Origin of the sequence: Acinetobacter sp. WU_MDCI_Abxc222 (assembly GCF_025514755.1) — a bacterium.
GTDB classification, from domain to species: domain Bacteria; phylum Pseudomonadota; class Gammaproteobacteria; order Pseudomonadales; family Moraxellaceae; genus Acinetobacter; species Acinetobacter geminorum.
In genome coordinates this window covers 171861-229531 of the sequence record NZ_JAHPVG010000005.1, presented here as the reverse complement: position 1 = coordinate 229531, position 57671 = coordinate 171861, and the positions used below count along the sequence as shown (strand labels likewise).

Annotated in this window: 52 protein-coding genes and 1 other RNA gene (2 of these 53 cut by a window edge); 33 read left to right on the top strand and 20 right to left on the bottom strand. The window is 38.6% G+C overall.

The window, feature by feature from the left end:
• The 5 genes from ggt to KTJ10_RS10305 form a co-directional block, all read left to right on the top strand.
• Positions 1 to 404 carry the end of a gamma-glutamyltransferase gene (gene ggt / locus KTJ10_RS10325; RefSeq protein WP_262441960.1) on the top strand. The gene continues 1579 nt to the left of window position 1, outside the view, so the window shows 404 of its 1983 coding nt (coding positions 1580–1983); its start codon lies beyond the left edge, outside the window; its stop codon occupies positions 402 to 404.
• A 161-nt stretch (positions 405 to 565) separates the two neighbouring features.
• Positions 566 to 925, top strand: a transfer-messenger RNA (tmRNA) gene (gene ssrA, locus KTJ10_RS10320).
• A 270-nt stretch (positions 926 to 1195) separates the two neighbouring features.
• Positions 1196 to 3478, top strand: a complete 2283-nt coding sequence (locus KTJ10_RS10315; RefSeq protein WP_262441959.1) for a KAP family NTPase — start codon at positions 1196 to 1198, stop codon at positions 3476 to 3478.
• Positions 3479 to 3604: 126 nt separating this feature from the next.
• The gene (locus KTJ10_RS10310) at positions 3605 to 6370 is read left to right on the top strand and encodes an SIR2 family protein (protein WP_262441958.1); all 2766 of its coding nucleotides are present in this window, start codon (positions 3605 to 3607) and stop codon (positions 6368 to 6370) included.
• Between the two features lie 250 nt (positions 6371 to 6620).
• Positions 6621 to 7571 (top strand): hypothetical protein, encoded by a 951-nt coding sequence (locus KTJ10_RS10305; protein WP_262441957.1) that lies wholly within the window; start codon positions 6621 to 6623, stop codon positions 7569 to 7571.
• Positions 7572 to 7686: 115 nt separating this feature from the next.
• Here the strand turns inward: KTJ10_RS10305 and KTJ10_RS10300 are convergent, their stop codons facing one another.
• The 8 genes from KTJ10_RS10300 to KTJ10_RS10265 all read right to left on the bottom strand — a co-directional run bounded on the left by KTJ10_RS10300 (position 7687) and on the right by KTJ10_RS10265 (position 15052).
• On the bottom strand, positions 7687 to 8214 hold the full coding sequence (locus KTJ10_RS10300) for a hypothetical protein (protein ID WP_262441956.1): 528 nt from the start codon (positions 8212 to 8214) through the stop codon (positions 7687 to 7689).
• A gap of 128 nt (positions 8215 to 8342) precedes the next feature.
• Positions 8343 to 8831 (bottom strand): hypothetical protein, encoded by a 489-nt coding sequence (locus KTJ10_RS10295; RefSeq protein WP_031997774.1) that lies wholly within the window; start codon positions 8829 to 8831, stop codon positions 8343 to 8345.
• A gap of 14 nt (positions 8832 to 8845) precedes the next feature.
• On the bottom strand, positions 8846 to 9454 hold the full coding sequence (locus KTJ10_RS10290) for a hypothetical protein (protein ID WP_262441955.1): 609 nt from the start codon (positions 9452 to 9454) through the stop codon (positions 8846 to 8848).
• A 9-nt stretch (positions 9455 to 9463) separates the two neighbouring features.
• Entirely contained in the window at positions 9464 to 10009 is a 546-nt protein-coding gene (locus KTJ10_RS10285) for a PAAR domain-containing protein (protein ID WP_025465460.1), read from the bottom strand.
• 195 nt (positions 10010 to 10204) lie between these two features.
• The gene (locus KTJ10_RS10280; protein ID WP_114189618.1) at positions 10205 to 10489 is read right to left on the bottom strand and encodes a hypothetical protein; all 285 of its coding nucleotides are present in this window, start codon (positions 10487 to 10489) and stop codon (positions 10205 to 10207) included.
• 635 nt (positions 10490 to 11124) lie between these two features.
• Complete coding sequence (locus KTJ10_RS10275) at positions 11125 to 12471, bottom strand: OprD family porin (RefSeq protein WP_262441954.1); 1347 nt, start codon at positions 12469 to 12471, stop codon at positions 11125 to 11127.
• A 78-nt stretch (positions 12472 to 12549) separates the two neighbouring features.
• Positions 12550 to 13935: an MFS transporter gene (locus KTJ10_RS10270; protein ID WP_032004203.1), complete on the bottom strand. Its 1386-nt coding sequence runs from the start codon at positions 13933 to 13935 to the stop codon at positions 12550 to 12552.
• A 172-nt stretch (positions 13936 to 14107) separates the two neighbouring features.
• The gene (locus tag KTJ10_RS10265) at positions 14108 to 15052 is read right to left on the bottom strand and encodes a dihydrodipicolinate synthase family protein (RefSeq protein WP_262441953.1); all 945 of its coding nucleotides are present in this window, start codon (positions 15050 to 15052) and stop codon (positions 14108 to 14110) included.
• Between the two features lie 187 nt (positions 15053 to 15239).
• Between KTJ10_RS10265 and KTJ10_RS10260 the strand changes: the two genes are divergently transcribed.
• The 9 genes from KTJ10_RS10260 to KTJ10_RS10220 all read left to right on the top strand — a co-directional run bounded on the left by KTJ10_RS10260 (position 15240) and on the right by KTJ10_RS10220 (position 25703).
• Positions 15240 to 16130, top strand: coding sequence for a LysR family transcriptional regulator (locus tag KTJ10_RS10260; RefSeq protein WP_262441952.1), 891 nt, complete (start codon positions 15240 to 15242; stop codon positions 16128 to 16130).
• Positions 16131 to 16266: 136 nt separating this feature from the next.
• Positions 16267 to 16788 (top strand): sigma-70 family RNA polymerase sigma factor, encoded by a 522-nt coding sequence (locus KTJ10_RS10255; protein ID WP_005303210.1) that lies wholly within the window; start codon positions 16267 to 16269, stop codon positions 16786 to 16788.
• The gene (locus tag KTJ10_RS10250; RefSeq protein ID WP_262441951.1) at positions 16789 to 17805 is read left to right on the top strand and encodes a FecR family protein; all 1017 of its coding nucleotides are present in this window, start codon (positions 16789 to 16791) and stop codon (positions 17803 to 17805) included. It begins immediately after the preceding gene.
• 138 nt (positions 17806 to 17943) lie between these two features.
• Positions 17944 to 21117 carry a TonB-dependent receptor domain-containing protein gene (locus KTJ10_RS10245; RefSeq protein WP_316249914.1) on the top strand — a complete coding sequence of 1058 codons (3174 nt, stop codon included), beginning with the start codon at positions 17944 to 17946 and terminating at the stop codon, positions 21115 to 21117.
• 193 nt (positions 21118 to 21310) lie between these two features.
• Positions 21311 to 22102 (top strand): Slam-dependent surface lipoprotein, encoded by a 792-nt coding sequence (locus KTJ10_RS10240; RefSeq protein ID WP_262441950.1) that lies wholly within the window; start codon positions 21311 to 21313, stop codon positions 22100 to 22102.
• Between the two features lie 103 nt (positions 22103 to 22205).
• The gene (locus tag KTJ10_RS10235) at positions 22206 to 23672 is read left to right on the top strand and encodes a porin family protein (protein ID WP_262441978.1); all 1467 of its coding nucleotides are present in this window, start codon (positions 22206 to 22208) and stop codon (positions 23670 to 23672) included.
• A 10-nt stretch (positions 23673 to 23682) separates the two neighbouring features.
• Positions 23683 to 24603, top strand: a complete 921-nt coding sequence (locus KTJ10_RS10230; RefSeq protein WP_262441949.1) for an energy transducer TonB — start codon at positions 23683 to 23685, stop codon at positions 24601 to 24603.
• A gap of 32 nt (positions 24604 to 24635) precedes the next feature.
• Entirely contained in the window at positions 24636 to 25235 is a 600-nt protein-coding gene (locus tag KTJ10_RS10225) for a biliverdin-producing heme oxygenase (RefSeq protein ID WP_262441948.1), read from the top strand.
• A gap of 27 nt (positions 25236 to 25262) precedes the next feature.
• On the top strand, positions 25263 to 25703 hold the full coding sequence (locus tag KTJ10_RS10220) for a YbaN family protein (protein WP_208753190.1): 441 nt from the start codon (positions 25263 to 25265) through the stop codon (positions 25701 to 25703).
• A gap of 2 nt (positions 25704 to 25705) precedes the next feature.
• On the opposite strand, the gene KTJ10_RS10215 is transcribed toward KTJ10_RS10220, so the two are convergent.
• Positions 25706 to 25981: a hypothetical protein gene (locus KTJ10_RS10215; RefSeq protein ID WP_000061143.1), complete on the bottom strand. Its 276-nt coding sequence runs from the start codon at positions 25979 to 25981 to the stop codon at positions 25706 to 25708.
• A gap of 321 nt (positions 25982 to 26302) precedes the next feature.
• Between KTJ10_RS10215 and KTJ10_RS10210 the strand changes: the two genes are divergently transcribed.
• Together KTJ10_RS10210 and KTJ10_RS10205 are read left to right on the top strand one after the other, a co-directional pair.
• A complete protein-coding gene (locus KTJ10_RS10210) occupies positions 26303 to 27010 on the top strand; it encodes a YoaK family protein (protein WP_262441947.1) in 708 nt (235 codons plus the stop codon).
• A 150-nt stretch (positions 27011 to 27160) separates the two neighbouring features.
• Positions 27161 to 29074 (top strand): esterase/lipase family protein, encoded by a 1914-nt coding sequence (locus tag KTJ10_RS10205; protein ID WP_262441946.1) that lies wholly within the window; start codon positions 27161 to 27163, stop codon positions 29072 to 29074.
• Between the two features lie 55 nt (positions 29075 to 29129).
• Here the strand turns inward: KTJ10_RS10205 and KTJ10_RS10200 are convergent, their stop codons facing one another.
• The 7 genes from KTJ10_RS10200 to betI all read right to left on the bottom strand — a co-directional run bounded on the left by KTJ10_RS10200 (position 29130) and on the right by betI (position 38121).
• Positions 29130 to 30464, bottom strand: coding sequence for a basic amino acid/polyamine antiporter (locus KTJ10_RS10200; protein ID WP_262441945.1), 1335 nt, complete (start codon positions 30462 to 30464; stop codon positions 29130 to 29132).
• A gap of 5 nt (positions 30465 to 30469) precedes the next feature.
• The gene (locus KTJ10_RS10195; protein WP_262441944.1) at positions 30470 to 31348 is read right to left on the bottom strand and encodes a homocysteine S-methyltransferase family protein; all 879 of its coding nucleotides are present in this window, start codon (positions 31346 to 31348) and stop codon (positions 30470 to 30472) included.
• A gap of 217 nt (positions 31349 to 31565) precedes the next feature.
• Positions 31566 to 32036 carry a hypothetical protein gene (locus KTJ10_RS10190; protein WP_262441943.1) on the bottom strand — a complete coding sequence of 157 codons (471 nt, stop codon included), beginning with the start codon at positions 32034 to 32036 and terminating at the stop codon, positions 31566 to 31568.
• A gap of 91 nt (positions 32037 to 32127) precedes the next feature.
• Entirely contained in the window at positions 32128 to 33768 is a 1641-nt protein-coding gene (mqo, locus tag KTJ10_RS10185; RefSeq protein ID WP_068930621.1) for a malate dehydrogenase (quinone), read from the bottom strand.
• A gap of 510 nt (positions 33769 to 34278) precedes the next feature.
• Positions 34279 to 35937, bottom strand: a complete 1659-nt coding sequence (gene betA / locus KTJ10_RS10180; protein WP_262441942.1) for a choline dehydrogenase — start codon at positions 35935 to 35937, stop codon at positions 34279 to 34281.
• Between the two features lie 95 nt (positions 35938 to 36032).
• Complete coding sequence (betB, locus tag KTJ10_RS10175) at positions 36033 to 37505, bottom strand: betaine-aldehyde dehydrogenase (RefSeq protein WP_262441941.1); 1473 nt, start codon at positions 37503 to 37505, stop codon at positions 36033 to 36035.
• A complete protein-coding gene (gene betI, locus KTJ10_RS10170; RefSeq protein ID WP_262441940.1) occupies positions 37498 to 38121 on the bottom strand; it encodes a transcriptional regulator BetI in 624 nt (207 codons plus the stop codon). Before betI ends, betB begins: the two co-directional genes overlap by 8 nt.
• 264 nt (positions 38122 to 38385) lie before the next feature.
• On the opposite strand from betI, the gene KTJ10_RS10165 reads away from it, so the two are divergent.
• From KTJ10_RS10165 to KTJ10_RS10150, 4 genes are all read left to right on the top strand, one after another.
• On the top strand, positions 38386 to 40008 hold the full coding sequence (locus tag KTJ10_RS10165; RefSeq protein ID WP_014206021.1) for a BCCT family transporter: 1623 nt from the start codon (positions 38386 to 38388) through the stop codon (positions 40006 to 40008).
• A gap of 121 nt (positions 40009 to 40129) precedes the next feature.
• Positions 40130 to 42196 (top strand): choline transporter, encoded by a 2067-nt coding sequence (locus KTJ10_RS10160; protein WP_202724558.1) that lies wholly within the window; start codon positions 40130 to 40132, stop codon positions 42194 to 42196.
• 11 nt (positions 42197 to 42207) lie between these two features.
• The gene (locus KTJ10_RS10155) at positions 42208 to 42822 is read left to right on the top strand and encodes a MarC family protein (RefSeq protein WP_002117499.1); all 615 of its coding nucleotides are present in this window, start codon (positions 42208 to 42210) and stop codon (positions 42820 to 42822) included.
• Between the two features lie 250 nt (positions 42823 to 43072).
• Positions 43073 to 43588 (top strand): acyl-CoA thioesterase, encoded by a 516-nt coding sequence (locus KTJ10_RS10150; RefSeq protein ID WP_005070756.1) that lies wholly within the window; start codon positions 43073 to 43075, stop codon positions 43586 to 43588.
• A 131-nt stretch (positions 43589 to 43719) separates the two neighbouring features.
• Here the strand turns inward: KTJ10_RS10150 and KTJ10_RS10145 are convergent, their stop codons facing one another.
• The gene (locus KTJ10_RS10145; RefSeq protein WP_032005829.1) at positions 43720 to 43920 is read right to left on the bottom strand and encodes a hypothetical protein; all 201 of its coding nucleotides are present in this window, start codon (positions 43918 to 43920) and stop codon (positions 43720 to 43722) included.
• 500 nt (positions 43921 to 44420) lie between these two features.
• Here KTJ10_RS10145 and KTJ10_RS10140 point away from each other — a divergent pair, with 500 nt between their 5' ends.
• Positions 44421 to 45419, top strand: a complete 999-nt coding sequence (locus KTJ10_RS10140; RefSeq protein ID WP_262441939.1) for a CobW family GTP-binding protein — start codon at positions 44421 to 44423, stop codon at positions 45417 to 45419.
• Positions 45420 to 45464: 45 nt separating this feature from the next.
• On the opposite strand, the gene dctA is transcribed toward KTJ10_RS10140, so the two are convergent.
• Positions 45465 to 46727 carry a C4-dicarboxylate transporter DctA gene (gene dctA / locus KTJ10_RS10135; protein ID WP_063098292.1) on the bottom strand — a complete coding sequence of 421 codons (1263 nt, stop codon included), beginning with the start codon at positions 46725 to 46727 and terminating at the stop codon, positions 45465 to 45467.
• Between the two features lie 189 nt (positions 46728 to 46916).
• Between dctA and KTJ10_RS10130 the strand changes: the two genes are divergently transcribed.
• The 5 genes from KTJ10_RS10130 (at position 46917) to pgaD (ending at position 51887) form a co-directional block, all read left to right on the top strand.
• Positions 46917 to 47447 carry a YaeQ family protein gene (locus KTJ10_RS10130; RefSeq protein WP_039757051.1) on the top strand — a complete coding sequence of 177 codons (531 nt, stop codon included), beginning with the start codon at positions 46917 to 46919 and terminating at the stop codon, positions 47445 to 47447.
• 87 nt (positions 47448 to 47534) lie between these two features.
• Positions 47535 to 47873, top strand: a complete 339-nt coding sequence (locus tag KTJ10_RS10125; protein ID WP_002117532.1) for an FKBP-type peptidyl-prolyl cis-trans isomerase — start codon at positions 47535 to 47537, stop codon at positions 47871 to 47873.
• Positions 47874 to 48116: 243 nt separating this feature from the next.
• A complete protein-coding gene (gene pgaB / locus KTJ10_RS10120) occupies positions 48117 to 50111 on the top strand; it encodes a poly-beta-1,6-N-acetyl-D-glucosamine N-deacetylase PgaB (protein WP_262441938.1) in 1995 nt (664 codons plus the stop codon).
• Between the two features lie 13 nt (positions 50112 to 50124).
• On the top strand, positions 50125 to 51384 hold the full coding sequence (gene pgaC / locus KTJ10_RS10115) for a poly-beta-1,6-N-acetyl-D-glucosamine synthase (RefSeq protein WP_262441937.1): 1260 nt from the start codon (positions 50125 to 50127) through the stop codon (positions 51382 to 51384).
• An 83-nt stretch (positions 51385 to 51467) separates the two neighbouring features.
• Positions 51468 to 51887 carry a poly-beta-1,6-N-acetyl-D-glucosamine biosynthesis protein PgaD gene (gene pgaD, locus KTJ10_RS10110; RefSeq protein WP_044100554.1) on the top strand — a complete coding sequence of 140 codons (420 nt, stop codon included), beginning with the start codon at positions 51468 to 51470 and terminating at the stop codon, positions 51885 to 51887.
• 104 nt (positions 51888 to 51991) lie between these two features.
• Here the strand turns inward: pgaD and KTJ10_RS10105 are convergent, their stop codons facing one another.
• Positions 51992 to 52780, bottom strand: coding sequence for a crotonase/enoyl-CoA hydratase family protein (locus KTJ10_RS10105; protein ID WP_063098294.1), 789 nt, complete (start codon positions 52778 to 52780; stop codon positions 51992 to 51994).
• Positions 52781 to 53026: 246 nt separating this feature from the next.
• Here KTJ10_RS10105 and pnuC point away from each other — a divergent pair, with 246 nt between their 5' ends.
• Complete coding sequence (gene pnuC, locus KTJ10_RS10100) at positions 53027 to 53608, top strand: nicotinamide riboside transporter PnuC (RefSeq protein WP_017387107.1); 582 nt, start codon at positions 53027 to 53029, stop codon at positions 53606 to 53608.
• Positions 53609 to 53622: 14 nt separating this feature from the next.
• A complete protein-coding gene (locus tag KTJ10_RS10095) occupies positions 53623 to 53922 on the top strand; it encodes a hypothetical protein (RefSeq protein ID WP_057068459.1) in 300 nt (99 codons plus the stop codon).
• A 45-nt stretch (positions 53923 to 53967) separates the two neighbouring features.
• Here the strand turns inward: KTJ10_RS10095 and KTJ10_RS10090 are convergent, their stop codons facing one another.
• Complete coding sequence (locus KTJ10_RS10090; RefSeq protein ID WP_262441935.1) at positions 53968 to 54780, bottom strand: IclR family transcriptional regulator; 813 nt, start codon at positions 54778 to 54780, stop codon at positions 53968 to 53970.
• A gap of 273 nt (positions 54781 to 55053) precedes the next feature.
• On the opposite strand from KTJ10_RS10090, the gene KTJ10_RS10085 reads away from it, so the two are divergent.
• The 5 genes in view from KTJ10_RS10085 to KTJ10_RS10065 are tightly spaced (at most 27 nt apart) and all read left to right on the top strand, a layout consistent with a single transcriptional unit that may run on beyond the window.
• Positions 55054 to 55359 (top strand): non-heme iron oxygenase ferredoxin subunit, encoded by a 306-nt coding sequence (locus KTJ10_RS10085; RefSeq protein WP_000118513.1) that lies wholly within the window; start codon positions 55054 to 55056, stop codon positions 55357 to 55359.
• Positions 55360 to 55386: 27 nt separating this feature from the next.
• A complete protein-coding gene (locus KTJ10_RS10080) occupies positions 55387 to 55686 on the top strand; it encodes a recombinase-like helix-turn-helix domain-containing protein (RefSeq protein ID WP_005070730.1) in 300 nt (99 codons plus the stop codon).
• Between the two features lie 16 nt (positions 55687 to 55702).
• On the top strand, positions 55703 to 56770 hold the full coding sequence (locus KTJ10_RS10075; RefSeq protein WP_262441934.1) for an aromatic ring-hydroxylating oxygenase subunit alpha: 1068 nt from the start codon (positions 55703 to 55705) through the stop codon (positions 56768 to 56770).
• A complete protein-coding gene (locus KTJ10_RS10070) occupies positions 56763 to 57527 on the top strand; it encodes an SDR family oxidoreductase (RefSeq protein WP_161281796.1) in 765 nt (254 codons plus the stop codon). The genes KTJ10_RS10075 and KTJ10_RS10070 overlap by 8 nt, the downstream gene beginning before the upstream one ends.
• Before the next feature lie 11 nt (positions 57528 to 57538).
• Positions 57539 to 57671, top strand: partial view of a VOC family protein gene (locus tag KTJ10_RS10065; RefSeq protein ID WP_262441933.1) — the 5' portion only. 797 nt of this gene lie beyond the right edge of the window; only the first 133 of its 930 coding nucleotides appear in the window; its start codon is at positions 57539 to 57541; the stop codon falls past the right edge of the window.

Below are 57671 nucleotides of genomic sequence, written 5' to 3'. Positions count from 1 at the left end.
AACGCCCACGTAGTACCATGGCGCCAACTTTAGTATTTAAAGGGACCACGCCAGATGAGTTTTATATGGCAACGGGTTCCCCAGGTGGCGGTACCATCATTCAATATGTAGTTAAAACGTTGGTAGGTGCGCTGGACTGGAACTTAAACGCTCAGCAGGCGACCTCGCTTGTTAACTTTGGCGCGACCAATAGCAAAAACACCAATGTGGATAGCTCGAATGTGCAGCTTTCTCTGCTTGATTTGATTGAAGGCTTAAAAGCAAAAGGGCATGGCGTTGCTAACACTGCGCAAACCAGTGGTATTTCAACGATTATGAAAGTAAATATAAATAATCAAAGTAAATACGCAGGTGGGGTAGACCCACGCCGTGAAGGTATTGTGTTAGGTAATGGAGCCTTATAGATCAAACTTTAAAAAAAGCTGTCATTTTTGGCAGCTTTTTTATGAGGGGCCTTGAAAAAAACAAAAGGCTCTCCATTATGTAAATATGTTCATCAGTAGCAGACTGTTGATAAATTGCACAGCATTTTATTTTAGTTATGCTATGATGTTCAGACATTCATGGGGATGTTATTGGCTTCGACGCCGGTGATGAAACTCATAGATGCATGCCGAGAGCGCATTTTCTCTCGTAAATAAAATTTGCATTTTAATAGTCGCAAACGACGAAACTTACGCTCTAGCTGCCTAAGGGCCGCTTGTCCGCTTCCTAGAATACTTGTGGTCTGGGAACCCGACTGAAGCGCACGCACACAAGTCCGTATAGAGTCAAGCCTCGGGGCTTTATACCAAACTTAGAGGATCGCACCTTGTACCCTGTTCGTCGGGTCACTTGGTGTTAAAACAATAGACGATATCTAAGCATGTAGTATTCTCGAGCGTAGTGCTGGCGGACGCGGGTTCAACTCCCGCCATCTCCACCAAGATTCTCTATATAAAAAAGCCACTTATGATAAGTGGCTTTTTTATTGACAGGATTTTGACAGGCTTAGTCTGTCTTATGTTTTTCTTCGATCTTATTTACTCTTTTATTGGTAAAGTTGAAACTTGTGATAGGTGCTTAGATGTATTATTGCGAAGCATTAGAACTAGATGTTAATTAAGTAATTAATAGAATTCAGAAGTTAAAAAGATCACAATGAGATATGATAAATAAAAAAATTTAATAGAACTTATTTTGAGATGCCTAGATTATGAATGATACTGATAAATTTGGCTTTTCTGCTGACCGTCCAATTCATACTGTAAAAGAAGATTTATTAGGTAGAGCCAAATTCTCAGAAAATTTAGCTGAAGCTATCAGTAATTGGAATGGTAGGGATAGTCTAGTTGTTGCATTATATGGTGACTGGGGAGCAGGAAAATCTTCAGTAAAAAATATGGCTTTATCATATATGAAAGATAAAGAATTAAAGCAAATAATAATTGAATTTTCTCCTTGGGAGTGGGCTGGACAAGAAATAATAACGAAAGCTTTTTATGATGAAGTTTCGAAATCAATTGGAAAACAAAATTCCTCCGAAAAGTATAGAAAATTAGCCAGATCATTTAAAAAATATGGTGACTACCTTGATGTAGGTGAGGTGATCTTAACTTCAACATCTTCCTCACTTCCAATTATTGTTTCTGTAATAGCTGGGATTGGTTTCTTTAATGCATTTCTGACTGATACAAAAGTAATTACTTTACTAACTACTGGAATTGTAGCTGTAACACCTTTACTAAAATGGACAATAGACAAAATAAAGAAAGTAAAAGGGTATTTAGATGAAAAAGCTAAAGATAGTGAAAAAAATTTAGATGAAATACGCAATGAATTGAAAATAGCGTTGCAGGGTATTGAAACTCCTATCCTAATAGTTATGGATGATTTGGATAGATTAAGCTCTTCTGAACTAAGAATGATTTTTCAATTAATAAAAGCAAATACAGAGTTTCCTAATGTAACTTTTTTATTATTATTTCAAAAAGATATTGTCGAAGAAAAATTAAGTGATACGAGTCAATCAGGAAAGAAATATTTAGAAAAAATTATTCAAGTTCCCTTTAATATTCCTAAGGCTGAAGTAAGTAAAGTTCATCAAGTTCTTTTTAATAGTATTGAAATAATATTAAATTCGGATGTGAGTATTAGTAATAAATTTGATAATAAAAGATGGGGGCAAATTTTTAATGAAGGCTTAAATAAATATTTTAAAAATTTAAGAGATGTCTATCGGTTTACTTCAACTTTAAAATTTCACTTTAATTTACTAAAAGGTGTGGAAGTTTTTGAAGTTAATCCTGTAGATTTAATAGTTATAGAATGTTTTAGAGTTTTTGAACCAAATCTGTATCATGAGATATTTGTCAATAAGGGAGTGTTTACAGCTTTTGGGGTTTCTACTGCTTATGATAATGGGAGGGAAAAAGAGAGACTTCAAGATACAATAAAAAGTATTATTAATAGTGTTGATAATATGGATAAAGAATTAGTTGAGAAAATATTAAAAAATATTTTTCCAAATATAAGATCAATAATAAGTAATATTTATTATGATTATAGTCATCATGATAATTGGTTTGCAGATGGTAGGATTTGTCATGAGAAAAATTTTGATCAATACTTTTTGCTATCTTTAGAAAGTGTTGAAATTACTAAATCTGATTTAGAAAGATTCCTTATTTTAACAAGAAATAAAAACCTTTTAAAAAATGAAATATTAGAGTTAGATAAGAAGGGAATTCTAAGTGAATTTCTTATACAATTTGAAGTTTTTAGTAAAAGAATATCTATAGATTCAGCTAAACCTTACATGAGTGCATTGTTAGAATCTGCTGATTTAGTAGATGAAAATTCATCAGAGTCTTTTACTCCTTTTAGTCTATCAACCTATATTTATAGATTATTTAATTTATTTTTGGAAAAAATAGATAATAAAGATGAAAGAGGAAGGTTGATTTTAGAAAATTTTAATGAAAATCATGGGCTTATTATTATTGCACAATTACTACTTTCTGAAGAAAAAAGTAAGGGAAGTGGTGATGAATTATTACTTAATGAAAATGATTTTAATAATATTAAAGAAATTTTTTTAAATAAATTAAAAGAATATGCTTATTGTAATAGTGAATCATTTATAAGTAAAAAAACTTTTTTAACACTTTTGTATAGATGGAAGAGTTGGGGTGATGAAAAAGAAGTTGTTGAGTGGGTGGCTACAAAATCTAAGGATATCGAAGGAATGATTAAGATTTTGAAAGGAATGGTTCAGACTACAACTTCATATACGTCAGGCGATGATTCATCGATAATCAAATATCATATTAAAGGTGATTATATAAATGATTTTTTAGGGATTGAAAGGGTTGAGGAAACTATTAATAATATAAATCTTTCTTCACTTAATGTAGAGGATCTAAAAGTTATTGAGTTGGCTAAAGTAGGTATAGAGCAGAAAAAAATAATGAAGATCGGTTTTAAAAATTATATTTAATTTTAGAGTAATACTTTGTTGTCTAATAGGTGAGTAATATAAAAAATTGCTTTATTTTTTGTGATTATTTATGTATAAAATATACTTAAAAGCTTTTGATATATTTTAAATTTTTATGAGATGTTAATGATGATAGAAATTGATGAGACAATCTTAGATACAATCATAGAAGCAAAAAAAAATAATAAATTAGCATTTTTTATTGGTGCAGGTTTTTCAAAAAATTCTGAAACTGAATTAAAGAGAATTCCACTTTGGGGTGATTTGATTAATGATCTAAAGAAAAGTTTAAATATTGAAAATGAAAATGATTTTCTTAAAATTGCACAATTATATTATCTTAAATATGGTGAATATCAATACTATAATAAACTAAAAAAATATTTTGAATTAAATTTAGAACCAAGTAGAGTACATAAAAAATTATTTAGTTTATTACCTAATCTAATAGTAACTACAAATTGGGACTGTTTGTTAGAGCATACTGCAATTGAAGAGGGTTTAACATATGATGTGATTGTGAGCGATGTAGATCTAGTAAAATCATCCTATTTTCATAAAATTGTAAAAATGCATGGTGATTTTCAACATCATAATATTGTTTTTAAAGAAGATGATTATTTAAAGTATTATAATGATTTTCCATTAATAGAAAATTATATAAAAAGTATATTGTCTACACATGTTGTAGTTTTTATTGGATATTCTTATTCTGATGTGGATTTAAAATTAATTACAAAATGGATTGAAACGAAGTCTAAGGTTACACCACCAAAGTACTTATTTAGTTCTAGATATAATGAAGCTGAAGCAAGTTATTTGAAAAATCATGGTATTCAATTTTTGAATCCTAAATCTAATCCAGAATATCGCGTTAGTGATATATTGATTGATTTTTTTGATATAATTAGTGAAAAAAATGAGTTCTTAAGATACAAAAAAATATTAGAAAAAGAATTTCTAGATTTCAATGAAGAATTATTATTAGTGAAGATTTTATATCAAAAGATAAAAATATTGGATGAACTGGAATCGATTTTCCCGATGCAAATAAAAGAGTTGTTTAGTAATTCTACAATTGAATTCCATGTTGGATGTTACGCTTTTTATTTAATTTCTGATGGTATATTAACTACTGATCATGATGAAATAGTTAGAAAGTATTACAAATTTATTAATAAAATTATTGAAAAAAATAAAGGTGTCGATAATGAGATAACAATAATAATAAAAAAAATATTTAATATTTTTAAAAAAGCAAATATATTATTTTTAAAGTTTACTAGTAAGAATGAGAATAGAGAGTATTTTGATATAAAAGAATATTTGGGTGAAAAAAATGAAGATAATCAAAATCTATATCTAAATTTTTCTAGTAAGGGTGAGTCAAATGACTTGATGTTTTTAGAGAACTATAAAGAACTAGAAAAATCTTCTTTATTAAAAATTGCATCGAATATAAAAGAAAGGAACTATATATCTTTGGCAATAAATTCATTTAATAATGAAATTGCACAGCTTATGTTAAAATTCGACTTTAAAGAAGATTTAAATAAAATAGATGGTAAAGATGATAGCGGTAGTAAAAGTGAAATAAAAGTATTTAAGGATTATTTTGATTTTTATGGATTAACGAATAAAAAGGAATATAATTTTATTAATAGCTTTTTAAATTTCAATATTTTGGACAATATATACTTTTCTACTAATGAGAGAATGAAAAAAAATATAGCACGATTAGAAACTATAAAAAATGGTGGACTTTCTATTGATTCTAATCAAACTGAAGAAGAGTTGCTTGTTGAGTCATATCTTAATTTTATGTACAAAAATAATATAGCAATGGAAAGTTATAGTAGTGTTAATGATTTTTTTAACAATCATATTGATTACAAGATTAATCTTATTGAAATAAATTACAAGAAAGAAGATAAAAAAGAAAATATTTTTGCTATGCGACAATTTTCAAATCAACCAGTATTGGAAATAAACTATGTAGATTTATTTATTTTATTAAATTTTTCAGAAAATAAAACTGTAGTAAAGCTATTAAGACTTTTAGTCGATATTTTAAGCAATGATGAAACTAAAAAAATTAAAGTTTTTTTTGATAAGGATATTGATTTAAAAAGTTATTTTGTAAAATGTTTTGAAAATTTATTGCTTAAGAAAAGTTCATCAAATGTTGAAAAAGTATTATCTAAATTGATATTAATTTCATCTGTATGTGATTGGAAATCTGGTGAATTTTTGTTAGAAAAATTCAAAGAAATATTTGTAAGCTATCAGAGTTTTCAAATATTTGAGACAATTAATAGTTTTGTTGCATTCAATTCAAAAATATTTAAAAGTAAAGATATTGATTTTAGTCCATATATTGATCTTATTATTAATTTGATTTTAGAAAATAAAATTAATGGTTTTGGTTATGGGGCTATACAAAGAGGTGGTTTGTCAAATGTTTTTAACTATATGTCTTGGAGAAAAGATTATAGTAATGTTGAACTTATTAACGAATTTATCTATTTTTTGAACTCACCATATAATGAGAATAAAGATTTTTACTCAATAAAAGTACTTCCTTATCTATTTTATATATCTAATGAGGATGTTAAGAAATATATTAGAGAATATGTTGGTAGTTATATTAATGGTAATATAAATGAAGATAAGTTTGAATTATTTTTGTTATCTATCGTTTATGATGATAAATTTTTAGATAGTATTTCAAAAGAAAACTATAATAGATATTTAGCAGAATTTGAAAAATATTGTAATGATTCATTTAGATTTAAAAATTATCTTCTTGAAGAAATTGTATTGAATTTTTCAAATAATGAAGGTGATCAATATAATTTCTTTAGGCAAATAAAAGATAAATATAATCTTTAATTTTTAATCTAAAATTAAGATTATATTTAAAAGAAAATATTGGCTTGACGATTTTTAAAGGAGATCTCGCAATATAAGTTAAGATAAAATTTTTAAAATCATATAAGTTTTTTTGGCATTACTGAATAGTACGCCGAGATATACTCTGAAATTTGGGGAAATTTCAAAACATGATTACTCCGCTGGGGAGCGGTTTAAGAAAAGGGTAATCATCGATTCTTAAATAATTTATAAGATTTGGTTAGATCAAATGAACAACTCAATAACGAGATATTTAAATAATTTGGGGCAGTGGCATGAAGTTGCGCTGACAATGTCTAAAGCGATAGTTGCAATAGGGGTGTTGTGCTTAGTTGTGTATCTTTTAACAATTGGCTATATCCCGTCGGAAATTAGCTTTGGCGATACACTTATTTTTTTACTGATTTTTGCCGCGTTCTCCATTGCTTACACTGTATTAGGATTCATGCTTTTTTTCTTTGGCACATCCTTAGCTCCAGTGGCATATCTTGTCTTAAGTTGGGTTGATAAGTATTTACCACCACATATTAGAATTGGGAAAAAACTTCCTTTTCCAAAAATTAATATTATTACGTTAATTGGCTCTCTTTATCTTTTATACGTTATTCACGGCATATTTTTATTGCATTGGAAAGTCAATTTATACATAGGAATTACCGTATTTTTTATCGCCTTTGCGTATTATCCTTTTTATATGAATAGACAGAAGATTAAAGAATTTAATATAAAATTTGAAAATCTAGCAGATATTGTTGATGATCCTGATGCTAGTGAAAATCTTAAAGCATTCGCAAGAAAAAAATTAAAGAGATTAGAAACACACGTTAAAGATAGCTTAGAAATAGCTTTTTTTATTAGCTTGACTCCGCTTGTACCCCTGATCCTTATTGGTGATGTTGGTAAAGCATTCCTAAATTATACTATGCAAAATACTGGGGTACGAATAGAAAAGGCTACCTTATATATTAAAGAGCCTTATGCAAATTTAATTGAATTGCCAAAAATGACTACTAAAGAACTGAGCCAGTATCAAACCTTTATTTTTAAAGATGTTAAAGTGTTATTTCAAGGCATTGGTAAAAGCACTTTAGTTTCTTACAAAGTGAAAGATATTGAAAAGCAGTTAGTTATTCCCAATGACTATATTACTGTAGAGCGAGCTCAGAAGGCCGATAAGTAAAGTTATATATCACTCGTTATTAATTAGTTATTTTGGTATCCCCCAGACCCCCGTGCCACAACAGAACTTTAATTCTCTCCAGAAAAAGCCTTCAATATTCAGGGCCTTTTCTCGCTTAGATTAATTTTTTACATTCAATATCATTTAACGGTGAATCAGTTTTCATTATGATTTTTTCAATTTTGGGTTGAAGTACCAAAGCCTCTTTTGAAAGTTCTTTAGCTTTAGCTGATATCTCACTTCCGCTTTTTTCTTTAAGATTTATATATTTTTCAATGTATTTATTACTTACACATAATGAATCTAATGCATCAATTGACATCTTACTTTTTTTACCCGAAGCCATTAAATCAAGATCATCATTAAGCTTTAAATTTAAAGAGTCGTATGTTGTATTGACTGCATACATTAAAAAAGTGGCATAACTTAGTAACTGATCATTAGTTTGAGTTACCTTGTTAGCTTCATTGTATGCTGCTTTATATAAGAATTTTGTGTAATAAAGCTGATTAAACTGGGCATAGAGTGATGCTTCGCTTGCTTGGGTTACATCAGCTTCAGTAATTCCATGTTTTTGAGGGGGGACTTGGCTACATGCTACCGTTAAAAGAGACAATAAAATAATACAAAGTTTAGATTTCACAATTAATTAACCATTTCTTATTCAGGCAAGGAATAACTAGATTTAGCTATAACTATTTTATAAAATTAGCTATATAAAGCTCCTTTTAATTGGAGCTTTATATAGTAATATTTAATTAATATTTTCAACTATTTACAAACTTGTTGAAAAGTTGCTAGAGATTTGTCTTTGCTATCTCTTAGCTTGATAATTTCATTTCTTGCTTCGTATAGTTGCTTAACACTTTTCTTGGTGTCTTCGGTGATATTGGCTTTATATCGCTCATCCATATTATTTATATAGTTTTGCATGTAGACGGTCAGCCAACAGACATCGTTGAGATCGGTATAGTCAAACTTATTTTTATCTAAGCCAGTTAACCAATTACCATACTCATCATTCAGTAGACTTTGTGCAGTTCTTACTTTTACAAAAGTATTTTTGAAAATGATCTCTTTTAGAGCTGGTTCTTGTTTTACGTCTTTATTGGCTTCCAAAATCAACTTTCTATTATCAGTAACGTAATTCTTGAAGTCCTTTTGAATAAATGTATCTACATCCTCTTTTTCAGATGCTTTACATCCATTGAAGCCAACCAAAAGAAGCGGTGCTAAAAATATTAATATCGTTTTCTTCATATTATTACTCGTGACTAGAAACTACTGAGCGGCGGTGTATATTGATATTGTCGTATAAACTGCGATACGGTAGCACTATCATAAGGACGACCAAATACTTTCTTATACATATTCTCATTAATTAGATATGGTCCATTATTCTCATGGATGGCAATAGCATTTCCCGCTAAAACAGGCTTGTTTGCGTTGGAAAGGGCAAGATCAATAACTTCACCAAAATTTTTCTTAGCAATTGCCATACGTGCTGTAAAAGAATCTTTAGTAAGTTCTCTAATAAAAGTTGAGCCTTCATTTAATGAATGCTTTTGAGCATACATCGTAAACTTAAGATACATCATTGTATGAAAAGAATATCTTTCTAAAACTGATTCACTAAACTGACGTAAATCATACTCAAGCCCAAAACGAATTGCTAAATCGTGTTCAAAAGGTATTCTGTTTTTAACACCATCCCATTGACCTTGATTCATCATAAAGGTGTAAGGCACTGTAGTGTGATAATTAAGAATTTTAACAATGCTATTGCATAATAATGGATCTAATAATTCATCTGCATGACAGACTTTAACTTCATTATCTAAAGATGGAATTAATGTTGGTGAGAAAACTCTATCTTGTGCCATTTTAAATCCTTACAGTGGAGGTAACGGTTTAGAAGCATCAATGGTCTGAAACTCTACTTCATCTGGTGAGTCAGCATTGATAACATGGGTTTTACCTTCTTTATCCGTCCAACCGGTTTCTACTTTTCCATCCTTCTTGTAAATAATTGAATAGGGAATTTCACTAAAAACTTTTTGGGTCTTTTCATCCTTTAATTGGAACTGAATACCATATTCTTTAGATTTGTCTTCTACAAAACTATCTTGAGTTTGGGCTTTACTCGCTGGCGAACTTTGAGCCGAACCACCACCATTGTCTTGAACTACTAAGTTCTGTTGTGGAAGTAACTTACAGCCACAGGAAAGAGAGTCGTTAACACGCGCAGCAGCTTTACCAAAGATTTGCATATACGGGTCGCCAGACACAATAGTTGCAACAACTTTATGAGTGGGGCAGGTAGCTTTGTCACCGACGCAAGCAACGGGAATACCGTCGACTAGGAACATACTGTTCCCAGAAATTACTTGACCACCGCCACTAGTGGGGCAGCCTATTGTTATATATGGTGTTGCCAAACTTATTCCTTCTTATCTTTATGAAGTGCCAAAAGCATACCAAATAGGGGGTAGACAATACTGTATATTTTTTATTGTTCAGTAGAGTTAACTTATTGTCCAAGGCCCCCGTGCCACAACAGAACTTTAATTTTTTGTGCTGAGTTAAAGTCATCCACCATTGCGACACAGAGATAAGGGAGCTAAGCCAAAAGTTTAGCCCATGTCTTCTTTATCGCACCGCCGCATCACGCTAAAAAAAGTAGGGGCAAAGTCCTGTGGGAGAGCAGGACTTTGCAAACTGACATGTTCTAGACGTTGCATGAGCTGAGGTGAATACACTTGTTCAAGCCGTTGGTAAATACAGTCGCAACTGGCTTGGGTGTGCCCACCCGACAGGCAAATTTTTTCAAAATCCTGCTGAGTGTGGAGGTCACAACCCGAAACGCTGTAATCGCCGACAACGAGGCCTAAAACCAAAATAGTTTTATAAAATTTCATATTATTCTCGTAATGATTGGGGATATATCAATGAGAAAAAATAAACCGCTATATTTTAAGTTTTAAAATCATTTTAAAGGAAATAGTTAACCCGCCTATAAAAGCAATAAAATAAAATGACTTAAATTTTAAAATAAAAATAATTTATAAATTTGAAAATTTAGATAATAGAAAACCCAAATTTTAAATAAATAAAAAGTTTATAAGAGAGAGGGGATTACTCTAAAAAAGGTCATGGTTAACTCCTTAAAATTTATGGAGCTCTACCACCAAAAATCACCGTCAATTGATTATGGTGGTAGAACGAAAGGGGGTTAGCAGACTGGGATCCAAGGAACCAGCACGCGCGAGCGCGTCCCCCTCCCGTCCTACCGCAAAGAAAAGGGACGCAAGGGTCTAACGACTTATAGTTGAACTATAACCCGCCATGGATCTACGGTCTGCTAAAACCGACTGGCAATGTAGGCCAGCGGGACCATAATAATCATAAGTTTTTAACAGGTCAATTCAATTTAAATAAAATATTATAAAAATTTTAAATATAAATTTATATTTTAATTAAACTCAAAAGTTAATATATTTAAAGCCGTAAATTAATAAAAATAATAAAGCTAAACTAAACGTTTAGCTTGCTCTTAAAATGTATAACGGTAATTAATAAATACACGGTGCTGGTCCCAATCTTTCCGAGACATGCCATTTATTTTTTCACCTAGGTTTGCATTTTCAAACTTTGACTCATAATGTAAAAATGAATAACGCACATCTAAGTTTTTCACCCACGGCAAGGCATAACTCACCGTAAAGTCAAAGTAACGCTCTTTACCCTCAATATCACTGCTGATGTTACTTTGGTGAGCGCCAAAGCCATAAATATACTTCGCCTCGGTTTTTAAACCTTTGACGTAGTCTTTCCAGTTATATTTCAGGCGAAGGGCAACAGCGGTTTCATCGTTATTGGTAAAGTCAGGGCCAATGGTCGCAGAGGTCGGAAACGGGTTAGTGCCGTGGTCTTGCGTCAAAACCGAGTTGCGGGCGGAGTGCACGGCAAAGTTATCTTCAATCCAAAAACCATCAAACTTTGAAACGGCAATGCCACCTTCAAGATTATTCTTGGCCACATTTACATCTACGAAATAACCATTGCCACGGTTGTTAATGTCTTGGCCTTTGACACAGTCCAGCTCGGTTTCGGCACCGCATTTAAACAGCTTGCCATCATCACGCGAGAAAAAAGCACCTGTGTTAAATGTCCACACAAGGCCATGCAAGGGCAGTTTATATTGTGCAATCGCCCCATACTTTTTTAAATAATCTTTGCTATTTAAATACTCGGCATTCACGCTCCAGTTTTTGTACTGATACTTGGCACCGAGCAAACCCACATAATCAATGCGCTCGTCATTTTCAGTCACCAGTTTTTCAAAAGAGTCTATGCTGCGCGGTTTCCAGCGGTCATAATAAGCAATGTAAGTCTGTAGCTGATCATTCAATTGAAACTGACCACTCGCACCCGAAAAAGTGTCGGGCACCGCGCGATTATTAGTGCTTTTAAGTAACAGTGAATCGTGCAACTGGCGGCCTAACTTAATTTCGCCTTTGTCGCCGAGTTTTGCTTTGATATAGAGCTGCCCTAAAGTTGCAAAGTTCTGGTCGAGCTTGCCGTTATTTTCGACTTCTAAAAGCTGAGCGCTCGGCTTGCCAGAGTCAAATAACTTGGTGACTGCATAGAGTGAGCCATCTACCCCAAGCCAGTCCCACAAGTAAGGTGACTGATAATTTAACTCAAGCCCTAAGGCACTTTGTTCATATTCACTCGATGAAGGCGAAGGGTTGGCAAGCGTGGGGTGGGCGGTGCCTTCATCATTCCAGTAACGGGTGTTGAGTTTTAATTCTAACTTGCCAAATTCTTGAGGAAGCTCTGCATACGCATTGCTCACGCTGCCTAAACCAATACAGCCCCATAGCAAATATTTATTCATTTTAAATTCCTTTTTTAAGCATGAATAAGCCCTTTGCCTAACGCTGGGGTTAGGCAAGCTTTTTATGAAATGGATGAATTAAGGAGAGAGTTTTTCGAGCACTTGGCCTTTGGTTTCAATGGCAAACAAGAAGGTCACCAGACCACCAATGAGTGCCACAACGGCAAGCACACTAAACACATATTGAATGCCGTAACCACCCACAACCAGACCCACCATAACAGGTCCAATTGCAGAGCCGGCACGTAACCAAGCGGTACTAAAACCAATGCCCATCGCACGTAGGCGAGTAGGGTAAAGTTCGGCAGCGTAGAGGTATAAAGAGAAGGAAATAGTTTGCAAAATGGCATAGCTGAGCGTTGCTAAAATCACAACTTCCATCGCCGATTTTGCACCTAAAATTGAGAGGCTCATGAGTGGAATAATCGCCAAGAAAAACGCTGCACTGTACCAAGGACGGCGGCCGACTTTATCAATCATTAACGCACAGATAATAGAGGCAATCACACCCACGCCCGAAGTAATCCAGCCATAACCTAAACTGGTTTGAAGCGACAAGCCAAAGTGTTGTTTGTAAAGAGATGGCAGCCAAGTCACCATGGCATTGTTCACCATATACACACAAAACCACATGCCCCACAGGGTAAAGGTACGTTTGCGGTAGATGCCACGGAACAGCTCGCGCCAGTCGGTTTTTGCCATGCCTTGCGGGTTAATTTCTTTAACCACAGGTTCAGGCAAAGTTTTACCGCTTTTGATGGCACCGTCTTCAAAGCTTTTGACGACTTGATCCGCTTCTTTAAAACGACCTTTGGAAGCAAGCCAACGTGGTGACTCAGGCAAGAAAAACCGTAAAGGAATAACCAGTAACGATGGAATTAGACCCACAATAAACATGACTTTCCAGCCGTAAATTGGCATGAGGAAAAATGCCGCCATGCCTGCAAACATAAGACCAAGTGGGAATAAAACTTCATAGAGCAAGAAAAATTTACCGCGCTTTTCTGCACCAATAAACTCATTAATATAGGCGCTCGCAACAGGGACTTCGCCACCTGTGCCAACGCCTTGTAAGAAACGGAAAATTAACAGTGACATTCCGCTCCACGCAAACAGACAGGAAATGTCCATTGCCACAAACAGTAAAATGGTAAAAGAAAGCACTTTTAAACGACCGACTTTTTCGGCAAGAGAACCAAAAAAGATCGCACCGACCAGTTGTCCGACATAGCCCGCGGCAATGATCGCACCGACATAGGCAGGCGTCAGGTGCCATTCGGTAATGAGTTGGGGTAAAGCAAAGGCTATCGCAAGAACAGTATAAGCGTCAAAAAAGGTCGCTATACCAATGGTTATACGCATAAATTGCAATCGACCAGTGACAGGTAGCCGTTCAAGTCTTGCAATAATTTCCGCATTTTTTTGATGATGACTAATTTGTTCTACATCCGCTAGATTTGTCATCTTCTATCTCCTTATTACTACATTCCTCGTAGTTTTTTTGTTCTATTTCGCACTACCTGTTCACCACAGTTTGCATGCTTTTTTATTATTGTTTTAAGAGACATGCCCGATGTTTGGCCTCAGGCAGCGTACAGGAAAAAAGGGCTAGCGTACATGCTAGCCCGAATAGAATTTAAGCAACGGCTGGGGTTAAATCGACCTTGCCAATTCCAGCTTGACGCATTGCATCATGAATTTCTTGCTCAGCACCATCTGCCAGTGGAAGCAGTGGCGAACGCACAGTGGCATGGTCCAAAATTCCGCGAGCAACCAATGCATGTTTAAGTGCGACCGTACCTTCCATGTGTGAACCACGGTGATAGACATTGCGAGTCACTGGTAATAATTGATCGTGAAGTGCACGAGCTTTAGCGTAATCTTTGGCTTTGCCTGCTTTAATCATTTCAATTAATAGTTCAGGGGCAATGTTGCCATAGCCAACCAAAGCGCCGTCTACATCAAACATGGTGTGAAGCAAATATTCATCGTGGCATGTCAACACCTGTAAGTCTGGGCGTTCACGGCGAATAATCGGAATTTCAACATCCCAGCGGCGCATGTTACGCACACCATTTTTCATGGCAAACACACCTGGCTGTGCAGAAATATCGAGTAGAGTCTCTAGGTCGTAAGTGGCCTTCGTTGCATCTGGATATTGGAATAAAATAGATGGCAAACCACTTTCTTCATAAATCGCTTTATAGCGGTCTTGTGGTGCGCCTTTTTGATAGCCAAAACGCAACCAACCATGTGAAGGATAAATCAAACCTGCCGAAGCACCAGCGCTGACTGCACGTTTTGCTTCTTCTGCTGCAACCGAAGTACCTTCGAGTGTAATCCCTGCGATTACCGGAATTTTGTCATCTACCGATTTAACAAAGCTTTCGATGACCTGCATTTGTTCTTTTTGCGACAAGAATGTTCCTTCACCTGCATGCCCAAGAACAACCAAGCCTTTCACACCATCAATACTGCCTAACCATGAACCTAAACGTTGAATTGCATTATGGTCTACTTGTCCATCACGGGTAAAAGGAGTCACAGGTGCTGGGGTTAATCCACGTAAATCTAAACTCATAATCGTACTTCCTATACAGTGTAATTAAATATTCTCTGGTTCTTAATCTGACTTAAATCGTGTTGTAGAGAACATGATTGAAGTATAGAAATAGGTGAGCTATGTAGGAATTACCAATTCTTGAATTTCAGTTATACTGAAAATGTATGGCTCAAAATACTGCCTATTTACGATTTAGGAAGAATCGATGAATTATGAATTATGGAAAATATTTTTAGACGCGGTCGAACTCGGTAGCTTAAGCAAAGTCGCTATGCTACATAACACCAACCAACCGCAAATTAGTCGGCAAATGAACGAGCTTGAAGCGCAATGTGGCGGTCGTTTGTTTAACCGAACTGGACGCGGCGTAGAACTCACCGACTTAGGCCAGCATTTACTTCCTAAAATTCGTTCATGGCTGAACGTAACCGACCAACTGAATAATGAAATTTTGCATTCGACCGATACCCCGATCGGCACAGTTCGGATTGCGAGTTTGCCGTCTACTGCACATCCGTTGTTATCAACCCTCTATAAAGTGCTTCAAGAGAAATATCCCTTAATTAAACTGTCGGTACGGGAAGGGCAAGGGGTACATTTAGAAAAATGGCTTGAAGATGGCAGTGTCGATTTAGCCATTCTCTACCGGTTTAACCCGACACCTAAACAGGGCGATGTTTACCTTACCGAAGCCGATACCTATTTGGTCGGCTGCGAAGGCGATGTGCTCACTCAGGCCAATGAAGTCGAATTTAAAGAAGTAAATGAGTTACCACTGGTCACATTTTGCAGGCCAAGTAACTGGCGAAACTTTTTAGACCACATGGCTTATGAAAATGGGGTAGAGCTGAATATTGTGTTTGAAGCCGACTCGATTAGTTTGCAAACCCATTTGGTTTCAGAGTCTCGCATGTATACCATGCTGGGGCCGCAAGCTTTAAAAAAAGCCAGCCAATACACCTCAATTCAAGCCGCAAAAATTATTAATCCCGCGCTCAAGCGTTATATTTCTTTGTCTATTTCTAAACATGGCTATTTAACACCTGCGTGTAAGGCGGTAATGGAAGAAATTAGGAATTTGGCTGATTTGCTTTAAGAAAAGTGCAGCAAAGCAAGCGGGCAATTAATTCAATTTATTAAACAGTGATTTAAGTTTTACTTGAATTATTGCTTGACTTGTTTAAATGATAATTATTATCATTTGTAAGTTCCTTGTTTTGAGTCCAATTGCTGTGAACAAAACTTCTTTGCTTGTAGATCAGTTATATAGAAGTCACCAAAGCTGGCTTCACCAATGGTTGAGACAAAAATTAGGTAATACTGATCAGGCCGCAGATCTGGTTCAGGACACATTTATTAAACTGCTACAAACCCGAGACGAGCTATTCGGCATTAAGGAACCGCGCGCCTATTTGACGTCGATTGCTAAAAACCTGCTGATTGACCAAGTACGCCGTAAACGCATTGAACAAGCCTATTTAGATGGCTTGAGTCAAATGGAATATATGCTTGAAGCGGTGGCTTCACCCGAAGACCAGATGCAAATTATTCAAGCGATTAACCAGCTTTGCAAAGCACTAGAAGGGGTTTCTGAAAAAGCACAGCAAGCTTTTATTTTGCATTATCTCGAAGGCTATACCCATAAAGAAATTGCCGAGCGTTTAAATGTATCGACCAAAATGATTCAAAAATATTTGGCGAGCTGTTTAATTCAGTGCTACCAAAACCGACAAGACATGGACGCTTGCATTTAAATGGCCATGGATAAAAGCAAACATCACCAGTTAGTTGAAGAAGCCGCGCATTGGATTGTTCAACTGAGTTCAGATGATGAAAGCTCACGAAAAACCGCCAAACAAAAATTTGAAGAGTGGAAAAAAAACAGTGAGCAACATCGCCAAGTGGCTGCGGATATTGAACAGTGTATTGGGTCAATTCAAAAACTTTCTCAAACCAGCGGACATAAAAAAGTTACTAAAGTCGCTCTTAAAGCTGGCCTAAGCTCAGGCAAAGCCTATAAACATTTACGGGCAGGAACAGCTTTTTCTGTTGTGTTTGTTGCCATGAGTGGGGCATTATTTTATTTAACTAACACCACTGTGGCCTATGTTACGGCTGACATTCAAGGGCAATCGGGGCAGTGGACCACGCAAACCTTACCAGACGGTTCACGTCTAATTTTACGTGGCAAAAGTGCAGTCAATGTTGATTTTAAAACCAACCAGCGAGTGGTTGAGTTGGTGCAAGGTCAAATTTATGTCGATGTTGCCAAAGATAAGACTAGACCGTTTTTGGTCAAAACCAGTCATGGGCAAATTCAGGCACTCGGCACAGCTTTTAGCGTCAGTTATGACCATTCGGCAACCGAGCTCAACATGTTGCACTCGAAGGTAAAAGTAGAAGCCACGCAAGTTAAAACGACCCAATTGCACGCTACTCGTCAGGCGATTGTTGAAGCAGGGCAAGCCATTAAAATGGACAAAAATGGCGTGCAAAAACTGCCTGCACTGAATGTTTATAACGAACAACAAAAATGGCAAAAGCATCAGCTTATGGTAGAAAACCTGCCATTGAATCAAGTGCTACAAGAGCTAGACCACAACTACAAAGGCAAAATTATTTTTAATGATGCAGCTTTGCAACATGTGCGGGTCAATGCTGTGTTGCCTTTAGACCAAACAACAGAATCACTTAAGCTTTTGGCTACGGTTTTTCCTGACCTGAAAATTAAGCAAATCACGCCGTTTGTGGTCATGGTTTCTTTAAAATAATAAAAAATTAAATTTATTTTCGATTTTAGGTTCCACTTTTTTGAAAGTCGTTCGTCATAGTAAGTAGAAGCAATAAATATGGATCATTTTAATTTGTTGTATTGAATGATTCTTATTACGATTTACTGGGGCGGGCAAATGAAAAAAGCGGGAATGGGGCAAAAGCGGAATCGATCGATTTTTCGATTCTCAACACTGGCGTTTGCCATACATGCTGTGTCGATGGGTGGGCTTGTTGTGCTTCCTATGCAGCAGGCCTATGCAGAAACAGCTGGGGTTAAAAGCTATAACATTCCTGCGGGCCGTCTTGCTAACGTACTGAATCAGTTTGCCGAACAATCGGGTACTTCAATTGCAATGGATGCCCAACAACTCCAAGGGCTACATAGCCTAGGCTTAAAAGGTAACTTTGCAGTCGAGCAAGGTTTTGAGCAGCTTTTAAAAGCAACTGAATTTAATGCTGTAAAAGTTGGGCAGGGCTACACACTCACCAAAAAATCTATGCCGCGAGTCACTCCCGCTAAGGTCCAGGCCGCTAGTCTGCCGCCAAGTAGTGCCGTAATTGAAGAAGATGCGTCGGTACGACTCACGCCAATTGTGGTGTATGGTAAAGAAGACCGTGACACCGAAGGCTATAACAAAGTTTATGACGCAAACCGCTCTTCGGTCTATGCGGGCAAAGACTATGTCGAGCGCTTTAAAGGAACCAACCCAGCCGATGTTTTACAAGGCATGGTGGGAGTCTATAGCGGCGATGCTCGCAACAGTGGGGCACTCGACCCAAGTGTACGTGGTGTGCAGGGTGTTGGTCGTGTGCCTTTAACCATTGATGGCACCGAGCAGTCGATCGCGGTGTGGCGTGGCTACAACGGGGTAAATAACCGAAACTATATCGACCCCAATCTCATTGCAGGCATTGAAGTCATTAAAGGCCCATCTTTAGAGCGCAATACCACAACTTCTGTAGGTGGTGGTGTAGTCGTCAAAACGCTAGAGGCCGATGACATTGTTCGTCCGGGTAAGTCTTTTGATGCCGAGTTAAAAGTAGAAGGCTCAACCAACTCAATCGATCCATCTTTGCCAGACATGAGCAAAATAGGCCAAAACTACGATGACACAACGCCTTGGATCGACATGAACGGGGCAAAATACGACCCCGATATTTATAAAAAGAACCGTACCAGAAGTGATAACTCTCATTTTTCGGGCGATGACTTAGCGGGGCGACTGGCAATTGCCACCAAGCAAGATAAATTTGATTTACTGGCAGTCTATGCAGTACGTGAGCGCGGCAATTATTTTTCGGGGACACATGGCGCGGGCTACTATAAACGAGCGACGCCAGACAGTAGCCTCGATTTTATTCCTTACTTTGCCTATGCCTATCAACCGGGAGATGAAGTTCCCAACACTTCAAGCCATATGGAGTCGTGGTTGTTAAAAGGGACCTATCGCCCAACCGATAACCAGACTCTTAAACTGACCTACCGAGATACCAAAAATATTTTTGGTGAAATTATGCCATCTCGAATTGTTTGGGGCATTACGCCTGACTTGGGTGTTCCGCAGTGGCCTTTAAGCAATATTCACTCTAAAGCTTATAGCTTCGAATATAAGTTTAAGCCTGAGAATAATCGTTGGATTGATTTCTATGCCAACATTTGGCAAACCGACACCGAAAGCCAGACCTACACACGTGGTGGGTGGCCAACCACAATCGATTTTCGAGATAACACGATTATTAACACGGCAATAAGCCATTCTGACAATACGCGTAAAGGCATTACGGTCAGTAATAAAACTCGTTTGTTAGACCAGCTTGATTTGACGCTCGGTGGAAGTTTCTTAAAAGAAAAACTAACGTCTGACGATATATATGGCGAATTTGGACCAAGTTATTCGCTCTATCAGGCGCTGCCACGAGCAGGACGCCGTGAGGAAAAAACGTTCGACTTTAACTTTAATTATAGACCGCTGTCTTGGTTAAGTTTTGATGCGGGCATGCGTTATCGTTCGTATTGGGCTGTTGATGACTTTTTAAATAAGTCGTTGCAGAGCGAGATTGACCCGAGTTTAAATCCGCTGTTTACCAAAAAAAGTAGGCTTAAAGAATATACCTTTGAATATCAAACCATGCCTGAGAGTTACACCTCGACCCAGCAGCGTTTAATCAATGTTTTAAAACAGCGCTATGCCACAAAAAATCCTGAGTGGGATGGGCAGCTCGACACTGTGCCAGCATCAGAGAGCACGTTGTATAACATGATCTGGTCACAAAAAAATACGCTGAGCTGGAAAGCAGATGCAAATGGGCAATTGTCGCTTGCCGATAATCCTTTAAACCAGCTCAATGCCTCTGGACAAAAGTACGTCGTAACTGGTGGGAACTTTATGTCGGTGGTTGACCAAGTTCCAGTTGAGTCTGCCGACAAAGTTAAAGATAGCGGCTGGGCACCACAGTTAGGCGCCTCAATTCATCTCACGCCAAACAGCAGAATCTATGCACGCTATGCAGAGGAATATCGCTTACCAAGTTTGTTTGAAAGCACTGTCGGTTTTTCTGCGATGTTGCCATATCAAGCAATCAAACCTGAACACGCTTTTAACTACGAAGTGGGTTATGTTTATGACATGCGTGATTGGTTCAGCACAGCGCGCAATGCCGACATTAAGCTCGCCTATTACTACAACAAAACCAAAAATGTGATTGAGCGTGACCAAAACCTTATTTTTACCAATATGGATGAGCAAAAGCTGTCAGGTCTAGAGTTACAAAGCCGTTTTGATAATGGTGGTTTCTTCACAGACCTGAGCGTGGCTTATAACTTAAAAAATGAAGTGTGTGACACCAATAGCGCCATTAACAAAATGATTTTAGGCGGTACGGTTCAAACTGAGCAGGGCCTTGAGTTCCGTGAACCGTATCAGCGTTGTGTCGATGATGGTTTTCCAAATGGCTACTTAGTAACAATGGCTACACCTGAACTGAGTTTTCACGGTTTACTTGGCGCACGCTTTTTTGATGAAAAGTTAGAGCTTGGTGCACGCGCAACATTCTATAAAGCTTATGAAAGCCCGCTACGTAAAAACAATGATGCTAGCGTCAATAAAGGCTATTACCTCAATGTGCCTTTGGCTTGGGATGACACGTGGATTTTTGATGCCTATGCGCGTTATCAGGTCGATAACTACAACACGGTTGAGTTTGTCGGCAGTAATCTTTCTAACCAGTTTTATATCGATCCTTTAACCCGTAGTGCCATGGCTGCACCCGGCCGAACGATGAAAATTAGCTGGACCACTAAATTTTAAACAGAATTTGATTTCCTCTACACATACATAAAAGAGGAGTCAGGTAACGGTAAATAATAAGATTGAATGATTATTATTTACAAAAAAGCCAGAGTAGGTTTGCAGCTGAGCCTACTCAATAAACTAAAAAATAGCGAAATCGTTATTTTAAATTAAACAATAACTTAGTTTTAAAAAGATGGAGTAACAACAAATGAAAATCTCTCAATTGTTCTTGGGTCTCGTTGCTTGTTCAACTGCATTTGCTTATGCAGGAATTGATGGTATTTCGAGTAATGAAAGTAACATCAAAATCGGTGCTGCTGCCAATGCAAGCCATCCGGGTGGTGTAGCAGCGGTATCGGTTCAAGCTGCGGGTGCACCATATAACGCTTTTACAGGTTTTAGTTCGTTAAAAGGTTTGGCTCAGGCTTTTGCTGCTCAGGGAACGAGTAACACCAATGTAACGGTTGGCAGCAAAACCTTTAATATTTCACATATTCCAGTGTCTGCAATGCCACCTTCACACAGTGCACTAGGTAATTTTAACTTTGGTCAGGTGGGCACACAGGAAGTCTATTTTGGTGAATGGTGGAAAGCGGGCGACACGTCGGCAAGCGCGAGCCATACCGTTTACTACGCGGGTGATAACACCAGTACCACTGTTCCAACCGCGGGTACTGCAACCTATACCGTTGCAGGAGTTAACGGCTCTGCAAGCAATCTGTTAAGCGGTACGTTCACCGCAAATTATGGTGCGGGCACACTTGAAGGAACGCTTACAGGAACTGGTACGGCTGTTTCATCATTAAGCCTAGATGGTGTGGCATTTAACCCGGGTACTGCTGCATTTGCAGGTTTGGCAACGGCTAACGGTACGGCTGGTGTCGACAACTCTGGTGTGGTTCAAGGTCAATTCTTTGGTGCAAATGCTTCGGCTTTAGCGGGTATTGCCCAGTTTGATAACGTGTCTTACAACACTGCTTTTGGTGGTGCTAAAAATTAATGAATGCAAAAGGAATCTACACATGTAGGTTCCTTTTGTTTTTTTGGCTTTTGCTTGGTTGCTTCAGGTTTATTGTTTTATGAAACGAACGCTTTTGTGCTGTTTGACATTGTTGAGTTGTCCATTTTTATATGCCGACGAAGACACACAGCTTCGTCTCAATCAAAGCTTGGACCAAACGCTTTTACAAGAACAGCGCCAGTTTCACGAGCAGGGAACCATTCGTAGTACCGAGCAATTACCAAAACTTCAAATTAATGGACAAGAATACAGTGTTGAGCAAAATCCGAATGATCTTGCCAAGGCGTTATATTTGGCAGTCATGCAAAAACAGTGGCTCAAAGCCACGGTTTATTTAGAACATTATAAAAAATATGTTGGCTATGATCGGGCTTTAACCGACTTTGCCGAAGGGGCAGTTGCACGTTCTCAGGGGCAACTGAAATTGGCTGAACAAAAATTTCAAAGCAGCTTAAAACAACAACCTCATAATTTAATTTGTGAACTTGAGTTAGCGCGCGTGCTGTTTGAACAACAGAAAAATAAGGAAGCAGCACGCCTTTTTATTTCCATTCAAGACCAACTGAAACAAAGTGACCCTGCGGTAATCCCATCTGGGGTTTTAACAACAGTAAATACCTTTGTTCAAGCATTAAAAAAACGAGACTCTTGGCAAGGCTCGGTTTCAGCGGGTTATACCTATGTCAGTAATTTAAATAGTTCTTCTGAACAAAGCAAAACATGGACACTTTATGGCAGAGATAGTGAAGGTAATATTATCCCAGTTAGGGAAGTTACTCGTGGAACTCCTAAAGCTGAGTCAGCAACGGGGTTAGATTACGAAGCCAGTCTGATTAAACGCTATGCGATTAAGGGGCATCATGGTGTGGCTTTACGTGCGCTGGCATTTGGACAGTCCTATAACGACCACGCGGCATTTAATGAATCTACCATTAACATTAATGCAGGCTACAGCTACTTTGACTTAAAAAATCAAATTGGGGTGAGTCCGCTTTTTGAACATAAACGTTATGGCAATGATGGTCTTTACAATGCCTGGGGTGCGCGTGCCGAGTGGATGCATTTTATCTCTGCAGATAAAGCTTTCAAGCTTGAGGCTGAGAGTAAAGATTTAAATTATCAGAAATATAAAACCCTAGATGGGGTAGAAAGCTCAGCTTTTGCTACTTTCTGGAAGATTTTTCCAGACCAGTGGAATTTTTTTGGTGGTCTAGATGTGCTCGACCATTCGACCCAAGAAAAATACATGGCTGCCTACCAACAGCAAGGTGTGCGATTGGGCTTAAGCAAATCTTGGAGTACAGGATTTAATACCACTTTGCTGAGTTCTTATCGTTGGCGCCTGTTTGATAAATACGCAGAAACTTTCTTAGCTCGTCGTCATGATTTTGAACAAAACTATACCTTTGTTGTGCAAATGCCGCGCTTTGAGTTTTATGGCATGACGCCTAATTTAACCTATCGCTATAACCATAATAAAAGCAATGTCGATTGGCTGTATTCCTACGATAAACACAACATTAGTCTCAAGCTTGAGCATCGTTTTTAGGGAATAAGCCATGAAATCAAAATCATTATTCCCTACACATAGGCCAATGGTTATGTTGCCTTTACCACAAGGGTCTAAGCATTTTTATAAGTGCTTAACCGTAGTGGTGGTGATTGGTCTGCATGTGTTTGTTGTCTGGATGCTGAGTCATTTAATTGAGCCTTATACTTTTCAAGCATCACCAAAAGTAGATGCATTAAAAGTAAGTTTTGTGTCATTGGCACCTGCTAAAAAGCCATCGGCTGAAAAGACTGAAAGCCAACCTAAAAAAAGTGTAACGCCTAAATCTACCTTAAACAGTTCGGTATCTTCAGTACCTGAAGAATCAAAAAACTCGCTTAAAAATGTTCAAACATTAGCGTCAAAAACTGCTTCTAAAGAAGTTGTGCAAAATAATTTAAATGACAAACAGCAAGCACAACCAAAAACGAATTTAGACAATTTAGCTTTGTCTCAAGCAATACAGCCTACAGAAAGGCGAGTGGCTCATACCGATAGACCACTCAATTCAACCGCTCTTGAACAAACGCAAATTGAGCAGTTGTCACAAAACACCAATAGCGAAACTAAAAGTGGTGGGGTCAAAACACCCGCAATGCAGCAAGAGTATTCCAAAGCCCCTAGCACTCAAGTTGAACACGATGATGTTGTTCAGGTGACTAGTGTAGATGTGCTGAGTTTTGGCGGGCTTGACTATGATGACCGCGAGTTAAAACAACAAAATCGTTTGGTTGAGCTTCGGATTCGCATTAATGAAAAAGGGCAGCCGATTGACATCCAATTACGTCAAAGTTCAGGCATTCAAAGCCTTGATGAACGGGTCATGCAAGCTGCACGTAAATCCAGATTTAAACCCCACAAAATTAACGGTCGAGCCGTGACCATTGTTGTGGATTTTCCAGTCCAACTCAAACTCAATCGGGGCCGTTAACCGATGATTAATATCTATTTTGCAGGAGAAAGGTGATGAACTCATCTACAGACCAAATCATTAGCAACAGCTTGTCTTTACGTTTGAAACAAGAAACTGCTGCTGAACACGAACGTATGCATCAATTAATGTCACAGGCAAAGGTATTTTCAAGTAAAGAAAAATACGCGCAATTTACGTTATCTCAATATTACTTTCAGCGTGAAATTGAACATCTTTTTGAAAAAGAGGGTGTGGCAGGACTGATTCCAGACCTCGACATTCGAGGCCGCTCAAAACAAGCACTTGCTGATTTAAATGATTTGGGTATTCAACCTAACGAACAGCAGTTACAGAGTGAAAACTTACAGCTACCCGAAGCTTTAGGCTGGATTTATGTATCTGAGGGTTCAACTTTAGGGGCTGCATTTTTATTTAAAGAAGCTCAAAAGCATTTGGGTTTTTCTGAAACGTTTGCTGCGCGTAATTTAGCGGCCTATCCCGAAGGGCGCGCTAAAGTCTGGAAACGTTTTGTACAAGCACTTGATGAAACAGGCTTTGACCAAACCCAGCAAGACCGAGTTGTTCAAGGGGCGTTAGATGCCTTTGGATATTTTGGTCAAGCGCTTGATCAGCTTGATGAATTGAAATAGTAAAAGTGGATAAAGGGAATACCCGATATGGACAAACTCAATCAAGTAAATGTAATCGTAAAACATGAGCAGTCGTTAGCGCCTGCTCAACCAGTCAGTAAGCTTGCCCGTTCTATGTGGGCGCGTTGGGTGTTTATTGGTTTGGCTTGGCTGTGTATTGCACTTGGTATATTGGGTATTTTCATTCCGGGTTTACCCACCGTCGACTTTATAATTTTGGCGGTTTTCTTTGCTGCTCGTGGTTCTGAAAAACTTCATCAATGGTTTCGAAATCATCGCTATGTCGGCCCACTCATTCATGAGTGGCAAGAACATCGGCGTATTCCCAAAAAGGCAAAATACATCTCGACGTTGAGTATGAGTCTGGCTGCGGGACTGATGATTTGGACCATTCCGCATCCGTGGTTTGTCTATCCAGCAATTTTATGTATGGCTGGGGTATTGGCGTGGATGTGGCTTAAAAAATAAAATTATGACTGGCATTTTTGCATGGTACGCATCATGGATTTTACAAAATCACGCGGTATTTCAGGACTTTGTAAACTCAAACTTCCAAGTTTATGCATGAGCTTAGGGGAGTATTGGCGTTCTAAACGATGATAAATGCATGTACAGCTTGCACGGCTATGACCAGCCGCAATACATTTTAGATAGAAATCACGATGAGGACTGTTTTTTTGACCCGCGAAGGCAACAGATACAAATAATAATCCCCCTAAAAAAACTGAAAAATTATAAAGTGACATATATCTACTCGTGATTGTTGTTATTGATTATCCATATTTTGGCATAACTTTTTCAGGTCCAAAACCAGTTGATGTCAACTAGCGGCTTCATCATAGTTATAACAGTTTTAGAGGTCAAATTGATTTGAGGATGATAACAGTTTAGTGTTTTAAAAATAGTCAATTTTGATTGTTGCCATTTTAAAGACAGTGTTACGACATTACGCACCCTATTTTTTTACATGATTTTTTGCTTTCATAAACGCTTTAGTATTATTCATTTTTAAATCATTTATATACAACTTAATTGCTTTAAAGTTTTAATTTAACAGGATATTTTATATGACAGATACCCCAATTAAAAAAGACACAGAAAGTACCTGGGCAATATGTCGAGATCCTGTTTTACTCACTATGGTGGGTGGAGCAATTGATACTATTGGCTTTATTGCATTGTTTGGCTTTTTCACCGCGCATGTGACGGGAAACTTAGTGTTGGCAGGGGCAGCATGGGTTAAAGGTGGCTCGGGGTTATGGATAAAGCTCGCAGCAATTCCACTATTTATTTTGACTGTTGTCATTACCAAACTATTAATTGACCGCAGTCAGGCCAAGCACAAAACGCTGTCTTATTTATTTTTATTTGAAGCTATTTTTCTATGTGCCTTTATGGTGGCAGGCCTTTATTTCGAGCCATTTAAAAATCCGGATGCGCTAACAGTTGCAGTAACAGGAGGACTGGGTTTAATTGCTTTGGCTATTCGTAATACTTCAAGCAAAACCCTTATTAAAAATATTAGCCCAAGCACCATGATGACAGGCAACACTACCCAGCTCGGAATTGATATTGCCAACTTACTTAAAAATAATAATACAGCTAATCGGGCAAGTTTTCTAAAAAGTGCCAGTATTGTAATTGGTTTTGTGATTGGTGCTTTCTTAGGGGCGATCCTATATGTCTATTTTGATTTCTGGAGTGTAGCGCCGTTTATCTTACCAATTTTGTATTTCTCTTATTTAGCTTCACAGCAAAAGTTCAACCAAGCTTGATTTTGAAAAAATAACGAAAAAGCCTGAATTAAAATGAGTTCAGGCTTTTTTTCGTAATAAAGGAAGACGGAAGCGGAGTCGAAATTGTTCGTTCACTGCTTTACAGGCATAATGACCAGATGGGGAATACATTCGATTAAGGAAGGCAGAATGACAAAGTCTTACCATTATTCAATCATAACAATAATGGCTTTGCTCAGTGGCTGTCAGGTCATTCATTTAAAAGAAAGTAATTTAAGCAATGCTTTAAAAAGTAAGAATGAAAGTATTCTGACCGATGGCACCTTAAGTCATCAAACCCAAAACTTACTCTATTTGGTCAAAGAAGATGAAAAAACTTGCCTACAAAATTTTGATGATTGTTTAAAGAAAATTCAGAGCCTGTCCGAAAATAGTAGCCGAGAAGAACGCTATGCCGCGCTGAGTGAAATTTACTTGGCAAAAGCTTTAGATGTCGGGCGTAGTAGCCAGTGTAACGTCATTAATAAAACTAACAGTTGCGTTGAGCAAGAGTTAGCGCTGTTTGATAAAAGCTTGCGCTATAGTTATGTCTATTTATTTGATTCTGAAGAGTCGCCGTTTGATCGGGTGTTTGACCATCGCCAAAATCAGGTACGTATTTTTTATAACGTGGCCTTGTCAAAGCTTATGACCACGTATTTTAATCATTTAAATACGCATCGTTTTCCGCCATTGCTGAAAGCAGATGGGCATGAGTACCACGTCAATTTTGACCACGCGTTAGATGTACAAAAAATTGAAGTCGATACTTTTCGCTCCAGCTATAACATGAACTTTTCCGGTTTTAATACCGTCAACCGTAAGGATGGTTTGGGGGCAGAGTTTATTGTTGGGCGTAAAGAAAATGATGTGAATCACGGCTTCATTTTAGACCCCGATAATTTTTATGCTCACCAAGCCAACCCTAATATTCATTTACCACGCTTCTTTCCAGCCACTGCTATTGCATACCCAAAACAAAAAGCCACAGCCGATCAGGTCATTGCTGGGGCAGAGTTAGAAATTTCAATGTTCGATCCATATCGACAAGATCGTGTAAAAATTGAAGGTGTGGACTATCCACTGACTGCAAACTATTCGGCACCTTATGGGCTGTGGCTATCGAAATATAATTTAGGCGCAGCAGGTTATTGGTCTTTAATTAATAAAGAAGCCAATTTAATCATGCCGCATTTATATATGCTGGAACCTTTTAATCCGAATAAGAAAATTATTGTGTTTATTCATGGTTTAGCAAGTAGCCCAGAGGCGTGGGTGAGCCTAACCAATGACATTATGGGCGATGCCGAATTAAGGAAAAACTATCAAGTTTGGCAAGTGTTTTATTCAACCAACATGCCGATTTTTGAAAGTCGTTTTCAGATTTATTCATTGTTGAATCAGGCTTTTCAAAACATTGCCAAAGACAGCTATGCGGCACATGATGCAGTGTTAGTTGGGCATAGTATGGGCGGCGTGATTAGCCGTTTACTGGTGAGCAATGCCGATGTTTCAGAGCAAGCCATGCAAAAAATGAATGAAGCACAGCTAAACCGTTTAAAAGAAAATCCGGTAATTCAAGAGCGTTTTCAGTTCAAGGCTTTGCCATATTTTAATCGAGTTGTTTTTGTTTCGGCACCGCATCATGGTACAGACTACGCTGACCGATGGTTTACCCAAATTGCCCGACGTATCATTCGTTTGCCAGCTGATTTTTTTATTGCAGTTGAAATGAGAGATGAGAAAAATACAAAACTCAGAAAAGGCTTAATTGAAAATGGGGCGAGTAATTTAAGTCGCTCTTCTAACTTCATGCAGTTGACTCAAGCCATTCAACCATCGCCACAAGTGGTCTATCACTCAATTATGGGTAATATTAATGGGACAACAGATAAGTTAAAAAGCAGTGATGGGATTGTGCCGTATCAAAGTTCGCATTTGGGTGGGGAGCAGTCTGAGTTGATCATTAAAGGTGGCCATTCGATTCAAACTAGCCCTGAGGCAATTTTAGAATTACGCCGTATTTTGCGATTGCATTTAAAGCAGTCGCAGCCTTCAAAGTAGAGAGTTTTATTCTTAGAAAACCACTGCTGAACTGGGTCAACAGTGGTTGAAATAATTAATTTAGCTGATTTTGTTTGAGCGATTTTTTATGCTCAAAGTAGCTGATTGAAAAAATAACCAAGCCGATCAAATACAACACACCAGACAAGAGTAGTAAGTCTAGTCCTGCGGCATAGAGCAACCAAAGCGCATAGATTGAAGCAACGCTTGCAATCGCAATGTGAGGCGTGCGTTTATGGCGAATAGATTCTTTAAGGTAAAAAGCCGACACCAGAAAATAAGGCAGCAAAATCATGACCGATGAAATCAATAAAAGCTGAGTGTAGTTTTTATTGAAAAAATACACGGCAATTAAAGAGCCTTGTACCACAAGCGTCGTCAGCCAAAGTGATGAGATTGGTACATTATTTTGATTATTCTTTAAAAATAATTTCGGGAAAGCACCATTTTTTGCAGCCAAAAATGGAATTTCAGTGGCAAATAAGGTCCAACTTAAGTAAGAGGATGCAACAGAAATAATGAGTCCAATGGTAATAATGATGGTACCCGGTAAGCCGATCAGTTGCTGCAAAATGGTCGCCATTGATGGGTTATGCATGCCTGCAAGCGCTTCACGACTCGCCACACCATAAGCCAATACGGTCACCATGATGTAAAAACTTAACGCCAGTAATACACCTAAAATAGTTGCTTTACCAATATCATTACGCTTTTTTGCACGCGATGATAAAACTACAGCACCTTCAATACCGGTAAATACCCAAAGGGTAATCAGCATCAGGTCTTTCACTTGCTGCCAAAGTGGAACTTGCAAAGAAAAGTCATTTAAGTTGAGTTTGAACAAATCAAACTTAAAGGCAATGAAGGTAAAGAAGATGAAAACTACCATTGGAATAATTTTGGCAATGGTCGCCAGTAAATTCACAATCGCAGCTTCTTTAATGCCTCGACTTACTAACCAGTGCACCAGCCACACAAAAATGCTTGAGCCAATCAGTGAATAGAGCGTATTACCTTCACCAAAAATAATATGGTCTTTGCTATCGGTAAACATGCCGACGCCTGAAAAGGCAATCACCACATAACCCACAATACCAATGGTAGTACACAACCAATAGCCCCACGCCGAGCAAAACCCGATCAGGTCTCCAAAGCCTTCGCGTGCATAGTTATAAATACCGCCGTCAAGGTCTGGTCGTTGACGCGTTAAATGCAACAACGAGAGGGCCAAGAAAATAATACCGACCCCAGTAATGAGCCATGCAACAAGAAGGGCAGAGCCGTTAGCGACTTGAGCCATATTTTGGGGGAGGCTAAATACGCCTGACCCCACCATAGAACTAAAGACCAGCGCTGTAAGAGACAATAATCCGATTTTGGCAGCAGACATGGTATTTATTCTTTAAAAAATTGTGAAAGTTCAGCAATGTGTTCTGGTCCGATACCACAACAACCACCCACTAAACTTGCACCTGCTTGCTGCCATTGTTTAGCAAAATCAAGATAAGCTGGAGCATCTAAGTCTTTGCGAATTTCATCCAGACCATCGTTGGCAGTAGCGCTTTCATCTTGCGGTGGGAAAGCATTGGCATAAGCACCAATCTGCACTGACTCTGGAATGAGTCCTTTAATTTCATTAATCGCTTGCAATATCACTTCAGGTTGGCAGCAGTTAAACAACACTGCTTTGGCATTGGATTGTTTGATGAAATCAGCCACTTGTTGCATATTTTCGCCTGAACGAAGTAGGGCTTGTTCTTGTTTAATTTCATCTTGCAGCGTAAATGACACCCAATAGTCTTTACCATCTTGTGGCAATAATGCATGGACTGTTTCGACTTCTTTTAAGCAAGATTGGGTTTCAGCGAGCCAGAAATCTACTTCTGGTGCCAATGTGTTAATGATCGGCTCAGCAAGGCTTTTAGCTTGTTCAGGTTGGAACAGGTCGGCACGGTAAGAACCAAATAACGGTGGTAAGCAGCCTGCGATTTTGACATTTTTGCCGCTTTCTTTAACTGCATTTTTTGCCTGTTCAATTGCAACTTTAATTAAACGCACACCGTCAGTTTCAAAGCGTTCTTGTCCAATATGAAATGGCACAACAGCATAGTTATTGGTGGTAATCACTTCTGAACCAGCATTGATAAAATCAAGATGTACTTCTTTTACTGTTTCTGGTGCTTCAATGAGTGCAAGCGCAGACCACTCTGGTTGACGAAACGGAGCGCCACGACGGGCCAATTCACGGCCTAAACCGCCATCTAAAATCTTCATAAATTACAACATAAAGGGAGAAAAAATATTTGAGTTAATCTAGCGTGTAGATGGATTGTGTTCAATCGCGAATATGCTCGATATATTTCTAAATAAATTAGATTGTTATGAATATTTTTTCTTAAGAGGATTTCTGTAGACGATGTTCAGTTTTACTGATGAACTTCACGTGAAAAAGATGAGGTATTTATTTGAACACATTGAATAAAAAATGATCTTATAACGCGCCAAATTGCTGCCAACTTTCGCCAGTGTGCTGCGTTTTATAATACGCTTTAAGTTGTTCAAGTTGCATAAAATGTATGCCTGACCAAATCAATAAACTAATGAATAATAAAACCTTAGATAAGCTGCGAACTTTTTCTAGGCGAGCAAAAGCTAACAGTACAAAAAATAAGGCAGGTAAAAATATAAAGAATTGAACAGGAGAGAAAAATAAATGAGCATTACTGAAATATAACGCCGCTGCACTGATGAGCAGATTTAAAACAGAACATAGCTTTTGATATTTACCGAGCTTAAATGCATACGCGGTGATGGCAAGTAGTACGGCTGAGCTGATGTAAATTGCTGTACCACCAATCATCCATATATAAAAACCGCTTAGGAAAAGATAAGCCAGCAACAAAAAAAGCACGAGCTTAAAACCAAATGACAAAAGGCGAGGTGATGATCTTAAAGGCGTCATAGCGAATCTAAATATCTCAGCTGAGGTCTTAAAAAACAAAAGGACGAATCGAAATTCATCCTTTTGGAATTTTATTTATACATCGTCAAACTTAGTTTGCTTTTGCAACTGGGGCAGCAGCAGTTTCATCGTTTGCAGCTTTGAACGGAGATGTATAGTTCAAGCCAAGCGTAGAACTTGTGTACTGGCGAACTTTATCGAGTAACACAGGATCTTTGCTTAAGTCTTGTTTATAAGACACTACAATTTCATGAAGCTTCTGGTTCCACTTACCTTCAGTTTGCTGAGGGAAAGCTTTTTCAAGCAAGTTAAGCATAATGTATGGAGAAGTCGAAGCACCCGGAGACGCGCCTAACAATGCAGTTACAGCACCATCTTTAGACGCAAAGATTTCTGTACCGAATTGAAGCGTTGCAGGTTTACCCGGTTCTTTTTTGATGATCTGAACACGTTGACCACCTTGGCTTAAACGCCAGTCTTCAGCTTTTGCATCTGGGTAGTACTTACGAAGTTCATTGAGACGGTCTTCATCTGACATCATGACTTGGCTAACCAAGTATTTAACAAGATCAAGGTTCTCTAAACCAACAGTCGTCATTGGTAAAACGTTGTTTTTGTTGGTTGATGCAAGTAAATCAAGCTGAGAACCATTTTTCAGGAACTTGTTTGAATACGTTGCAAATGGTCCAAACAATACATATTTTTTACCGTCGATATAACGTGTATCAATATGTGGTACAGACATTGGAGGCGCACCAAGTTCAGCACGGCCATATACTTTCGCTGTGTGTTCAGCAGTAATTTTTGGGTTGTCAGTAATTAAGAACTCACCACCCACAGGGAAGCCAGCATATTGTTTAGCTTCTGGTAAACCAGTAAGTTGCAATAATTTAACTGCTGCACCACCTGCACCGATAAATACAAAACGTGTTTTAACGTGATCTACTTTACCAGTTTTCAAATTTTTGAAAGACACAGTCCAAGTTTTGTCATCATTTTGGCTGATGCCAGTCACTTCAGTTGATGTCTGTAATTTGAAATTTGGGTTTTGATTTAAATGACCCACTAATTGTTTAGTGATTGAACCATAGTTTACGTCAGAGCCAACATCCATACGGGTCGCGGCAACTTTTTGACTTGGATCACGGTCATTCATGACTAAAGGTGCCCATTGTTTAATCACAGCAGGGTCTTCAGTAAATTTCATACCTTTGAACAACGGGCTTTGAATCATGGCAGCATAACGTTTTTCTAAGAATTGAACGTTATCGCCCCAAACGAAAGCAATATGCGGAACTGGATTAATGAATGATTTCGGTTCAGCTAAAACGCCTTGTTTTACCTGATATGACCAGAACTGTTTAGCAACTTCAAATTGAGAAGCAACTTTTTCAGCTTTGGCAATTTCCATCTTACCGTTTTTCTCTTCGGTATAGTTCATTTCCATAAAGCCAGAGTGGCCTGTTCCGGCATTGTTAAAGCCGTTTGAACTTTCTTGAGCAACTTGGTCAAGACGCTCAAACATACGAATTTGCCAGTTTGGTTCAAGCTCAGTTAAATAAGTACCAAGAGTAGCACTCATGATGCCGCCGCCAACAAGAACAGCATCAACTACTGGCTCATCTTTTGCAGTTTCAACTTGTTTTGACGTTGTTGGTCTAAACAAGAATGCAATACCTGCAATTAAAATAAGAATGATTAATACCAGAAGGTATTTCAAAAACTTTTTCATGTAAGGGGGACCTTAAAATAAGTTATTTGAGTCACTTAAGGTGTGAGGAAACCTAGACAGCGTATCCAGACAAAAAGGATATAAATGCGAAAGTAAACTCTCTAAAACAGAGAGTCTTGAAAAAAATAAAAATTACTTGGGATTATCGCAAACACTCTATATTTTAGACTAATTTTGCATTGACAAGACAATTTTTATAATAAATGGGGTTCATCAAAATCATAAATATGATTTATATTTAACCAAATTGAGCTTTAATAAGATAATTTAAGTTGATTGCTATTATGTAAATATTTGAAATTAAAATAATAATTTTTATTTGATTAAAGTTAAATCAATTGAAGAATATTTGCCTATAAAAATCGATTAATTTTTATTTCATACTCTATTTATGTAAATAAGCTCTTCGCAGGCGCTTATTTTCTGTCATACATAGTTCTTATTAATATTGATTCTATAAAGATTAAATTAAGGGCATATCTCTGCATAAGAAATATGCCCTTTCAGATTTTATGATGCTACATAGAATGGTGCAGTTGAAGGTGGTAACGCTTCACGTCCACGAATTTGGTCTGCAATTTTCTCGGCAATCATGATGGTGGTTGCATTTAAGTTACCGGTAATAATCAGCGGCATAATTGAGGCATCAACTACACGCAAACCCTTCATACCGTGTACACGACCTTGACCATCTACAACAGCCATTTCATCTTCACCCATCTTACAGCTACAAGACGGATGGTAAGCTGTTTCTGCATGGTTTCGAACAAAGTCGTCAAGCTCTGCATCGGTTTGCAAATGTTTGCCCGGACTAATTTCTTCACCACGATATGGATCAAGTGCGGGTTGCTGCATGATTTCACGAGTAATACGAATTGCATCGCGGAACTCACGCCAGTCTTGTTCGGTCGACATGTAGTTAAACAAGATACTTGGATGCTCAAACGGATCTTTTGATTTAAGTTTGATACGGCCGCGTGAAGGCGAACGCATTGAACCTACATGAGCTTGGAAACCATGTTCTTTCACTGCATTACTACCGTTGTAGTTTATGGCAACTGGCAAGAAATGGTATTGGATGTTTGGCCATGTAAACTCATCAGAACTACGGATAAATCCGCCTGCTTCAAACTGGTTACTTGCACCAATGCCTGTACCGTTAAATAACCACTCGGCACCAATTGCAGGTTGGTTATACCATTTCAAGGCAGGGTATAAAGAAACAGGTTGCTTACATTTATACTGTAAGTACATTTCTAGATGGTCTTGCAGGTTTTCACCTACGCCTGGCAAATCATGAACCACATCAATGTCCATTGATTTTAAGAAGGTACTTTGACCCACACCTGAGCGCTGTAAAATTTGTGGTGACGCAATTGCGCCTGCGCAAAGTAATACTTCGCGTTTAACCAAGGCACGTTGTAAGTTGTTTTGGTCAGCACCAATAATGTATTCAACACCAATCGCTTGCTTTTGATTAAACAAGATTTTATTGGTTGTAGCATGGGTCAAGATAGTGAGGTTTGGACGACCTTTTGCCATATCTAAATAACCGCGTGCAGTGCTTGAGCGACGACCTTTAGGGGTTACCGTACGGTCCATTGGACCAAAGCCTTCTTGTTGGTAACCGTTTAAGTCATCAGTACGCGGGTAACCTGCCTGTACACCTGCTTCAACCATGGCATGGAACAGTACATTGTTGCCATTTTTAGGTGTAGCAACGGATACTGGACCGCTATCACCATGGTAGTCGTTGCCACCAATATCACGAGTTTCGGCTTTTTTGTAGTAAGGTAAACAGTCAGCATAAGACCAGTTTTCAAGGCCTTTATGAGTTGACCATTGCTCTAAATCCATTGCGTTACCGCGGATATAGCACATGCCATTAATTAAAGATGAACCACCTAAACCTTTACCACGACCACATTCCATACGACGGTTATTCATGTGTGGTTCTGGGTCGGTTAAATAAGCCCAGTTATAGCGACGGCCTTGAAGAGGGTAGGCCAAAGCTGCCGGCATTTGTGTACGAAAATCCAAGCGATAATCTGGTCCACCCGCTTCTAAGAGTAAAACGGTGGTATCTTTGTCTTCAGTAAGACGCGCAGCGAGTACATTTCCGGCAGATCCTGCGCCAATAATAATGTAATCATATTCTTTAATATTCATAACTATCCTTTTTTTACTAACAGTTTGCCTGAGCAATCTATAAAGACTGCTCGGCATATGTGATTTAGGTTGAAGTGTTTAAAGCGATGGAGGCATTAAAAAATGCTTTGATAATCGCCAAGTTCAACTTGAATAGATTTGATACGGGTATAGTGCCCAAGCGTGGTCAAGCCATTTTCGCGGCCCACACCAGATTGTTTATAGCCACCGACTGGCATCTCGGCAGGCGATTCGCCCCAAGTGTTAATCCAGCAAATACCAGCTTCAATTTGGTGAATAATGCGATGAGCACGGCTGATGTCTTGAGTAACAACGCCAGCAGCTAAACCAAAGGTGGTGTCGTTAGCACGACGGATGACTTCTTCTTCGGTTTCATAGCTTAAGATGCTCATGACAGGTCCAAAAATTTCTTCTTGAACAATCGCCATCTGGTCAGTGCAGTCGCTAAATACTGTCGGTAGTACATAAGCGCCTTTGGCAAGTTCGCCCTCAGTTGCGCGGCCACCGCCAATTAACACTTTAGCGCCTTGTTGTTTGCCTGACTCAATGAAGGACAACACTTTTTCCATATGAGGGAAGCTAGTGAGCGGACCGAAGTTTGTGTCTTCAGCCATTGGGTCGCCAATGCGAATACGTTTTACACGCTCTACAATAGCTTTTTCAAAGTCGGCTAAAAGTGATTTTGGAACAAATACGCGTGTACCGTTAGTACATACCTGACCTGAGCTAAAGAAGTTTGCCATAACGGCAATATCTGCGGCACGGTTCAGGTCTGCATCTTCACAAATAATCAGTGGTGATTTACCTCCGAGTTCCATGGTCACTTCTTTTAGCGTAGAGCCCGCAGCACTTGCCATGACTTTTTTGCCAGTTTCCACACCACCAGTGAATGAGATTTTTTCAATCACGGGATGTTCAGTGAGCCATTGACCAATTTCACGGCCAGCGCCTTGAACCACGTTAAATACACCGTCTGGTACGCCAGCTTCTGTATAGATTTCTGCAAGTTTAAATGCAGTGAGTGGAGTGGTTTCGCTTGGCTTGAAAATCATGGCATTACCCGCAGCAAGGGCAGGGGCAGATTTCCATAAAGCGATTTGAATTGGATAGTTCCAAGCACCAATACCAGCAACTACGCCTAAAGGTTCACGGCGTGTATAAAAGAAGCTTGATTCGCGAAGTGGAACTTGTTCACCTTGAATGGCTGTTGCAAGTCCTGCGTAGTATTCGAGTACATCTGCGCCAGTCACAATATCGACTGTAGATGTTTCGCTAAAAGCTTTACCTGTGTCGAGTGTTTCAAGACAGGCAAGCTCATCATTACGTTCACGAAGAATGTCGACAGCACGACGTAAAATACGTGAACGTTCCATGGCAGTCATGGCAGCCCAGATTTTTTGTCCTTGTTGGGCACTTTGTACAGCAGCTTCAATATCTTGTTCAGAAGCTTGTTGAAGAGTCGCGATTGTCTCGCCGTTGGCAGGGTTAATACTATTAAATGTTTTACCACTGGTTGCTTTAACGTAGCGTCCATGGATATACAATTGATGAACTTGTACATCACTCATTTTGTCTCTCCTGCAAAGGCTTGTTCGCAAATTGCAATTGCGTTTGTACATAATCGTAAGCAATGGAACGAGCAAGATTGCTGTCAAATTCGTTATGACGGCTTAAACTGCCTCGTAACCATAATCCATCAATCAATGCTGCCAAACCTCTAGCGGCAACACTGGCCTGTTGTTCATCCATTAACTTAAGAAAATAAAACTTTAAGTTGGAGTACAGGCGTTGATCATTAATCTTTTGCAAGCGGCTTAAGTCTGGTACATGCATACTTGCTGACCAAAAGTCCAACCAGACCCGCATTGCTTTTTCATTGACCTGACTAATGTCAAAGTTAGAGTCGATAATGGCCTTAATTTGGCTCTCTGGATGCGAATCTGCTTCTGCTCTGTACTGTTCGGTTTTAAGACGCAGAACATTTAACATTTCTTGCATACAGGTATTTATCAACCCCTGTTTGTCGCCAAAGTAATGGCTGACAATGCCGGTCGACAGCTCGGCTTTTTTTGCAATTTGTGCAATGGTGGTATTGGATAACCCCACTTCATAAATTACGTCGAGTGCAGCGTTCATGATTTCTTCACGTCGCACATGTTCTGGTTTTACTCTGCGTTTTGTCATGGTTGTCCACATCAGCACTTTTATGGGTGCTTAAAATTCAACATGTTAACTTGCAGAGCATCATAGCACTTTTTTATCATACTTGTTATTGATTGAACGTTCAATCAATAACAAGTATGATATGTAAAAATCAATGAATTTTTGAACATGCTTCTAAAAGAAAGAAGTGAAAATCAAAGGTTCTAAAGGATAGGATGATGCGCATAAGTACATTACTTATCACGTTATTTTGAGAAAAATACACCGATTGCAAGGAGCAATAAGATGGTGTTGAAAAGTGATGGATATTCTTCAGACCATATTCGGTTAAATCGTTTCGTATTTTGGAGTTCAGCCATCAGTATCGGCATTTTTGGCCTACTTTTTGTGCTGTTTCCAGAAAAAAGTCAGTTTTGGCTGACCTATGTACAAGAGCAGGTAAATCACTTTTTTGGGTGGTATTACATGCTGGTTATTGTGCTGTGTCTGGGTTTTGTTGGTTGGCTCGCTTTTTCGAAAGTAGGGCAGATTCCTTTGGGAAAAGATGACGACAAACCTGAGTTTAGTTATTTGGCTTGGACTTCAATGCTGTTTTCGGCAGGGATTGGTATTGCGCTACTTTATTATGGTGTGGCCGAACCTGTTGACCATTTTTTAAGACCGCCAGAAGGTGAGGCAGGAACGATTCAGGCAGCCCGTAATGCGATGACTTATAGCTTTTTGCATTGGGGGATTCATGGCTGGGTGCTCTATGCATTGCTCGGAGTTACTTTAGGTTATTTTGCTTTCAGACAAAACTTACCATTGGCACTTCGCTCGGCGCTTTATCCAATTTTTGGAGAGCGAGTGCATGGTTTGGTGGGTGACTTTGTTGATGGCTTTGGAATTTTAGCGACGGTCATTTCCTTGGTCACCAACTTGGGAATTGGAGCGCTGGTACTGGTATCGGGCATTTGTTATTTACTGCCGCAAATTCCGGATAACTCTGCGACTTTAATTACTGCCGTGCTCATCATGATGTTCGTTGCCACAATTACGACAGTGGTGGGTATTGAAAAAGGTTTGGCATGGTTGTCGCGTATTAATTTACGTTTGCTATATGCTTTACTTTTATTTGTATTTTTAACAGGTCCGACAAACCATTTATTAAATGGTCTGGTGCAAAATACGGGCGATTATCTCAATAATTTTATTGGTAAAAGTTTTGATATGTATTTATACAATCAAAAAGCCAGTGGCTGGTTGGGTTCGTGGACTGTATTTTATTGGGCTTGGTGGATTGCTTGGGCGCCTTTTGTCGGTATGTTTATTGCCCGCATTTCAAAAGGACGTACCATTCGTGAAGTAGTATTAGGTGTATGCCTGATTCCACTCGGCTTTACACTGGCTTGGATCTCGGTTTTTGGAAACACTGCAATTTATTTAATCTTGCAGCAAAAACAGAAAGTATTAGGTGATATGGTCTTAACTGATCCAGCATTATCTTTATTTAAATTACTCGAATATCTGCCGTTTAATCCTTACGTTGCCGGTATTGTTGTTGTAATTTGTTTCGTTTTATTTTTGACACCAGTTGGCTCTGGTACACTAATGATCGCTAATTTGTCCTCAAAAGGGGGCACCAATGATAGTGATTCACCGATCTGGTTACGCGTCTTTTGGTCTGTGGTAATTACCATTGTAAGTATTGGCTTACTATTAGCCGGTAGTTTTAACTCCATGCAAAGTGCTGTGGTGTTATGTGGTTTACCATTTTCAGTCATTATTTTGCTTTATATGTTTGGTTTAGCCAAAGCGTTAAAGCAAGATGATTTTGACCCTCAATTAGTGAAAAAACAGTTAGCTGTTTCAAAAGACATTTCAGTCCCATCGAATTGTGACCAGAATAAAGTGACCGAGGTTTTATAACCTCAATCGATCACATCTATATATTATTTTTTTGCGTTTAAAGTCGTCTTTTCATTGTTTTAAATAAGAGTGAAAAGACGAAATTAAATATTTTGTTTTTATTTTATTCCTTGAGGATTGTATGGCAACAGATAATCCAAGAGCAGTTGATGATTTAACATTATCTAAATCTAAAAAAGACCCGCTCAACCGTGTGGTTTTTTATTTTTCAGCTGTACTTATTTTAATTTTTTCTCTCGTCACGTTTTTATTCAACGATTTTGCAAATCGAGTCATGAATGCCGTGCTTCAGTGGGTAACTTCAACCTTTGGTTGGTATTATCTGCTGGCCGCAACACTCTATATGGCCTTCGTGATTTTTATTGCTTGCTCAAGATATGGCAGTATCAAATTAGGACCTAAGCATTCAAAGCCTGAGTTTAGTTTACTCAGTTGGTCTGCCATGCTGTTCTCGGCGGGTATTGGTATCGACCTCATGTTCTTCTCGGTCGCTGAACCACTATCTCATTACATGCAACCTCCGGTCGGAGCAGGGCAAACCTATGAAACAGCACGCCAAAGTATGGTTTGGACATTGTTTCACTACGGTTTAACTGGCTGGTGTATGTATGCCTTGATTGGTATGTCATTGGGATATTTCAGCTATCGTTATAATTTGCCGCTTACCATTCGTTCTGCACTTTATCCAATCTTTGGACAAAGAATTAATGGGGCAATTGGGCATAGTGTTGATACAGCTGCCGTGATCGGGACAATTTTTGGTATTGCGACGACCTGCGGGATTGGAGTAGTACAGCTGAATTATGGCCTACATGTGTTATTGGGGTTACCAGAAAATATCTGGATGCAATTTATCCTGATTGCTGTTGCGGTCGGTATTAGCGTTATTTCGGTGACATCCGGGGTCAATAAAGGCCTGCGGATTTTATCTGAAATCAATATTTATGTTTCGGTCGGGTTATTGCTGTTTATTTTATTTTTGGGAAATACCGAGTTTTTACTCAATGCCCTTGTCCAAAATATTGGTGACTATTTAACTCGTTTCCCTGCTTTAGCATTACAAAGTTTTGCTTTTGAACAGCCTAAAGAGTGGATGAGTAGTTGGACTTTCTTCTTCTGGGCGTGGTGGATTGCTTGGTCTCCATTTGTAGGACTCTTTCTGGCACGTATCTCAAGAGGGCGTACCATTCGTGAGTTTGTATGCGGTACCTTAATTATTCCACTTCTATTTACACTCACGTGGTTATCTATTTTTGGTAATAGCGCACTGCACAGTGTTATTTTTGAAGGCAACCAAACCTTAGCAGCAACGGTATTAGCAAATCCGGCTCATGGTTTTTATGACTTATTAGCACAATATCCGGGCTTTACCTTTATCGCTTCAATTGCCACCGTAACAGGGCTTTTGTTCTACGTGACTTCTGCCGATTCGGGAGCGCTGGTTTTAGGTAACTTCACCACTAAACTTACTAATATCGATAATGATGCTCCACGTTGGCTAAGCGTTTTTTGGGCTGTGGCGATTGGTTTACTCACATTAGCCATGCTCATGACCAACGGCATTACCGCCTTGCAAAACGCAACTATTATTATGGGGTTGCCGTTTAGTTTTGTGATGTTTCTTGTGATGGCTGGGCTTTATAAGTCCCTTAGACTTGAAGATTACAGGCATGCTAGTCGCAGTATGAATGCAGCGCCAGTCGTAGGGAACGTTGATATTCTGAACTGGAAACAGCGTTTAACTCGAGTGATGCATCATCCGGGAACCACTGAAACACACCGCATGCTAGATACGGTGTGTTTGCCAGCTGTTCAGGCTGTTGCTGATGAGTTGATTAAGCAGGGTATGAATGTGGACGTGCAGCAAACCCCGCTTGAAGATGAAGATACGCTTTACCATCTAGATCTCACTATCCATTTGGAAGAAGAGCAAAACTTTGTTTATCAGATCTGGCCTGTACGCTATAGCGCGCCGAACTTTAGCCAGCGTGTAAAACGAGGCAAACAGTTCTATTTCCGACTTGAAACCTATCTTTATGATGGCTCTCAAGATAACGATCTGGTCGGTTACAGTAAAGAACAGGTCATTAACGATATTTTAGATAAATATGAACGACATATGACATTCTTACATATTAATCGTATTAGCCCCGGGAATCGTCCATTGTTCCCAGATCCACAAGCTTAAGAGGAAAATGCATGGCTTCTCCTTATCTACATTCTTTTGCTTTATTTTTCTCTTTGCTCAATCCATTTTTAATGAGCATTTATATGATTGGCCTGATTCGCCATTCAGAAGCTAAGGTGTTTAATAAAGCACTGATTCAGGGAAGTTTGATTGCTTTTGTTGTCTTCATGCTATTTGCATGGGGCGGCGAAACAATTTTTAGTAAATATCTGAATGTACGTTTTGAAGCCTTTCAGATTTTTGGAGGCCTTATCTTTTTGGTGATTGGCTACCGCTATGTGTTTCAGGGTGCCGATACCATCGGTGAAATGCGTGGTGCTCCAGAACATCTGGCTGGCACCATTGCCATGCCGTTTATGATCGGCCCAGGGACTATTAGCGCTGCGGTAGTCACAGGGATTGAAATGTCAATTGGTGAGGCAGCGCTAGTAATTGCCTTCACCTTGTTTTTAACTTGCAGTATTTTGATTTTGATGAAATTTTCACATGATCATTTACGCTATAAACATGCCAAACATATTGACCGCTATTTTGATATTGTCGGGCGTTTATCTGCTTTATTAATTGGTACGATCGCCATTGATATGATTATTAATGGTGTGACAGGCGTCATTAATAAAGTTTAGCAAGTCATTCATAAGAACCTGCTATGCCATTGAACATGGAATAAAATGGCATAGCATCTTCTAAAAAATTCTAAGATAAATAGAACAGCTTTAAAAAATAACTTTAAAAATAGTGCCTTAAAAAATTAAATTTTAAAAAACAATCAAAGATATTAAAAAATACGATGCTATGTTATGGATTTAAGCATGTTTTTTTTGTGAATTATCAACCATAATGTTGACTGAGCTTGTTTTAAGACAGAGTTGAGCTATGCCTACATTAGATGAAATGACCACAGCAACTGATGATCAGTCTGAATTGACGATGTCAGTTTTGATGACGCCTGATATGGCAAATTTTTCAGGTAATGTTCATGGTGGTACGATTCTAAAACTACTAGACCAAGTCGCTTATGCTTGCGCAAGTCGTTATTCGGGTGGCTACGTGGTGACTTTATCTGTAGATAAAGTAAATTTTAAAGAACCTATTTATGTAGGTGAGTTGGTAACCTTCTTGGCAAGTGTGAACCATGTAGGTCGTACTTCAATGGAAGTCGGTATCCGTGTTGAAGCGCAAAATATCCAGAAGCGGACAGTACGCCATACCAATAGCTGTTATTTCACGATGGTTGCTGTTGATGAACAGGGCAAGCCATGTGAAGTACCTCAATTAAATCTAAATACAGAATGGAAGCGTTGCCGCTTTGAAGCTGCTGAGCATCGTAAGGTTTTACGTCTTCAAGAAAATCACAACCCATCTTGTAGCATGTATAAGAAAACTTCTTAAAAAAATAGATCAAATTAAAAAAGGATCGAACCGCAGCATGGTTCGATCCTTTTTCTTCTTTACCAAAATTCAGCGTCCATTTTTCATTTCAGTAAAATTATCTCTGAGCTTGGAGGAGAATGCTGAGAGAATTAACGAGTTGCAGGAGCAGCTTCAGAAGCAGAACCTACAGCATCAGATGCAGCATTTGCAGTGTTTGCTTGTTCTTGAGTTGAAACAACAACTTTTTCTTCACCAGCAGCGTTATGTGCTTGGTCGTGCTTAGAAGCAGCAAAAGTTGAAGCAGCAGTTAAAGCAAGTGTAGTAGCGAGTAAAGTTTTAGCTAATTTCATTTTATGGCATCCTTAAATTTCATTTAAAAATAAATTAAACCTAATCGTTCATACATACCTGAAACCTGTATGGCTGAATGACTAAGCTAGGACACATGCTAAGCCGAGGTTGGTATTACATCAATTAACTTAACAATCTATTACGGCTATCTTAACAATATGAAATATACGGGTCATTTATGTGAGCAATCTGTAAAATAAAGGGGCTTAAATACACCTTAAAATGTGAAAAAATATTTCTTATCGAGTAAAAAAAAGCCAACTCTGTTACGCAAACCTAACACTCTGGCATGAATTGTGAATATGCTTGAATAGGATATTTCGTTTGAATTGTAGATATTAAAAGTTAATTTAGATGATTGATGAGATGCCTGTCACAAATTGAGAGCTTTAGCCTGATAATTGAAAAGTATATCTTCAAAGTGAAAAATCATTTTCATGGGATTTAAACAGTGATATACCTTTCTTAGTTTTTTATACCTTGTTGATTTGAGCCGCTTGTGAAACTGATAGCCCCAAAAACTGTTCCCACCCATATTATTTCCGGTTTTTTAGGGGCAGGAAAAACCACGTTGTTACAGCATTTATTAAGCCAAAAGCCTAAAGATGAGGTGTGGGCTGTATTAATGAATGAGTTTGGGCAAATTGGAGTAGACCAACAACTCTTACCTCAAGATGAAGGATATGCAGTCAAAGAGCTATTAGGTGGTTGTTTATGTTGTAGCAGTCAATTGCCAATGCATATTGCTTTAGCCCGTCTATTGAGTGAACAAAAGCCAGATCGACTCTTTATTGAGCCGACTGGACTTGGACATCCTTCTCAGTTATTTGACCAACTGACTGAACCTCATTGGCAAAGTAGTTTAGCCATGCGAGCATTGATTACGGTGGTAGATGGCAGTCGTTTGCACGATACCAATTGGGTTAAACAAAACCTTTATGAAGATCAGTTAAAAGCTGCCCAGATTGTGGTGGTGTCACATAGCGATGTGATGACTTTTGAAGATGATCAGGCGCTTGAGCTATTAAAAGACGAATACCAACCTTATCACCAAGAGTGGATTAAAATTGAACATGGTCAGTTAGCGTTAAATAAAATTGATATAGCTGCTCGTTTAACCGAGCGATCTATACAACCTTTACTTAAACTTCAAAAACAAATGACTGAAACCGAGGTTAAGAAGGAAATTCAGCAATTACCTTATCATTATGTCGAGTCGGCACAAGGCTATATTGTGGCAGGTTGGAAATTACCTAAGCGCTGGAAATTCGAGTTTTATGCTTTGCTAGATTTATTATGTGCACAGCAAGACTGGCTTCGAATTAAGGGAATTTTTAACACAGATCAAGGGTGGAAAGTTTTTAACTTTAATCCTGATCAGTTTAATTATAAGTCTGGTGAAGAGGGCATTGATAATCGTATTGAAATCATTAGCGAGCATAACCATGATTGGTTGGCTTTTGAAACAGCTTTACTTGCCTGTCAGCTTGAAGAATAGAGAACATTAAACCAAAAGTAATTCAATGTTCTCTGAAGAGTGGGATTAAGGTTTGCTATCTAACACAGCTTTAGCTTGCGCATGGTCAATATCTTTTTCCCAGTGAGCAATCACTACGGTCGCGACACAGTTACCAATTAAGTTGGTACAGGCACGAATAATTCCGATAAACCAGTCGACTGAAAGTAGAAGCACTAAGCCAATTGCAGGGAGACTTGGTATCACTGAAAGCGTGGCTGCAAGAATAACTAAAGCCGAGCCGGGAATGCCGTGCGCCCCTTTAGATGTGATGAGTGAAACCAGCAAAATAGCCAGTAAGTCATGCATAGACAAATCAATATTGCAGGCCTGTGCAATAAAGATCACGCCTAAAGTTAAGTAAATTGAAAAGCCATCTAGATTAAATGAATAACCAGTTGGAATAACCAGACCGACAGTTGAATCTTTAATTCCCAAATTTTTGAGTTTTTTCATAATTTGAGGAAGAACAGAGTCAGAAGAAGCGGTACCTAAAACAATAGCGAGTTCATCTTTAAAATAGCCCACAAATTTGAAAATGTTGAGACCGGCAAGTTTTAAAATCGAACCTAAAACAATAACGACAAATAAAATGCAGGTTGCATAAAACAGTAAAACTAAATAACCCAATTGTAAGAGTGAATCTAAACCAAATTTAGCAGTGGTATAGGCGACTGAACCGAATACACCAATTGGAGCTAAACGAATAATGAGCCCCATAATTTTAAAGAAGACTTCTGAAAAAGCTTCAAGTGCTTGACGTACCAGCTCTGCTAAATGTTTAGGAATTAAAAGTAGGGAAACACCAAATAAAATAGCGATCAATAAAACCTGTAAAATATCGCCGTTTGCAAAAGCAGCAGTGAAAGTTTTTGGAATAATATTGAGTAGAAATTCCGAACCTGTATGCATCTCGTGGGCACGTTCGGTATAGGTACTTAAATCTTTTGCATCTAAATGGCTAATATCGATATTCATACCGACGCCCGGTTTAAATACATAGGCCACAATAATGCCTAAAATTAAGGCAATAGTAGTAACCACTTCAAAATAAAGAATGGTTTTTGCACCGACTTTGCCCATTTTTTTAATGTCGTTTGCACCATAGATTCCCAGTACAACAACACAAAACACAATTGGTGCAATAAGCATCTTAATTAAAGAAATAAAACCATCACCTAATGGCTTGAGAGATAGGGAGAAATCATGGAAACCGATTCCAACTGCAACTCCAAGGAATAGAGCACAAAGAACCTGTAAAAATAAACTACGCTTGAGCTTTAGCCACATAAGTCATCAATTTTAGCAAGAGGAAAATATATCTCTCTAAAGCAAAAAACCGGCCAACTATAACTTGAGGGGAGCGTTTTGGAAGAATATGCAAATTTCACATGACTATGCTTTGGATTGTTCAGTTTTTTTATAATTTCTTATCCAAAATCGAGTATCCTTAGCGCCAAATTTTGGGACATATTAATCATGGCGCTTAAAGCAACAATTTATAAGGCAGACTTGAATATTGCCAATATGGATGACCATATTTATGGTGATTATCAACTGACACTTGCCTTGCATCCCTCTGAGACTTTAGAACGCTTAATGGTTCGTTTGATGGCCTTTGCTCGTTTCGCAAGTGATGAGCTTGAGTTTACTAAAGACCTTTTTGAAACTGACGAGCCAGCGTTATGGCAAAAAGATTTAACGGGTCAGTTAGAAACATGGATTGAAGTTGGTTTGCCATCTGAAGATAAAGTCAAAAAAGCCAGTGCACGTTGTAAAACAGTGGCGATTGTTGTTTATGGCACACAAGTCGAAGACTGGTGGAAACGAAACAGTAAAATTAAAACGTTAAGTAACGTTCAGGTTTGGCAAATTGCCCCTCAAAGTACAGTAGAGCTAGAGCAACTGTGTGAACGTACGATGCAGCTACAATTAAATGTCATGGACAACGAGTGGACGCTTTTAGGTGAAAAGGGTCAAGCAAATGTTGTGTGGACACAGTTACAGTAACACAGAAAAGCGCAACAAATTCTACAGATTCAGTTGGTACACTAAGTACCAACTGCGATTTTAAAGATTCAGATTAAGGGGTAAACCATGTCAAATGAATTAGAAATTATCGATTTAAAAGTAGGCGAGGGTAAAGAGGCTGTTAAAGGCGCTTTAATCACAACTCACTATACAGGTTGGTTAGAAGATGGCACAAAATTTGATTCTTCAATTGACCGCGGTAATTATTTTGAATGCGTGATTGGAACAGGCCGTGTAATTAAAGGTTGGGACCAAGGCATTATGGGAATGAAAGTTGGCGGCAAGCGTAAACTCATCGTACCTGCTCATTTAGCTTATGGTGAGCGTAAAATGGGTAAGATTATTCCTGCTAATTCTAATTTAATTTTTGAAATTGAATTATTTGATGTCAAAACTCGTGACTAGTGAAAATTTAAAGCCCTTTAGGGGGCTTTCTTGTTTATATGAGCTTTAAATATAAATACATTATTAATTTATATTTTAGCTTTTTGAATATTTAAGATTATTTTCAGATTATTTGATTATAAATGCTGACTGAAAAACTGTTCATTTGCAGGCAGTGTGATATTAAGACCAAATTTCAAAAAGTTTGTGGCTTAACATCAAATTTCACATAAATAATCTATATTGATATTGAGACGCTATTTCATGACTATCCGCTTTGCATCTCCTTTGTTGAACATATCACTTGGCTTAGCTTTGGCAGGTTTGTCAGGCATGGCATTAGCCAAACCACCTAAACTGGACGCGTCAACACTTACGGTGATTGGTTATCATGAAATTACCGATACTAAAAATGCATTAATTCCTCAATATGCAGTGACGACTCAACAATTTACACAGCATGTTGAATGGCTGCAAAAAAACGGATTCCATTTTATTACGGTTGATCAGTTGATCCGTGCTCATCAGGGTAAGGCTCAACTGCCTACAAAACCAGTTTTATTAACTGTAGATGATGGTTATCAATCTTTCTATCAAAATGCTTATCCAGTCATTAAAGCTAAAAAAATTCCGGTTGTTCTTGCTGTTGTAGGTTCATGGTTAGAACCAAAAGCAGGGCAGAAAGTTGATTTTTCAGGGGAAGAAATCCCACGTGACAAAATCTTAAGCTGGGGTGAGCTGAAAGAGATGCAAGATAGTGGTTTTGTAGAAATTGCAAGCCATAGCTATCATTTACACCGCGGTATTACAGGCAACCCGCAAGGTAACTCTGAACCTGCTGCAACAACTCGTTTTTATGATGTTAAAACTCAAACCTATGAGAACGATGAACAATATCAATCACGTATCTATAATGATTTAAAGAAAAATAACGAGCTACTCAAAGCGCATGGCTTACGTTCACCACGTATTATGGTGTGGCCATATGGTCGCTATAATATGCAAACTGTCCAAATTGCGAAAAAATTGGGTATGCCAGTGACTATTACACTGGATGATGGGGCTGATCACGCAAAACAATCTCTACAAAATATGAGCCGTATTTTGGTAGAAGGCGATATGACGACTGATGATTTGGCTCAAGAAATTAAAAATCGTGAATTGAATTTAACGGATAACAATCGTCCGCAAAAAATTATGCATATCGATCTGGACTATATTTATGACCCGGATCCGAAACAGCAAGAACGTAATTTAGGTCATTTGTTAGACCGAATTAATGCGATGGGTGTAAATACTGTCTATTTACAAGCATTTTCAGATCCAGATGCGAATGGCTCTGCTGATATGGTGTATTTCCCGAACCGTCACATTCCAATGCGTGCTGACTTGTTTAACCGTGTTGCATGGCAAATTCAAACGCGTACGCCTGTGAGTCGTATTTATGCGTGGATGCCTTTATTGGCATGGGAACTACCAAAAACTGATCCAGTTTCTAAAGACTTAGTTGTGACAGAACAGGCAAAATCTGGTGAACACCTCAACATGGGGTATATCCGTTTAAGTCCGTTCTCAGCAGACGCACGCCAAACTATTCGTGAGATTTATCAAGATTTGGCTAAGTCATCTTCATTTAACGGAATTTTATTCCATGATGATGTCACCTTATCTGACTATGAAGATGCAAGCCCGGAAGCATTAAAAGCCTATGCAAAACAAGGCTTGCCAACAGATTTGGCAAAAATCCGTGATAACGATCAAGATTTGCAAAAATGGACTGCATATAAGACAAAATATCTAGATGATTTTGCAATGCAACTCGTTGATGACGTGCGACAATATGAACCGTTCTTGCTCACCGCACGTAACTTATACGCGCAAGTTGCTTTAAAACCATACGCAGAAAACTGGTATTCACAATCGCTTGAAGAGTCATTAAAACGTTATGACTTTACGGCTATTATGGCAATGCCTTATATGGAACAGGTAGATAATGCCGATCAGTTCTATAAAGATATGGTTGATCGCGTGAAACAATATCCAAATGGCATTAAGAAAACCGTTTTTGAATTACAGGCAACTGACTGGCGTAAAAACGAAAAGGTACCTTCAACTGAAATGGCTGCAACAATTCATTCTCTTTATCAGCAAGGTGTAATGCATGTCGGATATTATCCAGATGACCCAATTAAAGATCATCCGGATGTGGACACTATGCATAAAGCATTTGCTGAAAAATCATCTCGTCTTGTGCCGTAGTTGAGGCTAAAACATGACAATCTTTGCTGCAATATGGTCGCATGCCTTAAAATTCGTTTTCTATTATCCATTATTCATGTCGTATTTATGGATGATTGGCGCGATCATTTTCTATTGGAAAGAACGTCAGGCTCCGCCTTACGATCAACCTGCTCCATTAGAGAGTTATCCAAAAGTCGCTGTATTAATTCCTTGTTTTAATGAAGGGGATAATGCAGAAGAAACCATTAGCCATGCATTAAAACTGGACTATCCTCATTTTGAAGTGATTGCGATTAATGATGGTAGCTCGGACAATACTGGTGAGGTACTCGACTGTTTAGCAGCACAACATGAAAAACTACGTGTTGTTCATTTGGCTCAAAACCAAGGTAAAGCGATGGGGCTGCAAGCCGGAAGTTTAATGACCGATGCCGAGTTTTTAATTGGTATTGATGGGGATGCTTTACTTGATCCTCATGCAGCAAAGTGGATGATTCGTCATTTTCAGGAAAATCCAACAGTTGCAGCTGTGACGGGTAACCCACGTATCCGTACTCGCTCAACTTTATTAGGGCGTATTCAGGTCGGTGAGTTTTCTTCGATTGTCGGCATGATTAAACGTGCACAACGTACCTTTGGACGCTTATTTACCGTATCGGGTGTAATTACCGCTTTTCGTAAGAGCGCTGTTCACCAAGTGGACTATTGGTCACCAAATATGTTGACTGAAGATATCGATATTACGTGGAAATTGCAGCGTGCAGGTTGGGACATTCGTTTTGAACCGAATGCCTTGGTCTGGATTTTAATGCCTGAAACTTTAAATGGTTTGTGGAAACAACGTTTACGTTGGGCTATGGGCGGGGCACAGGTATTAATTAAAAATATTGATGTGTTCACTAAGCCAAAACTAAATTTTTTATGGCCATTAATGTTTGAGCTGTGCTTAACCTTAGTTTGGTCATATTTAATGCTCGCGATGGCTTTATTATGGTTGGTACATTTTATTTTACCAGTCCCTGCTTTAGCCGTTGTGAGCTCTCCATTTTTACCGTATGGTAGCGGTATTTTATTGGGGGCGACTTGTCTCATTCAGTTTGCTTTAAGCAAATGGATGGATAGTCGTTATGAACCACATCTAGGAAAAAACTATTTCTGGATGATCTGGTATCCATTGGTCTTTTGGCTAATCACCATCTCGGCAACTATTGTGGCATTTCCGAAAGTTTTAAAACGTGGAGATGAGAAACGTGCGCGTTGGGTGAGCCCGGATCGGGGCATTCGTGGATGAAATGCAAGAGTCATGAGATTTTAAAGATCGTGCTGTATTGATGTCTGGGGAAAACCGCAGCACTTCGTTAGGTAAAGAGAGAAATGAAGACAAATTCGTTGATTATTGATTTACGCCGTCAATTACCATGGCATAAACGCTATGCTTCTACAACAAGCACGGCCATGATGTGGGCGGTTTGGTTGTTGCTGTGGCGTCCATTTGTACTGATCTGGGTATTGGCTGAACTCCAAAAAACACATTTAGTTCACCGTTTGTTTAGTGCCTTTGGTTTGGGCATTGAACATGGCATTACTGCGTTAATTGCTTGTGCAATTTGCTTATTGTTGTGGAGTCATGTGCTGCCTGAGCATCGTGTTGGCGGTAATGCGCTTAAAGCAAAACAGACAGATGATTATGCGCGCTATTTTGATTTACCTGAACATGAAATTGAGCAGGGACGTAGTCAGAAAATTACAGTCGTTCACCATGATGAATTAGGTAAAATCATTAGAGTTGAATAAAGCATATTAATGAAAAAAAAGCCCGCATCATGTGGGCTTTTTTTTACACTAATTTCGGTATATCTATAAGTTTTAAACTGTAGAGTGCAGTGCTTGTGCAGGTATTATTTACCTTTGAAAACAGGAGGTCTTTTTTGCAACATGGCAAATACACCTTCTTGAACATCTTCTGTGGTGAGCAATGGTTGAAGATGGTTTTGCAATTGCTTAAAGGCAACCTCATAACCTTCGTTAATAGCTTCGCGAGCAGAGGCGAGAGTCGCTTTTACAGCAAGAGGAGCAGCTTGCGAAACATGTTCAGCAAGTTCTATTGCACGGTTGAGCTGAGAGCCTTCTGGGCATATTTCGGTAATCAGGTTCATGTCAAATGCTGCTTTTGCATCGAAAGAGTCACCAGTGAGTAAATAACGCATGGCTTTGGCCCAGCCTGCGGCTTGAGTAAAACGGGCGGTTGCTCCGCCAAAAGGTAAGATGCCACGTTGGACTTCCATTTGAGCAAATTGTGTATTTTCACTCGCAATCGTAATATCTGCGTTAAGAAATAGTTCTATACCAGCGGTGTAACAATAACCTTGTACCGCTACTATCAAAGGTTTACTGAGCTTTTGGCCGATTGTGCCCCACGGGTTAATTTCATTTTCACTAAAATCAAAAACACCTGTAGCGAGTTTAGGTTGTAACTCAACTAGGTCTAAACCAGCTGTAAAATGATCGCCATGAGCAAAAATAACCGCGCAGCGCAGGGCATCATTATTTTCATATTCAGTGAGTGCTAGTGATAAGTCTTTGATCATGTGACTATCAAAAGCATTACGTTTTGCTGCCCGATCTAGACCAATTAAAAAAATATGCCCGCGAGTTTCACGGCTGACTTTTCCTTCTTGATTTGACATATTGTCATGCTCTTTATTCGTCTTTAATCATGTTTTAAACAATCATTTAAAAACTAGCAAATATAATTTGTTGATGACTCGATCAGTATTTGTTTTGTCTGTGTATTGAGATAAATCGACAGCATTAGAAAAGAGTAAAACCTCAGACAACCTTAATTTCCATTATTTATTTAAATTAGCAGTTTGCTTAGCTTTATATTTTTCTCATAATACCTCGTCAAATTGATCTCAATAAGCAGCTGTTTTATGTCACCTCTAGAAATCTTTGCGGTCTTGATTAGCCTGATTGGAGTCGGATTAACGGTAATCCGTAATATGTGGTGTTGGCTGTTTAATTTCTTTGCCTTTGTTTTATATGCGTATTTGTTTTACGAATTTAAGCTATATGGCGAAACGATTTTGCAGTTCTTTTTTATGGTGGTAAATTTTTATGGCTTTTATTACTGGCTCAAAGGAAAGCAGCAAGATCACGATATTCGAATTGAACCGATTGCAGTTCAAACCGCTATCATTCAAATGATCATTGCCGCGATAGGTGGCTTGCTTTTTGGCTTAATTCTTAAAAACTTTACCGATGCAGCAGTTCCTATGCTCGACTCACAACTTGCCGCATTTAGTTTGCTCGCAACGTATTGGACCAGCCGAAAACATATTGCGACTTGGATACTTTGGGTATTTGTCGACATTATTTATGTCGGGATGTTCATTTATAAAGATTTATTTTTAACAGCCGCTTTGTATGCAGCATTTGTATTGATGGCAGCTTATGGTTGGTATCAATGGGAAAAGGTTAAAAAGAAACAGCTTTTAGCCTCTAACCAGCTTTAATTTGGAGAGCGATCATGTTGTTGAGCTTAGAGGTTTATAAACAACAACAGTTTGATCAAATGGCTGAAAAAATAATGGTCAAGCCAAAAGAATATTGTGAATTTAATTCTGTATCTGATTTTTATAACGCTGCGTGGCTCAACGGTTTTCCACAAGGTACTCAGGTCTCTGCGACAGGTTTAGATGATGGTGCTGAAGAGTTTTATGCAGTTATTCAGTTTAAACAACAGTATTTAAGATTTGATATTAAAGAAAATAATTCGACAATTATCTTTAAGGATATGAATGGGAACGTTTTAAAAAGTAACTTTTGATTTATAAAATAAAATCTAAAAAAAGCGACTTAACGTCGCTTTTTTTTAATAAATAAATTTGGAAATTTTATTCGCTGTTTCAACAACTAGGTTTGCGATATCTTCTTTAAATGTTCTTTCATCGTAAGTGGTAATTGGACAACTTACAGAGATAACAGCGACCATTTTACCGTTTGACTGTTTAAAAATAGGCGCCGCGCAGGCTGCCATATCGTGATTGTAATGACCCCAGCTCACCATGGTTTTTTGAGTTTTTACGTATGAAAGCCTTTGCAATAAAGCTTTTAAATTGGTTGGCGTCAGATCAGAGAAACTGTCCCAATCGCTAAAATTGCGGTAACGCTGACGTACTTCAGTTTCAGGTAAATCAGATAAAAGCATTTGACCAATCACGGTTGCATGGGCAGGCCAGCGAGTTCCTAAACTAATGTTGCTCGTGAAGGTTCCCATAGACTGGATATTATTTACAAAGACAATATGAGTACCTTCTAAAATAGAAAGATGTACAGCGAGTTTGGTTTGGTCACGTAGTTCTTTCATTAAAGGTGTCGATAAATCGAGTAATGAAAGTTTAGATAAACTGTTAAAACCAAGTTCCATGACTTTGGAATCGAGTGCATAAGTTTTTTGAGATGCTTTTCTTAAATAGCCACAAGATTCGAGTGTATAAATCAGGCGAAATGCACTAGAACGGTTCACTTCTAAAATTTCAGCAATTTCTGTAATGGTCATTTCTTGCGCTTGTTGATTAAATGCTTGCAAGATAGCTAAACCCCGTACAAGTCCGGGAACTAAATATCGGTCATCATTTTTTGTTGTTTCCGATTCTTGCGAATCTTCTTCAATTGCTATGCTCATTCGTGTCATTTTCCTATAAATAAAACATGATTCAATTTGGGGCATGCTGCTTTATTTTATAACTATTGTAATTGTTAAAAATGCATAAAACAATTTTTATATTTAAAACTTTGTTTCCTTCTTGAAACGTAACAAAATATTTAAAAATTAGTAAACTAATGAATTTTATATTTATTTTTACTTTGACAAAAAATGATCAAGGGGATTATGCTTAGCTTGTGTTTTGAAAATCAAATTATGTTTTGTATATAAAACAAAATGAGGGCGCAAGGTATGAGTTGGATCTCAGTTTGTCAGCAGGGTGACGTTAGCGAAGATGAGCCGAAAGCCATCGAAGTTGAAGGGAAAAAAATAGGCGTATTTTTCGTCGATGAAAATTACTTTGCTATCGAAAATGTTTGCCCTCATGCGTATGCCTTATTAACCGAAGGATTTATCGAAGATCAGACTGTTGAATGTCCATTGCACGAAGCAATTTTTGACATTCAAACAGGTGAGCTAAAAAGTGGGCCAGGGTGTAGAAACCTATGTACGTACCCAGTTCGTGTTGAAGGACAGGATATTCAAATTCAACTCTAGTCCTCACATGTACAAGGAAGCAGAACAATGAAGACATTTAATGAAAAGTTGGCAAGCTGGATTCATGCAACGCCGGCAACCGAAGCAGGTATCAACAATATTCAAATTCCAGGTCAATCTGAATTGTTGGTTTGGCAGACACGTTATAAAGAGCCAACTCTCTATGAACAGGATTTTGTAAAAAACTTGATTCAGGCATTTTCTGCGGGCGCAACAGAGTTAGATGACGTTGTTTCTGCACTTAATCAACAGGGTTTCCGCTGTGAATCTGGTGATGAATGGACTTCTGCAAGCTTTACAGAAGAAATGCAACGTTTAGGTTATTGATTCAAGGAAGAATAAAATGAACGCAATCGTATCAACTTCACAAAGCGCTGAAGAATATTTAGAACTTGGTTTACGTGACCAATGGCATCCGGTTTTGGCAGGTTGGGAAGTCGCTGCTAATCCAGTCGGTATTACCCGTTTAGGCGAAAATATCGTGGTTTGGCGTGATGCCGAAGGTCAGGTTCATGCACTTGAAGATCGCTGTCCACACCGCGGTGCTCGTCTTTCCCTTGGTTGGAACTTAGGCGACCGAGTTGCTTGCTGGTATCACGGTGTTGAAGTTCGTGCTGATGGTGTAGTTGCTGATGTGCCAGCGGTTCATGAATGTCCAATGACCGGAACTAAATGTTTAAAGAACTATCCAGTAATTGAGCAACATGGCGCAATCTTCATCTGGTTTGGTATTGATGCAAATGAACAACCAGCACCGCTTGAGTTCCCAGAGCAACTCGCAAGTGAAGAGTGGAGTGCGTTCCTTTGCCAAGCAGACTGGAAAGTAAACCATCAATACGCGATTGATAATGTGATGGACCCAATGCACGGGACCTATTTACATGCGACATCGCACTCGATGGCAGATGGTGAACGTACTGCAGAGATGAAGCACCGTACCACCGATAATGGCTTTGTTTTTGAAAAAGAAGGTCAAACAGGTGTGAACTTTGACTGGGTTGAATATGGTTCAACAGGTGCAAGCTGGTTACGTCTTTCAATTCCATACCGTAAACAATTTGGCCCAGGTGGTGAATTCTGGATTGTGGGTTATGCAACGCCAATTGATGCCAACAATACTCGCGTATTTTTCTGGCGCTGCCGTAAGGTGAGTGGTTGGCAACGTAATGTATGGCGTTTCTTATATCGCAATCACTTAGAACAATTGCATTGGGATGTATTGGAACAAGACCGAATTATTTTAGAAAATCTTGCGCCAAATGCGCGTGAAAAAGAGTTTCTCTATCAACATGATGTTGGTCTTGCACGTTTACGCCGTTTAATGAAAAAAGAAGCTGAGAAGCAATTAAAGAAAATTGCTGCACTAAATGCATCAAACCGTATCGAGATGCAGGAAGAAGCTCATGGCTAATGTAGCGTTGTTGCAAGGCAAAAAAGTTTTAGTGACTGGTGCTGCGCGTGGTTTAGGTAGAGATTTCGCTCAAGCCATTGCCGAGGCAGGTGCTGAAGTTGTGATGGCAGATATTTTGTCTGACTTGGTGCAACAAGAAGCACAAGTGTTACAACAACAAGGACTAAACGTTCATGCTGTCACCGTTGACCTTGCCAATGCAGACTCTATTGAAAATGCTGTTGCAAAAAGCGTTGAAGTATTACAGGGACTAGATGGCCTTGTGAATTGCGCGGCACTGGCGACCAATGTCGGTGGAAAAAATATGATTGATTACGATCCTGAACTTTGGGATCGGGTCATGAATATTAATGTGAAAGGCACATGGCTGATCAGTAAGGCATGCGTTCCCCATTTAAAGCAATCGGCTGCAGGCAAGATCATTAATGTTGCTTCCGATACAGCACTTTGGGGCGCACCGAATCTAATGGCTTATGTTGCAAGTAAAGGTGCAATTGTTGCCATGACGCGTTCAATGGCAAGAGAGTTGGGGCAGTCCAATATCTGCGTTAACACATTGTCACCGGGCCTTACTCTGGTTGAAGCAACCGAGTATGTGCCTCAAGAACGTCACGATTTATATGTCAACGGAAGAGCGATTCAACGTCAGCAACTTCCACAAGATTTAAATGGAACAGCATTGTATCTACTGTCGGATTTGTCCTCTTTTGTGACAGGTCAAAATATTCCGGTCAATGGCGGTTTTGTCTTTAACTAAGGAGTAGTCAAATGATTACAGGGATCGAGATTTTAAAGTTTGGAGTTGAAGATAGAGCCGCTTCAAACAAGTTTTTGGCAGATTTTGGTTTAAGCAAAAGTACTTCGGATATTGAAGGTACTGATCTTTACCAAACCCAAAATG

Bases quoted from the DNA above. Each gene is read 5' to 3' on its own strand.
- dctA (WP_063098292.1), bottom strand. From the start codon at position 46,727: ATGTGGCTAAAGCTCAAGCGTAGTTTATTTTTACAGGTTCTTTGTGCT.
- betB (WP_262441941.1), bottom strand. From the start codon at position 37,505: ATGAGTGATGTACAAGTTCATCAATTGTATATCCATGGACGCTACGTT.
- KTJ10_RS10230 (WP_262441949.1), top strand. From the start codon at position 23,683: ATGAAATCAAAATCATTATTCCCTACACATAGGCCAATGGTTATGTTG.
- KTJ10_RS10290 (WP_262441955.1), bottom strand. From the start codon at position 9,454: ATGGCACAAGATAGAGTTTTCTCACCAACATTAATTCCATCTTTAGAT.
- KTJ10_RS10215 (WP_000061143.1), bottom strand. From the start codon at position 25,981: ATGTCACTTTATAATTTTTCAGTTTTTTTAGGGGGATTATTATTTGTA.
- KTJ10_RS10220 (WP_208753190.1), top strand. From the start codon at position 25,263: ATGGACAAACTCAATCAAGTAAATGTAATCGTAAAACATGAGCAGTCG.
- pnuC (WP_017387107.1), top strand. From the start codon at position 53,027: ATGTCACCTCTAGAAATCTTTGCGGTCTTGATTAGCCTGATTGGAGTC.
- KTJ10_RS10195 (WP_262441944.1), bottom strand. From the start codon at position 31,348: ATGAAGATTTTAGATGGCGGTTTAGGCCGTGAATTGGCCCGTCGTGGC.
- KTJ10_RS10160 (WP_202724558.1), top strand. From the start codon at position 40,130: ATGGCAACAGATAATCCAAGAGCAGTTGATGATTTAACATTATCTAAA.
- KTJ10_RS10275 (WP_262441954.1), bottom strand. From the start codon at position 12,471: ATGAATAAATATTTGCTATGGGGCTGTATTGGTTTAGGCAGCGTGAGC.
- KTJ10_RS10205 (WP_262441946.1), top strand. From the start codon at position 27,161: ATGACAAAGTCTTACCATTATTCAATCATAACAATAATGGCTTTGCTC.
- mqo (WP_068930621.1), bottom strand. From the start codon at position 33,768: ATGAAAAAGTTTTTGAAATACCTTCTGGTATTAATCATTCTTATTTTA.
- pgaC (WP_262441937.1), top strand. From the start codon at position 50,125: ATGACAATCTTTGCTGCAATATGGTCGCATGCCTTAAAATTCGTTTTC.
- KTJ10_RS10130 (WP_039757051.1), top strand. From the start codon at position 46,917: ATGGCGCTTAAAGCAACAATTTATAAGGCAGACTTGAATATTGCCAAT.
- KTJ10_RS10280 (WP_114189618.1), bottom strand. From the start codon at position 10,489: ATGAAATTTTATAAAACTATTTTGGTTTTAGGCCTCGTTGTCGGCGAT.
- KTJ10_RS10200 (WP_262441945.1), bottom strand. From the start codon at position 30,464: ATGTCTGCTGCCAAAATCGGATTATTGTCTCTTACAGCGCTGGTCTTT.
- KTJ10_RS10310 (WP_262441958.1), top strand. From the start codon at position 3,605: ATGATGATAGAAATTGATGAGACAATCTTAGATACAATCATAGAAGCA.
- KTJ10_RS10095 (WP_057068459.1), top strand. From the start codon at position 53,623: ATGTTGTTGAGCTTAGAGGTTTATAAACAACAACAGTTTGATCAAATG.
- KTJ10_RS10085 (WP_000118513.1), top strand. From the start codon at position 55,054: ATGAGTTGGATCTCAGTTTGTCAGCAGGGTGACGTTAGCGAAGATGAG.
- KTJ10_RS10190 (WP_262441943.1), bottom strand. From the start codon at position 32,036: ATGACGCCTTTAAGATCATCACCTCGCCTTTTGTCATTTGGTTTTAAG.
- KTJ10_RS10145 (WP_032005829.1), bottom strand. From the start codon at position 43,920: ATGAAATTAGCTAAAACTTTACTCGCTACTACACTTGCTTTAACTGCT.
- KTJ10_RS10260 (WP_262441952.1), top strand. From the start codon at position 15,240: ATGAATTATGAATTATGGAAAATATTTTTAGACGCGGTCGAACTCGGT.
- KTJ10_RS10210 (WP_262441947.1), top strand. From the start codon at position 26,303: ATGACAGATACCCCAATTAAAAAAGACACAGAAAGTACCTGGGCAATA.
- pgaD (WP_044100554.1), top strand. From the start codon at position 51,468: ATGAAGACAAATTCGTTGATTATTGATTTACGCCGTCAATTACCATGG.
- KTJ10_RS10270 (WP_032004203.1), bottom strand. From the start codon at position 13,935: ATGACAAATCTAGCGGATGTAGAACAAATTAGTCATCATCAAAAAAAT.
- KTJ10_RS10295 (WP_031997774.1), bottom strand. From the start codon at position 8,831: ATGAAGAAAACGATATTAATATTTTTAGCACCGCTTCTTTTGGTTGGC.
- KTJ10_RS10315 (WP_262441959.1), top strand. From the start codon at position 1,196: ATGAATGATACTGATAAATTTGGCTTTTCTGCTGACCGTCCAATTCAT.
- KTJ10_RS10105 (WP_063098294.1), bottom strand. From the start codon at position 52,780: ATGTCAAATCAAGAAGGAAAAGTCAGCCGTGAAACTCGCGGGCATATT.
- KTJ10_RS10245 (WP_316249914.1), top strand. From the start codon at position 17,944: ATGAAAAAAGCGGGAATGGGGCAAAAGCGGAATCGATCGATTTTTCGA.
- KTJ10_RS10240 (WP_262441950.1), top strand. From the start codon at position 21,311: ATGAAAATCTCTCAATTGTTCTTGGGTCTCGTTGCTTGTTCAACTGCA.
- KTJ10_RS10070 (WP_161281796.1), top strand. From the start codon at position 56,763: ATGGCTAATGTAGCGTTGTTGCAAGGCAAAAAAGTTTTAGTGACTGGT.
- KTJ10_RS10080 (WP_005070730.1), top strand. From the start codon at position 55,387: ATGAAGACATTTAATGAAAAGTTGGCAAGCTGGATTCATGCAACGCCG.
- KTJ10_RS10075 (WP_262441934.1), top strand. From the start codon at position 55,703: ATGAACGCAATCGTATCAACTTCACAAAGCGCTGAAGAATATTTAGAA.
- KTJ10_RS10165 (WP_014206021.1), top strand. From the start codon at position 38,386: ATGGTGTTGAAAAGTGATGGATATTCTTCAGACCATATTCGGTTAAAT.
- KTJ10_RS10150 (WP_005070756.1), top strand. From the start codon at position 43,073: ATGCCTACATTAGATGAAATGACCACAGCAACTGATGATCAGTCTGAA.
- betA (WP_262441942.1), bottom strand. From the start codon at position 35,937: ATGAATATTAAAGAATATGATTACATTATTATTGGCGCAGGATCTGCC.
- betI (WP_262441940.1), bottom strand. From the start codon at position 38,121: ATGACAAAACGCAGAGTAAAACCAGAACATGTGCGACGTGAAGAAATC.
- KTJ10_RS10305 (WP_262441957.1), top strand. From the start codon at position 6,621: ATGAACAACTCAATAACGAGATATTTAAATAATTTGGGGCAGTGGCAT.
- KTJ10_RS10155 (WP_002117499.1), top strand. From the start codon at position 42,208: ATGGCTTCTCCTTATCTACATTCTTTTGCTTTATTTTTCTCTTTGCTC.
- pgaB (WP_262441938.1), top strand. From the start codon at position 48,117: ATGACTATCCGCTTTGCATCTCCTTTGTTGAACATATCACTTGGCTTA.
- KTJ10_RS10250 (WP_262441951.1), top strand. From the start codon at position 16,789: ATGGCCATGGATAAAAGCAAACATCACCAGTTAGTTGAAGAAGCCGCG.
- KTJ10_RS10265 (WP_262441953.1), bottom strand. From the start codon at position 15,052: ATGAGTTTAGATTTACGTGGATTAACCCCAGCACCTGTGACTCCTTTT.
- KTJ10_RS10090 (WP_262441935.1), bottom strand. From the start codon at position 54,780: ATGAGCATAGCAATTGAAGAAGATTCGCAAGAATCGGAAACAACAAAA.
- KTJ10_RS10125 (WP_002117532.1), top strand. From the start codon at position 47,535: ATGTCAAATGAATTAGAAATTATCGATTTAAAAGTAGGCGAGGGTAAA.